Genomic DNA, 54434 nt, shown 5'->3' on the forward strand with positions numbered 1-54434 from the left:
GGTCGTGGACGAGCCCGGCGGCGGCCACGGCCAGCCCCCACACGGCGATGACGATCGACAGCGCGATTCCTTGCCGCGAGACCCGCCCCACCCAGCCGGAGAACAGCGCGCCAGCCACGGCGCCGATGGCCATCGCGGAGTTCATCCAGCCCAGCGCGAGCAGGTCGCCGCCGAAGCGCTCGGCGGTCAGCTCGGGGAAGAGCGCCCGCGGCATGGCGAACACCATCGCGATGATGTCCACGACGAACGACATCAGCAGCACAGGGGTCCTGACGATGAAGCTGAGCCCGTCCAGGACGGCCCTGGCCCCCGGACGTTGCACCGCGCCCAGCGGAGGCAGTGAGGGCAGTCTGAGCGCCGCGTAGAGGTTCGCGGTGAACAGGACGGCGTCCACCGCGTACGCCCAGGCGAACCCGCCGTACGACATCGCCACCCCGCCGACCATCGGCCCGAGGACCGCGCCCATGCTGTAGACGAGCGAGTTGAGCGCGTTCGCCGCCGGCACGAGCTCCGCGTCGAGGATCCTGGGGATGATCGCGCCCCTGGTCGGCCCGGTGATGGCGAAGCCGGTGGAGTTCAGCGCGACCGCGAGGAAGATCAGGTAGACGTTGTTCAGCCCGAGCAGCGCCTGGACGAGGATGAACAGCGTGGCGGCCCAGGCGATCAGCGAGCCGACGATGAGCAGCTTGCGCCGGTCGACGGCGTCGGCGACGGCGCCGCCCCACAGGCCGAAGACGATCAGCGGGATCAGGTTGGCGATGCCGATCAGGCCGACGTAGAACGACGACTGCGTGATCTCGTAGACCTGCTGCCCGACCGCCACGACGGTCACGCCGACGCCGACGTGCGACACTGCCTGGCCCAGCCAGATCCGCCGGTACGCGGGAACGCCCAGCGGCCGGGTGTCTACGAGATGACGCTTGACCAGATCCCCGAATGCCACTTAACGAACATTAAGGGGCAAGTCTCTCCAGAACCCAGCCGGGTCGCGTCCGCCGGTAGCGGAGCCGGTCGTGCATCCGGTCGAGTTGCCCCTGCCAGAACTCGATCTCGACCGGCGCGACCCGGAAGCCGCCCCAGAAGTCGGGCACCGGCGGATCCTCCGGCCAGCGGGCGGCCAGCTCCTCGTACCTGGCGTCCAGGTCCTCCCTGGAGCGCACGACCGCCGACTGCCGCGAGGCCCAGGCGCCGATGCGCGAGCCGTACGGGCGCGAGTCGTAGTACTCGGCCGACTCCGCATGGGAGATCCTCGTCACAGTGCCCTCGATGCGCACCTGGCGGCGTACCGGATGCCAGGGGAACAGCAGCGAGGCCCGCGGATTCTCCGCCAGGTCGCGGCCCTTGCGCGACTCGTAGTTGGTGTAGAAGACGAAGCCGCGTTCGTCGTAGCCCTTGAGCAGGACCGTCCTGGCGCTCGGACGGCCGCCGGCCGAGGCGGTGGCGAGGATCATGGCGTTGGGTTCCGGCAGGCCGGCGTCGAGCGCGTCCTGGAACCAGGTGGTGAACTGCGCGATGGGGTCGGACGCGAGGTCTGATTCGAGCAACGGCTCGCCCTCGTACGTACGGCGAAGCCCCGCCAGCGTGGGCGGGCGCGGGGTGGCATCCACGAGACGATATTCTTGCGCGCTTGCGTGGTAGATCCCATGCACCGCCCTCTACCAGCGGGTTTGGCCTTTTGGCGTGCCCCAAGACCGAGCATGAGCTGGGAGGGGGTTAAATTGACCCGCCGGTATCTCGACATCAAGGCATTGCCCAAACATGGCAACAGAAGGGGAGGCGGCCGAGTATGTCCGACTTCAAACCCGGGCTCGAAGGCGTCGTAGCTTTCGAAACCGAGATCGCGGAACCGGACAAAGAAGGGGGCGCCCTTCGATACCGGGGCGTCGACATCGAAGAGCTGGTCGGCCGTGTCCCGTTCGGGCACGTTTGGGGCCTGCTGGTCGACAATCAGTTCCAGCCGGGCCTGCCCCCGGCGGAGCCGTACCCCATTCCTGTCCACTCCGGTGACATCCGTGTAGACGTGCAGAGCGCGCTGGCGATGCTGGCCCCTGCCTACGGCTTCAAGCCCCTGCTCGACATCAGCGACGACGAGGCCCGCGACCAGCTCGCCCGCGCCTCCGTGATGGCGCTGTCGTTCGTGGCGCAGTCCGCGCGCGGCCTCGGCCTGCCGATGGTGCCGCAGAGCAAGGTCGACGAGGCCAAGACCATCGTCGAGCGCTTCATGATCCGCTGGCGCGGTGAGCCTGATCCCAAGCACGTCAAGGCCATCGACGCCTACTGGACCTCCGCCGCCGAGCACGGCATGAACGCCTCGACGTTCACCGCCCGCGTCATCGCCTCCACCGGCGCCGACGTGGCCGCCGCGCTCTCCGGGGCCGTGGGCGCCATGTCCGGCCCGCTGCACGGCGGCGCGCCCGCGCGCGTCCTGCACATGATCGAGGGCGTCGAGCAGCTCGGCGACGCCAAGAAGTACGTCCAGAGCGAGCTCGACAAGGGCAACCGGCTCATGGGCTTCGGCCACCGCGTCTACCGCGCCGAGGACCCGCGCGCCCGCGTGCTGCGGCGTACGGCCAAGGAGCTCGACGCGCCCCGCTACGAGGTCGCGGCGGCGCTGGAGCAGGCCGCGCTGGAGGAACTGCACGCCCGCAAGCCGGACCGCGTGCTGGCCACGAACGTGGAGTACTGGGCCGCCGTGGTGCTGGACTTCGCCGAGGTGCCCTCCCACATGTTCACCTCGATGTTCACCTGCGCGCGCACGGCCGGCTGGGCCGCGCACATCCTGGAGCAGAAGCGCACGGGCAGGCTGGTCCGCCCGAGCGCCATCTACACCGGCCCCACCTCGCGCCCGCTCAGCGAGCTGGCGGGCGCCGACGAGGTCGTCGGCAAGTACTGATTTCCGTGTGGCGGCTACCGTGCGGCTCAGGCCGCCGCGGTAGCCGTTTCGCGTTTCCGGGGGACGAAAGACCACTAGGGGAAAGTGGTTCCTTGACCCGTTCCAGTCAAGGGATCAGCCTTACGGCAGATACCCCCCAGGCCTCCCACGAGCAGGTAGCTGACGGCTGCGCACGCCTGCCCTCCTCCGGTGCGAGGTCAGTAAGGATGCACGTCATGGCCAAGGACGAGCCCACATCAGGTTTAACCAGGCGCGGCTTCCTCACCGGCGTCGGAGCCGGGGCCGCAGCCCTCACGCTCACCCCCGCGGAGGCCCTCGCGAAGGTCGTCACCGCCAGGGCGGGCGGCCTGGCCACCTCCCCCGACCTGTTCGGACGGGTCTTCAACCTGGCCCCGTTCGCCGACCTCAACGCCCCCTCACTGCGCACCGCCCTGATGGAGATGGGCCGCCCCGGCGGCCTGATCGACGCCAGGGACCCGCTGCAGGAGGGCCCGATCCGGCTGATCACCAACCCGGAGCTGAGCCCGAACAACGTCGACAACACCACCCACACGGCCGGTACGACGTTCTTCGGCCAGTTCATCGACCACGACATGACGTTCGACCAGGAATCCCCGCTCGGCGTGCCGACCGCGCCCGAGCAGTCGCCGAACGCCAGGACGCCCGACTTCGACCTGGACACCGTGTACGGCCGGGGCCCCGCCGCCGACCCGCAGTTCTACGACCCCGCCGACACCGCCAAGCTGCGCCTGGAGAGCGGCGGCCGGTTCGAGGACCTGCCGCGCAGGGCCAACCGCACGGCGATCATCCCCGACCCCCGCAACGACGAGAACCTGATCATCAGCGGCCTGCACGCCGCGTTCCTGCGCTTCCACAACCGGGTGGTGGACCACCTGCGCGCGTCGGGGCAGCAGGGCAACGTGTTCGAGGCCGCCAGGCAGCAGGTCAGGTGGCACTACCAGTGGCTGGTGCTCAAGGAGTTCCTGCCGCAGATCATCGGCCAGAGCGTCGTCAACGACATCCTGGCGAACGGGCGCCGCTTCTACCGCCCGGTCGCCGGGCAGCAGTTCATCCCCGTCGAGTTCCAGGGCGCGGCCTACCGGTTCGGGCACAGCATGGTACGGCCGTCGTACCGGGCGAACCTGGCGGGCAACCCTGACGGGACGGCCTTCTTCGGCTTCATCTTCGACCCCGCGGGCCAGGGCCAGGCCGACCCGGTGGACCTGCGCGGCGGCGCCAGGGCGCCCAGGCGGTTCATCGGCTGGCAGACGTTCTTCGACTTCGGCGACGGCGAGGTGCGGCCGAACAAGCGCATCGACTCCAAGCTGTCCACGCCGCTGTTCAACCTGCCGCTGGCCGCGATCCCGTCCGCGGACCCGCCGACCTCGCTGGCGCAGCGCAACCTGCTGCGGCACGTCACCTGGTCGCTGCCGTCCGGGCAGAACATCGCACGCGCCATCGGCGTGCAGGCGCTGGAGGCGCAGCACTTCCCCGAGCTGCAGGCGATCGGGCACGGGCTGCCCGCCAGCACCCCGCTCTGGTACTACGTGCTCAAGGAGGCCGAGGTGCTCGCCGGCGGCCTCAGGCTGGCCGGGGTGGGCGCGCGGATCGTGGGCGAGGTCTTCATCGGGCTGCTGCAGCTCGATCCCGGCTCGTTCCTGAACGGCAACCCGTCCTGGCGGCCCACGCTGCCGCGCCGCTCGGGCCCGTCGGGCGACTTCAGGATGGTGGACCTGCTCACTTTCGCCCGGGTCGATCCGACGAGCCGCGGCCAGTGAACCTGCGCCGGGGCCGCCCGCCCGGCGGCCCCGGCGGCAGCAGCCCCGCGCGGTACGCGTTCGTCAGCGCCTCCGACCGGTTGCGCGCGCCGAGCTTCACGAACAGCCTGGCCCTGGTGCTCTCCACGGTCTTGCCCGCGATGCCGAGCAGGCGGGCGGTCAGCTTGATGGTGTCGCCGCGCGCGATGGAGGCCAGCACCTCGCTCTCGCGCCCGGTGAGCCGCGGCGCGGGGCCGAACCGCTGCACCATGCCCGCCCCGACCACCAGGTACTCAGCCGCCACCAGGTCCAGCACCGCGCACAGGTGGCCGGGCACGTCCCCCAGCCACAGCACCGCGTACGCGCCCCGCGCCACCGCGTCGGTCACCGTGCACGGCCCAGGCGGCGCGGACGGGACGGCGATCGTGCGGGCCCCGAGCCGTCCCGGCAGCGCCCAGTCGTCGGCGACGGGGTCCACGAGCACCGCCGTGAGCCGGCTGGCCTGCATCTCCTCGTCGTACGGCAGCGGGCCGCGCACGGCCGCCAGCGCCCGCCCCGCGCCGATCACCGCCCGCGTCACCACCTCGCCGGCGATCGGGCACCTGGCGTGCACGACGACCAGCTCCCTGCCCCGTGACCGCTCCACCGCCGGCGCGCCGTCGGGCTCCAGCAGGCCGAGGCCGCGGAAGACGGCCTGTCCCTGGCCCGCCACGCCGAGCTTGCGGTAGATGCGCCGCCGGTGGTTCTCCACCGCGCAGCGGGAGAGCCGCAGCAGGTCCGCGATCTCCTGGGCACTGTGGCCTGAACCGGTCAGGGAGAGGATCTCCAGCTCTCTGGCGGTGAGGACGTCCGCGTCTTCCATGGCCATCAACGCCTCTTGCGGCTTGCCTGGAAAGTGAAATCTGCCGGACGTTTCGTCAAGTTTCCGGTCAGACAGGAACCGCTGACCTGGCACGTGAGGTGAAAGTTTCACCGGTCTCAAAGTCCGGACCGAGTGCGAGCCAGTCGGCGCAGGTCGGTAGGCTCCGTTACGTGGCTGACATCGTTATTCCCGCTGACATCAAGCCCGCCGACGGCCGCTTCGGCTGCGGGCCCTCGAAGGTTCGCACCGAGCAGCTGGCCGCGCTCGCCGCCTCCGGCGCGAGCCTCATGGGCACCTCGCACCGCCAGAAGCCGGTCAAGAACCTGGTCGGCCGCGTGCGCTCCGGTCTCGCCGACCTGTTCTCGCTGCCGGAGGGCTACCAGGTCGTGCTGGGCAACGGCGGCACCACCGCGTTCTGGGACATCGCCGCCTTCGGGCTCATCCGCGAGAAGTCCCAGCACCTGTCGTTCGGCGAGTTCTCCTCGAAGTTCGCCACGGTCGCCAAGAAGGCGCCCTGGCTGGGCGAGCCGAGCGTCATCAAGTCCGAGGTCGGCACCCACCCCGAGGCGGTCGCCGAGGACGGCGTCGACGTCTACGCGCTGACCCACAACGAGACCTCGACCGGCGTGGCCATGCCGATCAAGCGCGTCGGCTCCGACGACTCGCTGGTGCTTGTGGACGCCACCTCCGGCGCCGGCGGCCTGCCCGTCGACATCGCCGAGACCGACGTCTACTACTTCGCGCCGCAGAAGAGCTTCGCCTCCGACGGCGGCCTGTGGATCGCCATCATGTCGCCGCGCGCCCTGGCCAGGGTCGAGGAGATCGCCGGGAGCGGCCGGTACGTGCCCGAGTTCTTCAGCCTGCCGGTCGCGATCGACAACTCCGCCAAGGACCAGACCTACAACACCCCGGCGGTGGCCACCCTCTTCCTGCTGGCCGACCAGCTCGACTGGATGAACGGCAACGGCGGCCTGGCCTGGACCACCGCCCGCACCGGCGAGTCCAGCCAGCGCCTCTACACCTGGGCGGAGAAGTCGGCCTACGCCACGCCGTTCGCCGCTCCCGAGTTCCGCTCCCAGGTGGTCGGCACGATCGACTTCGCCGACTCCGTCGACGCTGCGGCCGTGGCCAAGGTGCTGCGCGCCAACGACATCGTCGACACCGAGCCTTACCGCAAGCTGGGCCGCAACCAGCTGCGCATCGCGATGTTCCCGGCCATCGACCCGGCCGACGTCGAGGCCCTGACGACCTGCGTCGACTACGTGGTCGAGCGCCTCTAGTCACTTTCGACGCGTCACGCGAACCCGGCCAGCACCGGCGGCCCGCCGGTGCTGGCCGCCGTGCTTCCCCTCCGGTTCGACACGTAGGAAACCTTCTTGCCCCCTAAGCCCGCCTTCGGCCCGGGGACCGCCCGGCCGAAGAGCCTCGGTTACCTGATGTTCGCCAGCCGCTGGCTCCAGGTCCCGCTCTACCTGGGCCTCATCGTGGCCCAGGCCGTGTACGTGTACCAGTTCGCGCTGGAGCTGTGGCACCTCATCGAGACCGTGTTCCTGCACGCTCCGGTCGCGGGGACGCCCTCCCGCGAGGTCGTGGTCATGCTCACGGTGCTGGCGCTCATCGACGTGGTGATGATCTCGAACCTGCTGATCATGGTGATCATCGGGGGCTACGAGACGTTCGTCTCCCGCATCGACCTCAACGACCACCCCGACGAGCCCGAGTGGCTCTCCCACGTCAACGCGAACGTGCTGAAGGTCAAGCTGGCCACGGCCATCATCGGCATCTCGTCGGTGCACCTGCTGCAGACGTTCATCCGGGCGCAGACGACGCCCAACGACAAGATGATGTGGCAGACCGTGATGCACCTGGCGTTCGTGGTCTCGGCCATCGGGCTGGCCTACATCGACCGGCTGCTGGCCACGTCACCGGCCGAGCACACGCGCTCCCACCTCTAGCGGCGGCTCCTGGGCCGGGGGGCGGGCTCCTCTTCTTCCTCTTCCTCCGGCTCCTCCTCGTACTCGTCCTCCTCCTCTTCCGGCTCCTCCTCGTATTCCTCTTCGGGCTCCTCTTCGGGCTCCTCGTCCTCCGGCTCTTCCTCGGCGGCGCGCTCCTCCTCCATGGCCGTCTCGTGATCCTTGACGACCTCGCCGTCGCGGATCTCGCCGCGCCAGCCATCACCGACGTCGTCGGGATGCAGCAGGAGGTGGGCCATCACGTGCCGCCTGAAGTGCTTGAGCTCCAGCCGGGCGCGGCGCCCCTGGGCGCGCCACAGGTTGCCGGTCTTCTCGAACAGGCCCTGCGGGTGGTACTCGAGGACCACCAGGACGCGGGTGAGGTCATCGGTGATCTCGTGGAAGGTCACCGCGCCGTCGACGAACCCCTTCGGGCCCTCCGAGCGCCAGATGATGCGCTGGTCCGGGAGCTGCTCGACGATGTGCGCCTTCCAGTTCCTGTGCGACCAGAACACCTGGGCCTTCCAGGAGGAGTCCTGGTCCGACTCCCGCTTGACGTTCTCGACCTTCTTCATGAACGACGGGAAGTCCTCGAACTGGGTCCACTGGTTGTAGACCAGGCGGCGGGGAGCGCCGATGTCGATCGTCTCGATGATGTTGGTGATCTTCCGGTTTCCCTTGTCGCCCTTGCCGGTGAGCTTCTGCATCAAGCCCTTCAGACCGCCCTTGAGGCCACCCTTGAGGCCGCCTGTGAGGCCGCCCTTGATCGCTCCGCTCACCAGACCCGAGCCGCCGCCGCCTGAGCCGGTCACCGCACCCAGGAGGCTGGAGCCCTTGCCCTCGGCGTAGTCGGACAGCCGGCCGGTCAGGTCTTCCAGCTTGTCCTCCGCGCGGGCCAGCACGCGGCCTGCCGCGGCGTGCAGGAGGTTCTGCGCCTCCTGCTTGAGCCGGTCCGTGGGCAGGCTCTTGACGATCTCCTGCCCGGCCTCCTTCGCCACGCCCGCCACGGCCCGCGTGGTGCCCTTGGCGGCGCCTGCCAGCCCGCCGGCGGCCTGCTTCGCCGTGCCGAGCACGCCTCCACCGGTGTCCTCCGCCTCAGACTCCGTCTGCTCGTCCGGCTGCTCGTCCTTGTCCTTCGGCGCGGGGTCCGGCGGGTCCTCGTTCTTCGCCGCGCGGTCCGGCGGGTCCTCGTTCTTCGCCGCACGGTCCGGCGGGTCCTCGTTCTTCGCGCGGTCCGGCGGGTCCTCCGTGCGCCGTGCCGCGGCGGCCAGGCGTCTGCCCGCGCCCGCGGCCTTCCTGGCGGTTCCCGTCCCGGCCCGGCCGGCCACGTGGGCGGCCCTCCTGACGCGTCCCGGTTCTGCCTCAGCCATGGGTGTTCCCCCTCACAGCCCGGTGGGTCCGCCGCAGCACGCGGGGCCGCCGCTGTGGCCTCTCGCGATCTTCCGGCTCCCGGCCCTGGTCCTGGTCGCCGTCGTCCTCAGCCTCGTCCCGCGAGTCCCGAGCGTCCCGCGAGTCCTGCGAGTCGCGGGCGTCCTGCGAGTCCTGGGCGTCCTGCGGGCCCTGGGCGTCCTGATCGTCCTGGGCGTCCTCGGGAGCGTCCGCTTGATCCGCGTCATCGCCGGACGCAGTCCCCGGCGACCGCAGCGCCTCGGCGCGATCGTGCAGTTTGTCGCTCAGGGAGTCGATCTGCCTGCCCGCCGCGGCCACCGCCGCCGCCTTGCCGACGTTCAGGAGGTCGCCACGCAGGCGGTCGACGATCGGCGCCACGTCCGCGGAGGAGGTGAGCCCCTTGATCCCCTGCGACAGCAAGCCGACTCCACCAGCGACGCCCTTGCCGCCGCGCGCCCGACCGGCCAGCCCAGCGGCGGCCAGCGCCGCGGCCATCCGCAGCTTGCGGCGCCGCCCGAGGATGTACCCCGCGAGCAGAGCAAAGGCAATGCGCATCTTGTTCGACATGGTCAGCGCTCCCGTCCTTCAGCAGCTCTGACCGACGCATGCCCTCGTTCGGGCTAAGGACCCGACGCAGGAAGAAAGTTGGACATTTCTTATCAGAACGAGTACGGGTTGGCCGGCGCCACCTCGCGCCGCTTGCGCCGCAGCACCCAGGCGGCCACCACACCGCCGATGAGCCCGAACAGGTGCCCCTGCCAGGAGATGCCCTGCTGGTTCGGCAGCAGCCCCGCCAGGATCCCCCAGTACGCGACGCCCACGCCGATGCCGATGACGATGTCGAGGAGCCTGCGGTCGAACAGGCCGCGCGCCAGGATGTAGCCGAAGTAGCCGAACACCAGCCCGCTCGCCCCGATCGTCAGGACCATGGGGCTGGTCACCCAGGTGCCGAGGCCGCCGATGAAGATGATCAGCACGGTGGCCCAGAGGAACTTGCGCACGTCACGCAGCCCGGCCAGGAAGCCCAGCACCAGCAGCGGCACCGAGTTGGCCATCAGGTGGCCGAAGCCGCCGTGCAGGAAGGGCGCGAACAGGATGCCCACCAAGCCCTCGGGATCCCAGCCGACGATGCCGAACTGGTAGTCGAGCGCGCCGTCCACGAAGAAGTCGACACCCTCGACCACCCACATGACCGCGACCATGCCGACCACGATGAGCAACGCGCTGAGCGCGCCGGAGAGGAGCGCCCCGGCGCCACGCTTGGCGGACTCGAACCTGGAACCCGAATAGTCGCTCATGCGCTCTCCCGGTAACTTGTCTCCTCTTTCTTTACCGTATCCAGGCGGAGCTATGCGCGCGCTAAAGGAGCCCCCTCCCGTTCCTTGAGGGAGACGGGAGGGGAACGGTCATTCGCCCTTCCACTGGGGCGCGCGCTTCTCGGCGAAAGCGGCGGCGCCCTCCATGGCGTCCTTCGAACCGAAGACCGGGTTGATGATCGTGGCCTGCTTCTCGAACATCTCCTCCAGCGACCAGTCCTGCGACTCGATCACGATCTTCTTGGTCGCGGCGAGTGCCAGCGGGGCGTTGGCGGCGATCTTCCCGGCCAGCTCCAGCGCGCCCTCCAGGGCCGCGCCGGGCTCGGTGATCCGGTTGACCAGGCCGAGCTCGTACAGGCGGGCGGCCTCGTAGTGGTCGCCGGTCAGCGCCATCTCCATGGCCACGTGGTACGGGATGCGGCGCGGCAGCCGCATGATCCCGCCCGCGCCCGCCACCAGGCCGCGCTTGGGCTCGGGCAGGCCGAACTTCGAGGCCGAGGAGGCCACGATGACGTCGCAGGCCAGGGCCAGCTCGAACCCGCCCGCCAGCGCGTACCCCTCGACCGCGGCCACCAGCGGCTTCTTCGGCGGGGCCTCGGTCAGCCCGCCGAACCCGCGGCCCTTGACGACCGGGAAGTCGCCGGACAGGAACCCCTTGAGGTCCATGCCGGAGGAGAACGTGCCGCCCGCGCCGGTCAGCACGTACGCGGAGATGTCAGGACGGGCGTCCAGCGTGTCCAGCGCCTCGGCGACCCCTCTCGCCACCGCCCCGTTGATGGCGTTGCGCGCCTGGGGGCGGTTGATGGTGAGAATCGCCACATTGCCGGACTCTTCGACGAGCACTTCGTCAGACACGGGACCTGCCTTACTTGGGCTGGAAGCGGATGCCGCCGTCGAAGCGGATGACCTCGGCGTTCATGTAGTCGTTCTCGACGAGCGACTTGACCAGGTGGGCGAACTCGTCGGCGCGGCCCATGCGCTTGGGGAAGACCACCGGCGCCACCAGCTTGGCCTTGAACTCCTCGGAGTTGGGCGAGAAGCCGTAGATGGGGGTGTCGATGATGCCGGGGCAGATCGTGTTCACCCGTACGCCGATGGCGGCCAGGTCGCGGGCGGCGGGCACGGTCATGCCCACGATGCCGCCCTTGGAGGCCGAGTAGGCGAGCTGGCCCGTCTGCCCCTCCAGCGCGGCCACGGACGCGGTGTTGATCACCACGCCGCGCGCGCCGTCGGCGTCGACCGGCTCGGTCTTGGCGATGGCGGCCGCGCCGATGCGCATGAGGTTGAACGTGCCGATCAGGTTGACCTCGATGACCTTGCGGTAGGTCGCCGGGTTGTGGGGGCTGCCGTCACGGTTGACCGTGCGCTCGGCCCAGCCGATGCCGGCGCTGTTGACCACCACGCGCAGCGGCTTGCCGGTGGCCACGGCGGCGTCCACGGCGGCCTGCACCTGCTGGTCGTCGGAGACGTCCGTCTTGACGAAGACGCCGCCGAGCTCGTCGGCGACGGTCTTGCCGCGCTCCTCGTTGAGGTCGGCGATGACCACGGTGGCGCCGAGCCGGGCCAGCTCGCGGGCCGTGGCCTCGCCGAGGCCACTGGCGCCGCCGGAAATGATTGCTGCGGATCCGTTCACGTCCATAGCCGGACCCTAACCCGGAAACCGAATGAAGTTCTACTCGGGGGCGGTTAAATCTCACCCACGGCGGTGTCCACGTCGGAGTACACCTTGATCCGCCGGTCCAGCCCGGTCGTGCGCAGGATGCGCGCCACCGGCGCCTGCGGCGCGGCCAGGGACACGCCGCCGCCCTCTCCCGTGGCCAGCCGCCAGGCCTCGATCAGCACCGACAGGCCGCTGGAGTCCATGAACGACAACTGCTGCAGGTCGAGCACGAGCCGCGCGCTGTCCTGTTTGATGGCGTCACGCACCTCGTCGCGCAGGAACGGCGCGGTGAACAGGTCAAGCTCTCCCTCGACGGCCACCACCACGGCGTCGCCCAGGGCGTGTCGCGCAAGCCGCAGCTTCATGGGCCCCTCCTCGATGAGCCACTGTACTTCGACATCCCCGGATACCGGGCATGCACAAACTACGAAAAGTCGGATGCAGGAGGACAAGGCGGGCCTAAATGCGTACCAAACGTCCCGTCAAGAACCATGCTCCGGGTTTCTACCCATCTCGCCGTGGATGCCCATGCCTGGGAGGCCAGCTTGCCTCAATCGGCAGGGATCGCGAAGCCGTACGGCAGCTCCAGGCGGTGCAGGGCCAGCAGCTCGGTGTCGGCGAGCAGCTTGCGCGTGGGCCCGTCGGCGGCGATCACGCCGCCGGACAGGATGAGCGAGCGCTCGCACAGCTCCAGCGCGTACGGCAGATCGTGCGTGACCATGAGCACCGTCACGTCGAGGGAGCGCAGGATCTCCGCCAGCTCCCTGCGGGCCGCCGGGTCCAGGTTGGACGAGGGCTCGTCCAGCACCAGGATCTCGGGCGACATGGCCAGCACCGTCGCCACCGCCACCCTGCGCCGCTGCCCGAACGACAGGTGGTGCGGCGGCCGGTCGGCGGCCTCCAGCATGCCCACCCGCTCCAGCGCGCCGGTGACCACCCGGTCCAGCTCCGCGCCGCGCAGGCCCGCGTTGGCGGGGCCGAAGGCCACGTCGTCGCGGACCGTGGGCATGAAGAGCTGGTCGTCCGGGTCCTGGAAGACCAGGCCGACCCGCTGCCTGACCTCCTTGAGCGTGTCCTTGGCGACGGGCGTGCCGGCCACGGTGACGCTTCCGTGCCCGGCGGTCAGAATGCCGTTGAGATGCATCACGAGAGTGGTCTTGCCGGCGCCGTTCGGGCCGAGCAGCGCCACACGCTCGCCGCGGGCGATCGTCAGGTCCACGCCGAACAGCGCCTGCGTACCGTCCGGATAGGCGTAGGCGAGTTGCCGGACTTCGAGAGAGTTCACCACGTCAGTCCCCAGATGGCGAGGGCGAGAGCGGGCAGGGCGAGGGCGGTCCCCCAGTGGGCCGCGGACGCCCGCAGGTCCTGGACGACGGGCAACTGGCCGGAGTAGCCGCGGCTGAGCATGGCCAGGTGCACGCGTTCGCCCCGCTCGTACGAACGGATGAACAGCGCACCCGCCGACCGCGCGATCACCGGCGCCTGCCGGAGGTTGCGCGCCTCGAAGCCGCGCGACTCCCTGGCCACCCGCATCCTGCGCATCTCCTCCACGATCACGTCCAGGTACCTGAGCATGAACATGGCGATCTGCACCAGCAGGCTCGGCAGCCGCAGCCGCTGCGCCCCCAGCAGGATGGCCCGCGGCTGCGTGGTGGCCGCCAGCAGGATGGAGGCGACCACCCCGAGCGAGGCCTTGGCCAGGATGTTCCAGGCCGCCCAGAGGCCGGGCACGCTCAGCGAGAGCCCCAGCACCTCGGTGCGCTCCCCCAGCCCGACGACCGGGATGAGGAAGGCGAACAGCACGAAAGGCACCTCGATCACCATCCGCCGCAGCACGTACGTCAGCGGCACCCTGGCCGCCACCGCCACGCCTGCGAGCAGGACGGCGTACGCGGCGAACGCCCAGAAGCGCTCGCGCGGCGTGGCCACCACCACCAGCGCGAAGGCGAAGATCGCCAGCAGCTTGCACTGCGGCGGCAGCCGGTGCACGGCCGAGTCGCCCGGCAGGTAGAGCTGATGGTGGTGCCCAGCGCTCACGGATCACACCCTGGTCTTGTCACGGCCGCGCGCGGCGAAGGCCACGGCGCCGGCGATGAGCAGCACCAGACCGACGCCGATGATCCCGGCCACGCCGACGGGGATCCCGTCCACCTCACCGTAGTCCGCCAGCGCCCACCGGCCGAACAGGTGGTCGGCCGCCTGGTCGATGAAGCCCTTGTTCTCGGCCACGGCCTCCAGCCCGTCGGGCGAGGAGGAGGCGAAGAAGGAGACGATCCCGGCCAGCACCAGCGTCACGCCGACGCCGCCGAGCAGGAAGGGCTTGAGCGGGCTGCGCGCGGTGACCAGCTCCTTCTCGGTGACGGTCGTGGTGGTGCCGCCGGCGCCGCGCAGCTCCAGCGGCTTGGCCAGGCCGCGGGCGCCGTACACGAGGTCGGGGCGGACGGCCAGGACGGCGCCGACGGTCGCCGCGGTGATCAGCGCCTCGCCGATGCCGATCAGCACGTGCACGCCGCCCATCGCGGCGGCCACCGTGCCGACCTCGATCGGGGCGGTGCCGCCGATCCAGAACAGCAGCGTGAACACCAGCGCGGAGGCCGGCACCGAGATCAGCGCGGCCAGGAACGCCGCCACCACGACCTTGCCCCTGGCCACCGTGGTGACCAGCCGGAAGACGCCCCAGCCGACGAGCACCGTGACGATGCCCATGATGGTGACGTTGACGCCGAGCGCCGTCAGCCCGCCGTCGGCGAAGAACACGCCCTGCACCAGAAGGACCACGGCCATGCACAACACCCCTGTGTACGGCCCGACGAGTATCGCGGCCAGCGCGCCGCCCAGCAGGTGGCCGCTGGTGCCGGCGGCGACGGGGAAGTTGAGCATCTGCACGGCGAAGATGAACGCCGCGACGAGCCCGGCCATGGGCGCGGTGCGGTCATCGAGCTCGCGCCGCGCCCCTCGCAGGCAGACAGCGACGCCCGCGGCCGCCACGACCCCTGCCGAGATGGACGTCACTGCGTTGAAGAAGCCATCGGGAACGTGCACGGCCTGCCTCCAGGAAGAGGACGATCTCCAAGAAAAGCGGACAAACAAACGGTCCTACTTTAGGACATCGTCTTGCACCTGCACATAGATGGCAATTATCCCAGCATTCTCTTCACCAGGCTCTCCGCGGTCAGCCGCCGGACCACCGCGCTGAGCCGCCCCTTCCCCGAGGTCGCGTACGGCCGCACGGTCCTGAGCAGCGACGTTCCCCACCAGCGGCGCGGCCCGGCCACCGTGTCGGTCTCGATCCTGAACCGGGCGGGCGGCCCGCCCAGATCCAGCTCCAGGTAGGCGTCCCAGGTGCCGGGCGTCAGCCTGCCCACCGCGGGCCTGGCCGCGAACCCGCCGCCGGGCAGTGCCGTCACGCGGTCGGCGCGCTCGCGCCCGCTGCGCCGCTCCCGCCACACGATCTGCTTGACCGCCGAGGCCGCCGGGGTGGTGCCGGCCACGGTGACCTCGCCGTCCATCAGCAGCCGGTGGCCGAGTGCCCAGCGCATCCTGATCAGCCGCACCGTGCCGGGCACCGACACCACGTGGCCGCCCATGTCGATGCTCAGGTTCCCGTTGTCCCTGGTGAAGTAGGGCATCGCCACGACGCCGCCGAACAGCCGGGGCCGCGGCCTGGCGATGCCGCTGTCGCGGTCGGCGCCGAGCCTGCCGAGCCTGATCACGCCCTCGATCTCGACGGCGACCCGCAGGTCCCAGATGCCGGAGCCGAGCGTGCCGACCTCCACCCTGGCGACGAACTCGCCGCCGTTGCGCTCGGCCGGCACGACCAGCTCCCTGGCCGGGTCGTGCCTGGCCCGCAGCACCACGGCCAGGGCGTCGTCCCTGGTGATCCCGTCCAGCCTGGCGGCGCCCGTCACCACCAGGTGCTCGCCCTCCCAGCGCAGCCCGGTCAGCCGGCGCCGCACGGTGGCGCTCTCGATGCGGGCCAGGCGCACGAGGCGGTCGAGGTCGTCCAGCGCGCCGGCCCGCTGCCGGTCGATGGTGTTGAGCCGCTCGTGCACGCCGGGGGTGTACCACTCCTCGCACAGCGCGGCGACCTCCCGCGCGATGTCCTTGCGGCGCACGTCGTCGCTGTCCAGGAACGGGGCTCCGAGCTGGGTGAACACGTCGAGCCTGAAGTGCCTGCGCAGCAGGTGGTCGCGCAGCGGGCCCGGCTCGACATGCCTGGCCATGAGCCGGATGGGCTCCTTGATCATGGCCAGCCAGGCCAGTGGGTCCCTGCTGTCGGGCTGCTGCATGATGCTGCTGCCGTCGGGCCTGGAGACGAGGTGGTAGCAGTCGTAGTCGGCCACCACCGACATCGCCCTGGCGTGGCAGTAGGCGTGCACGGTGAACAGGATGTCCTCGCCGACCAGCATGCCCTCGCCGAACCTGATGCCGTGCCAGACGAGCAGGTCGCGCCTGAACAGCTTGAAGCAGCTCAGGCTGTTGTAGACGCCGCTGTCGCCCAGCTCCACCCGGTCGGCGCTGCGCGCGAACATCGACACGGGGGCCCGCCTGCCGTGGCCCACGACCTTGCCGAGCACGATGTCGGTGTCGTTGCGGTCGGCGACGGCGACCATGCGTTCGAGCGCCTCGGGGCCGAGGTGGTCGTCGGCGTCGCAGAAGAAGACGTACCGGCCGGTGGCGTGCTCGATGCCGACGTTGCGGGGCCGGCCCGCGCCGCCGCTGGCCTCGATGTGCACGACCTTGACGATGCCCGGGTGGTAAGCGGCGTACAGGTCGAGCAGCTCGCCGCTGCCGTCGGTGGAGCCGTCGTCCACGACGACGATCTCCTTCTTCACCCGCTGGACGAGCGCCGAGGTGAGGCACCGGTCGAGGAAGGCCCGGCAGTTGTGAACGGGGATGACGACGCTCACGTCGAACGCGCCGTCATCGGGCCCTGGCCCCTGCATCGCCACCACTCCACAGTCACGTCGCGTCGTCGTCCCGTCTCAGTATGTGACGGACGCGGGTGTCCGCGGGGGCGGATCCGGGGTCTTCGTTCTCACCGCTTTGAGAACGGCGGCGATTCTCGGCATTCCACTGATAACCAGCGAGATCTCCGCCAACCCGCTCAATAAAGTGGCACCGAACGGTATTCAGGGATGAGTATTTCCTCCCCGGGAGCTGTTTTTTCCCCGCGGGGTTCATTACGCCACCACCGGGAGTCGCCAGTGATCCTGGCGCGAGAGTCGCGCGTCTACAGTTAGGCAACCTTGACCGGGAGGTGGCGGGAAATGGGATCGGATCTCCGCAGCGGCACGGCCGACGGCTCGGCCGTGCACACTGCTGAGTTCATCGTCTCCTCGGCGCGCCTGACGGAGCTGCACGAATGCTCCGCAGTGCTGCGCCGCACGAGAGCGCGGGCCGAAGAGATCGTGGGCGAGGCGCGCGCACTGCTGGCCGAGGCCGAGCAACACGGTGACATGGAGCGTGCGTACCTGCTGCGCGACCAGCTCGAACAGGCGCGTGAGAGGTACGGGCAGGTGCTCAGCGCGTACTTGTTGCTCTCCCGCAGGATCAACGAGGAGCGGCAGGAGATTCTGCGAGCGCAGATGGACCGGGATCGTCTGGCGGGCTTGTCAGGGGTAGCCTGACGAGGCTACTGTCAGGCCATGCCTGACTGGAAAGAGAACCTCCACTGCTCCTTCTGTCATAAGAAGAGCACAGACGTGAACAAACTTATTGCCGGGCCGGGTGTGCACATTTGTAACGAATGTGTGGGCCTGTGCAACGACATCCTAGAACAGGAGCGGCTTGCCGCCTCAACAGCACCAAGGCTTCCCGCCTGGGAATCCATGTCCGTGGAACAAATACTCGAACATCTCCCGAAAATCGCCACCGTACAGGCACAAGTGGATGACAACCTACGCGACTGGGTGGCTCACGTTCGCTCCCGGGACGTGAGCTGGGAGCGCATCGGCGCCGCCCTCGGCATGACGCGGCAGTCCGCGTGGGAACGGTTCAGGAGCGAATCCTGAGGCGCTGTGAACCTCTGTGGCATATGGGGCGTCCTAAACTTCCAGGGAGGCCCGATCATGCACGTCCTGGACGGCGTCGCGCCCGATCTCGAACAGCTCCGCCTGGAGCTGATCCTGATCCAGGCGCTGCACGAAGAGGCGGAGCGACTGGCCGCCGACTGAACGGGCTCCAGCTCCCCGGGGCACACCGGGGAGCTGGAGCAGGGGGTTGGCCTTACCCGAGCTGGCCCCTGATGGCGCCGGCCGGGAACTTCTTGTTGTGCACGTTGACGTAGTAGCGGTGCGGCCACTTCGCGATGCCGCGCAGCTCCCTGAACGTGAGCGTGGTCGCCGCGTTCTTGGCGTTCTGGTGCCGGACGGCCTTGACGCAGTCGCGCGCGAAGCCCTTGGCCGGTGCCTTGAGCGTGACGACGACCGGGCCGGCCACCCCCTTCCTGCCACGGTGGATGTGGGCCATGGTGGCCGGCCTGATCTTGCGGGCGGTGATGACGTAGCACAACCGCCCGCGGCTCACCTCGTACGCGAACGTGCCGAAGCCGTTGCGGTCGCCCGGCCCCGGGACCTCCTGCCTGCCGGTCATCCTGACGCGCTGCGCGCTGGAGGCCGCGTCGGCCGAGGCCGGCAGCGCGACCAGGGTGGTGAGGGTGGCAGCGGTGGCGAGGGTGGCTGCTGCCAACTGTCTGCGCATGGGATGAATTCCTCTCCCATCGGACTTCAGGACACCCTTCGCCACGGTTGCGCGGCACGGGCGGTTCGCGGGGGTAAGGGGAAAACCTCCCTCGGGTAAGGCACCTTTCCGGCTACCGCCCGGCCCGGGCGTAAGATCCGGAGTCATGCTGCGCTGCGCCGTGCTGGACGATTATCAGGACGTGGCCCTCGGTCTGGCCGACTGGTCGCGGGTGCGGGCGGAGAGCTTCCGCGAGCACTTCGGCCGCCAGGACGACCTCGTGGCCGCGATCCACGACCACGAGATCGTGGTCGCCATGCGGGAGCGCACGCCGTTCCCCGCCGAGCTGTTCGACCGGCTGCCCAAGCTGCGCCTGCTCGTCACCACCGGCATGCGCAACGCCTCCATCGACCTGGCGGCGGCCCGCGAGCACGGCGTCACCGTCTGCGGCACGGGCAGCATCAGCACCCCGCCGGTCGAGCTGACCTGGGCGCTCATCCTCGGCCTGACCCGCCACCTGGTGCCCGAGTCCGCGGCCATGCGCGCGGGCGGGCCGTGGCAGCAGACGATCGGCACCGACCTGCACGGCCGCACGCTCGGGCTGATCGGCCTGGGCAAGATCGGCTCGGGGGTGGCGGCGGTCGGGCTGGCGTTCGGCATGGACGTCGTGGCGTGGAGCGCGAACCTCACCGAGGAGCGGGCCGCCGCCTGCGGCGCCCGCCTGGCCCCCGACCTCGACGCGCTGCTGGCCGCCTCCGACGTCGTCTCCGTGCACGTGGTGCTCGGCGACCGGACGCGGGGGCTCGTCGGCAAGCGGGAGCTGGAGCTGATGAAGCCCACGGCGTACCTGATCAACACGGCGCGGGCGGCCGTCGTGGACCAGGACGCGCTGGCCGCGGCGCTGCGCGCGGGGCGGATCGCCGGGGCCGGGCTCGACGTGTTCGACCTGGAGCCGCTGCCCGAGGGGCACGAGTTCCGCACGCTGCCGAACGTGCTGGCCACGCCGCACCTCGGCTACGTGACCGAGCTGAACTACGGCACCTACTTCCGCGAGGCCGTCGAGGACATCGACGCCTTCATCGACGGCGCCCCCATCCGCGTGCTGTCACCCTGACCTCGTTCCTGAGCGTCTTCACCCCGACGCTCGTCCCTGAGCGTCTTCACTCCGGCCTCGTCCTGGCTCTGAAGGCGGCCGTCTTCACGCGGTTCTGGCAGGCCGTGGAGCAGAACCGGCGGGTGCCGTTGCGCGAGACGTCCACGTAGACGCGGTCGCAGTGCGGGGCCGTGCACACCCCCAGCCGGTCGTGGAACTCGCTGCCCAGCACGATCGCCAGCCCTGTGGCGCAGCTCGCCGCCCAGTCGCCGGCCATGGTGCCGCCGCGGCCGTGGAAGTGCAGGTGCCAGGGCTCGCCGTCGTGCCGTTCGAGCATCGGCCTGGCGTGCGTCTCCTCCAGCAGCGCGTTGACCTCCGTCGCCGCGCTGTCGATGTCGCCGGCCGCGACCCCGGCGAAGACCGTGCGCAGCCGGGCGGCGACCTGCGCCAGCTCGGCGCCCTCCGCCTCGGTGATCTGGCGGTGGGAGGCGTAGACGGCGCGCAGGCCGGCGTCCGCCGCGGCGGCGGTGTCGGCCGGCACGGCGTAGGGCCGCCCGCGCCGCTCGCCGGGGGTCAGCTCGTTGACGAGTGACACCGCCACTCTGATCACGGTGTCCGTGTGACTGTTGTAGTCCAATTGACCAGTTACACCTTCATGTTCTACGTTGTGACTGTCCAAATCTTAGATGACAGTTACAGGAGGCGTTTCATGCTCACCCACGAGGCCGCAACGGAGTGGATCGCGCGCTGGGACCGCCAGCAGGAGGGTTACCTGCCCGACAGGGAGGCCAGGTTCACGGCGCTGATCGACGCGGTGCAGGCGCTGGGGCGGCCCGATCCCGTGGTGGTGGACCTCGGCTGCGGCCCTGGATCGTTGTCGGCGCGGCTGCTCGAACGGCTCCCCGGGGCGACGGTGATCTCGGTGGACGCCGACCCGCTGCTGCTCGGGCTGGGGCGCGCGGCCTACCCGCGGCTCACGTTCGTCTCGGCCGACCTGCGGACGAGCGGATGGACCGGCCTGCTCGGCCTGGATGGCCGGCTCGTCGACGCCGCGGTCAGCACGACGGCGCTGCACTGGATCTCCGAGCCCGAGCTGAAGGACCTCTACGCCGAGCTGGCCACCGTGCTGCGGCCCGGCGGCCTGCTGCTCAACGGCGACCACATGGACACCGAGGACGCCACCCCCGCGCTGTCACGGCTGGAGCACGAGGTGCACCGGCTGGAGACCGAGCGGGTCTTCGGCCAGAACCCGCCGGAGGACTGGCGGACCTGGTGGGACGCGATCGAGACCGACCCCGACCTCGCCGAGCTGAACGCCGCCCGCACCACGGCCGGCCCCGCCCACCGCGGCTCCGAGTCGCACCTGCTCTCGCACCACGTCACCGCGCTGCGCGAGGCGGGCTTCGCCGAGATCGGCACCCTCTGGCAGCGGGGCAACAACCGCCTGCTGTGCGCCGTACGGGGCTGAGCCGCGCGCGGGTTCTGGCCCACCGCTCTTCACCTCACCGGCGACGGGCGACACAATGACCTCATGCCGAGCTTCGAGCGGCTGACGATCGCGGAGGCCAGAACCCTCACCCGCGCCGAGCTCCTGCCCCGCATCGAGGAGGAGCAGAAGTACTGGTACGACCGCATCCACACGTGTGCGATGCAACCCGGCGACGACAAGGCGTTCAGGACCTTCAACGACATCGTGCACATCGCCGCCAACCCCTACCGCGCCATCTCCGACACCGACGCCATCGCGGAGGGCAGGCCCTTCGACCGCGACTACTGGACCAAACCCCTCGGCGAGCTGGGCGAGCTGTAAGTGATCGCCGGGCGCCGCAGCCAGGTGGCCCAGCGCCAGAGCCACTCGACCGGCCCGTAGCGGAAACGCCGCAGCCACAGGCCGGAGAACACGCGCTGCGCGACGAGGATGCCCGCGGCGATCAGCAGCACCGTCCCCTCGGACCACGTGTCGGGGGCGCCGCCAAGCAGCGCGCCGATCACCAGCACCAGCACGGTGGCGCTCAGGTAGTTGGTCAGCGCCATCCTGCCCAGCGGTGCGAACACCTTCTGAAGGGCCGCGCGCAGTGGCGTCCCGAGCAGGGCCAGCAGGCCGCACACGTACGCGCCCGCCGTGAGCAGCCCGGCGACGGCGAACGCGCTGTGGACGTCGTTGCTCTGCGCCCACGCCGCCGGCACCGCCAGCACCGCGAACGCCAGCGTCCACGGCCACCACGTGATCCGCTCCAGCCGCTGCGTGACGCCGTACCTGGTCAGCAGCGAGCCCAGCAGGAACAGCGCCGGCACCAGCACCACGCCGTTGCTGCCGAACGCCAGCGGCGTCACCAGCAGCACGCCCGCGAGCACCGCCACCGCCCAGCGCGGCAACCACGTGGACGGCAGCAGCACCGCCAGGCCGACGACGGCGTAGATCGTCAGGATGTCGCCGCGCCAGAGAAGCATCATGTGCAGCAGCCCGATGGCCAGCAGGGCCAGGAGGCGGCGCAGCAGCACCAGGCGGGGGGCGGAGGTCTGGAACATGAGCGAGAAGCCCACGCCGAAGAGCAGGGAGAAGATCGGGAAGAAGCGCTGGTCCACGAGATAACCCGGCCAGGCCTCGCCGACCGCGAGGTTCAGCACCTTCGCGTCGACGTTCGCGATCGGCCTGACGTTGGCCACGAGGATGCCGCACAGCGCGAAACCGCGCAGGACGTCGAGAGCGGCGATGCGGGATTTCATGCGCCCATCCTTGGACGCGGGCCAGGGGGCCCGGATGAGCCGTAAGCAGGGGCAGTGGCAGTACTTTCGGCCCCTCTTTCCTGGAAAACATGACAGACCCTGTCGGCTTTTCGCCCTAGCGTCTGCACGCATGAACAACTTGAAGGACAAGGTCGCCCTGGTGGCAGGGGGCACGCGGGGCGCGGGTCGCGGCATCGCCGTCGAGCTGGGCGCCGCCGGCGCCACCGTGTACGTGACCGGCCGCACCACCCACGGCAGCCCGTCCGAGTACAACCGTCCCGAGACCATCGAGGAGACGGCCGAGCTGGTGACGGCGGCGGGCGGCGTGGGCATCCCCGTCCAGGTCGATCACCTGGAACGCGAGCAGGTGCGGGCCCTCGTCGACCGGATCGACCGCGACCACGGCCGCCTCGACCTGCTGGTCAACGACATCTGGGGCGGCGAGCTGCTGGTCCAGTGGGAGACGCCGCTGTGGAAGCACGACCTCGACGCCGGGCTGCGCCTGCTCAGGCTCGCCATCGACACCCACATCATCACCAGCCACTACGCGCTGCCCCTGCTGATCAGACGGCCCGGCGGCCTCGTCGTGGAGATGACCGACGGAACCAAGGAGTACAACGACGACAACTACCGCGACTCATTCTTCTACGACCACGCCAAGAGCTCCGTGATCAGGCTCGGCTTCGCGCAGGCCCATGAGCTGCGGGCGTACGGGTGCGCGGCGGTGACCCTGACGCCCGGGTGGCTGCGGTCGGAGCTGATGCTGGACCACTACGGCGTCCGCGAGGACAACTGGCGGGACGCCGCCGCGCGCGAACCGCACTTCGTGATCTCCGAGACGCCCCGTTACGTCGGGCGCGCCGTCGCCGCGCTCGCCGTGGACCCCGACGTCATGCGGTGGAGCGGGCAGTCGGTGTCGGGTGGGCGGCTGGCCCGCGAGTACGGGTTCACGGACGTGGACGGGTCGCAGCCGGACTGCTGGCGGTACCTGGTGGAGGTGCAGGACGCGGGCAAGCCCGCGGACACTACCGGCTATCGCTAGTTTTTATGGTTCCGCTGCGTGACCGGCACCTTGGCCAGCCCCGGATTACCGGCGATCGACGCCCGTTCGGCCTCCGTCAGACCGGCCGCCGCGAGAATCGCCTGCACCACCGCCCCCTTCCCGCGCCCGTAGGCGACGGGATCATCGGCCGTCTCGGCGACCCGCCTCTTCACCGCGGCGTACCGGTCGCGTAACTCCCGATTCGTGCGCAGGGTGTCCCTGACCGCGCGATGGTTCTTCAGCGACAGCGAGCCTTCGACGACGACGTACGTGTTGGTCCTGGGCAGCCGCGCCGGCTCCTCGAACGCCCACCGCTGCGGGATCCCCAGCTCCCCCAGCGGCGCGAAGCCCAGGCCCACCAGCACGTTCGCGGCGGCCTCCACCTCCCGCTCGGTCACCACGATGTCGCAGTCGATGATCGGCTTGGCGGCCAGGCCGGGGACCGACGTGCTGCCCACGTGCTCGATGCCGATCACCGGTACGCCGGCGGCGGCCAGCGCCGCGGCGTACTCCCTGCGCAGTTCCTCGAAACGGTGGGGCCATGCGGGGTCGTACTCGACTACCGTGATCATTGTCGGCTCTCCCGAGTGAGTCGTCGCCTCCCGTCGATTCTGATTCACGCGCGCCGCCGGCGGCCTCCGACGCCGGATCCGCGCACGCTTCACGTCGGCGCCGCACGTTCTCAGTGGCCCTCGCACCACCTTTCGGCCCCCTCCGGCGCCGCCCCATCCCCCTCGCTACTCGGCCCCCTCGCCCTGCCCCCATACATGCCGCGCGCCCGTGAGAGGATCACACCGTGTCGCGCCGCCTGCTGATCGTCCACCACACCACCTCACCAGCGCTGCGCGAGCTCTTCGAGTCCGTACGCCAGGGCGCCACCACCGACGAGATCGAGGGCGTCGAGGTCACCACCCGCCCCGCCCTGCACGCCACCGCGACCGACGTCTTCGAGTGCGACGGCCTCATCCTCGGCACCCCGGTCAACATCGGCTACATGAGCGGCGCGCTCAAGCACTTCTTCGACACCGTCTACTACCCGTGCCTGGAGGAGACGCAGCGCCTGCCGTACGCGCTCTACGTGCACGGCAACAACGACCCGACGGGGGCGGTCCGCGCGGTGGAGTCGATCGCCGCCGGGATCGGCTGGGAGCGCGTCCACCAGCCGGTGACGGTGACAGGCACCCCCGCCAAGGACGACCTCGCCGCCTGCTGGGAACTCGGCGCCACCCTGGCCGCGACGATCAGCCCCGCCTGACCCCGCCACCCTGGCCGCGTCACTCACCCCCGCCTGACCTCGCCTCGCCCCCCTCATGACCCCGCCTCGTCCACCCCCCGCATGACCCCCGCCTCGTTCGCCCCCGTTTGACCCCACCTCGTTCGCCCCCGTATGACCCCCGCCTCGCTCACCCCCGCATGAGGCCTTCGCGAATCGCCGGATCCGCGAGCCGCGCACGTACATCGGGAAACGACCCATCCCCGAACAGAACCCGCGCCGCAGCCGCCCGCCCCGCCCGCCCGCGCAGCACCCCGAACGCGGCCTCCACAGCACCGGGCGACCGAACCCCCGCGAACACCCGCCGCAACACCAACCTCCCCCGGAACCTGCTCCGCATCGCACCCCCGTCATACCGCCCCAACACCCGCTGATCACCGGTACGCAGGTACGTGGCCGCGACCGCCGCCGCCAGTTCGGCCATCCGCAGGCAGGGATCCAGCCCACCGGCCGTCAACGGCGACACCGCCCCGGCCGCGTCCCCGACGAGCAGCCCGCCCGGACACGCCAGCCGCCGCAACACCCCGCCCACCGGAATGGGCCCACCCCGCCGCTCGCCCGGACATCCGGCCGCAGCCGGATGTCCGGGCGCGTCCGCGACGAACGCGTCCAGCGCCCGACGCACACCCCCACGCATCGCGCCCGCGTACCCCGCCACCCCCACATGCGCCTCCCGCCCGTCATCGACCACCCACCCCAGGTAGCCCGGCGCGATCCGCGGATCCAGCACGCAGTGGAACGCCGGAGCGTCCGCCCCCGCCACGACCGGATGCACGATCTCGGCCCCGATCAGAAACCGCCGATTGACGTCGAGACCGAGGTCACGAGCCACCCGGGACCGCGCCCCGTCCGCCCCGACGACGAACCGCGCCTCCACCGGCTCCGCATCCACGAAATGCGCCAGCACCGGCTCCCCGCCCACGAACCGCGCCGCCACCCCGCCACGCGACCGGGACCCCACCGACACCCCGCCACGCGACCGGGACCCCACCGACACCCCGGCATACCGCCGCCCCATCACCACCCGCGCCCCTGCCGACTCGGCCGCGCGGCGCGCGTGCTCGTACACCCCGCCCATGTCCGCCACCCGGAACTCGTCCCGCTCACTGGTGAGCCGGACCGGCGACCGCCGCGACGGCGGATACAGCAGCACGTCCCGGATACCGGGCCCGAGCAGGTGCTCCGGCAGGTCGAAGTCGTCAAGCGTACGCCGTACGAAGATCCCGGTCGTCCGTACGCCCACCGACACCGACTTACGGCGATCGACGACCAGTACCCTCAGGCCACGCTCCGCGAGCAGCCGCGCGGTCCGCAGCCCGGCCAGCCCCGCCCCCACGACCAGCACATCCACTGTCTGCATACCGTGCGACGCTAGAAGCCGATTCCCGCCCGTACGACCCTTTGCACAGTACCTACCCGATACCTCTACACCACGCCGACTTTCGTCACCCCCGGAACGCACCCAGGGGCGCAGCACAGAGCGTCTGCTCGGCGCCGTACGCCTCGAACGTCCTCACAGGACGGAACCCGAGACGCGCGGCCAGCTTCATGGACCGCCCGTTCGCACTCTGCGTCACCAGCACAACCGGCTGATCAGGCAACTCCCCGGCCGCCGCCCACAACACCACCGCCGCCGCCTCGAACGCGTAACCCACCCCCCACGCGTCGCGCCGCAACACATACCCCAGCTCCAACTCCTCACCGTCCTCAACGACATGTCCCGGCCGGTCGGTCGCCCGGCCCGCAAGCATCAACGTCCCCAGAAACCGGTCCGTCGCGAGGTCGGCGATGACGAAGTTGCCGCGCCTGGGCGCCGGGTCGGCCGCGAACACCACGTCGAAACGCTGCTCAGCCTCGCTCCTCGGGCTGGGGCCGACGAGGTAGGCCTGGACCTCGGGGTCAGTGGAGAACTCGACGAACCCCTCACGGTCGGTGTCTCGCAACGCCGTCCGCAGCAGAAGCCGGTCCGAACGGATCTCGGTGGCGGACAACGTGGGCATTCGACTCATAGGCCCGTGATCCTACAATCACCAGTGATCATCCGGCTTCGCGCGAGAGGAGCACGCCATCGACGGTGAGGCGATCCAGCACCTGCTGTCCCAACGTGTGACGGGATATGAGCCTCTGTCCGGGTTCGCGGCCAACACGGTCGCCGCCATCACCCTCGAGTCCGGTACACGCGCCGTCTTCAAGACCGCCGCACCGCCCACTCCCTCCCCGTACAGCAAGCAGCCTTCTACAAGGAAGCGCCCAGAACCGGCGACGGAACCTGGCCCGACCAGGTCGCGCGCCTCGCAGACCGACTCGCCTGCGTCGCCGACATCCTCCCCCCACCCCTCCACACCCGATGCCACGACCTCCTCCTGGACGCCACCCGCTGGGACCACCCCTGCGTGTTCGTCCACGGCGACCTCCACCCCCGCCACGTCCTGTCGTCCGGATCCCGCATCACCGGAATCATCGACTGGGCGGACTGCGGCGCAGCCTCCCCCTGGCTCGACCTGGCCAGAATGGACCTCGGCTCCCCACAGACGATGCTCGACGCGTACTTCCCCCACGGCATCCCCGCCGACGCCCCCGCCCACCTCGCCAACCACCGACTGCTCTACCTCCTGCTGGCACTCATCTGGGAGTACGAGTGCGGCGGCGACTGGCTGCACGAACGCGTCCCCGGCATCGAATCGGCACTGGCCACGACCTAGACGTCCCGGCGATGCCTCTGCTGCCACTGCTCCATGACCTGCCGGAGTGACGCGTTCACCAGGAGCAGGAACTCGGCGGCCACCCCGAAGCGCGCCCCGGCCGGCGTCTCCGTCCCGAGAACCCCGGCCGCGCGCTGCGACGCGGCGATCAGGACGTCGTTCTGCCGCACAGCCGCCGACCCCCACAACGGGCTCGTCGGCATCCTGCTCACCCAGACCGGCATGTCCACCCCGGACTCAGCACGCACCATCCATGACTTCTGGACCACCCTCTACCAGGCCCACGAACGGCTGTCGAAAGCCCGAAGACGAACATCGACTTATATGGACCCTGTCAAGGGCTGTGGCCTGCTCACGCCGACCGATCGCCATCACTTCGGTGCCCACCTGCCAGGCCGGGGGCGATCGCCGCGCACCGCCTCCTTCGTCGGCGCTGCGCACCGAGCACGCGGTGGGTTCACTCAGTCCGTCGACGTGCATGAAGACCTTCTCGAAGAGTCGCCGTCCCCTGGATCGGCGGTCTCGCCAAGGTCGGTGAGCAGGCCGGTGAGACGGCGAGCGACGGCGGTGTGCCGTTCCACTTCGCGGGTCCAGCCGCGATCGTCGGCGTCCTGGACGAGCTGCTGCTCAACCTCCAGCCGTGCCCGCAAGCGCGGCGCGTAGTCCGGGGTGGTGACGAATTTGGCGCAGGTCAGGTAGAGGTCGCACTCGCATGGGCCCTCGGCGGGAAGTCGCAGGCAGTGGCCGAGTTCGAGTTCGGTTTTCAGGAAGTTGGTCTTGAGCCAGTCGACGGCTTCGTCGGGCAGGGTTCCGGACTTGATGTCCATGGCGGCAGGACCCGCGAGGACGGCACCGGGAGCGAGGACTGACTTGTAGTCGCGAAGCACTTCCTGGTCGCTGATCTGGGCATAGACCAGCGCCATGTTCACCGACGAGTGGCCGAGCACCTTCATGATGGTGTGGAGCTTGGCGCCGCGCTCGGCCAGCTGGGTGCCGACCGTGTGCCGGAACCTGTGAGCAGAGACTGTGCCGCGAACCCCTGGCCCGTCCTTCTTGCCGCCCGGCCGGATGAGGCCGGCGGCCTGGCATGCGTCGTCGATCGAGGTCTCGAATAGATAGTAGGTGGACAGCAACTTGCCGTGCCGCATGAACAGGTAGCGGATCTGCTCGCCGGTGCGTTCGTCGGTGAAGGGCCGTTCGGGGGCGTCCTGGCGCAGGTTGATGATTTTCTGGAGTGCCTCGGCGGCATCCTCGTGCAGCGGGACCGTGCGTTCTTTATAAGTCTTGCGGCCGGGCAACCGCAGGCGAGCGGTGCCGTCGGGGTAGCGGTCGAGGCAGTCGATCGGCAGTCTTCGGATCTCGTCCCGCCGGGCTCCCGACCAGCGGGCGACCAGCAGCGCGGCCCGTTGGAATGGGCAGGTCATCTCGTTGATGACCGGCATCAGCCGATCAAGTTCGTGGTCCGGAATGAACCGTGGGACCCGCTGGGAGTACTTGGGAGCGTCGCCAGGGCCGATCAGGGCGTGGCCAGGAACATCGGCGTATTGCCAGGCGGCAGTCTCACGGAAGAACTGTGACAACCCGGAGATCCGCTGGATTCGCGACATGGCGCCCAACGGCTTGCCAGTTCTGATGGTCGGGGTTTCGGTGATGTGCTGGATCCAGGCCAGGACGTGATCGCGTGTGACATCGGCGAACGTGGTGATCTCGGGGTGGTTGCCGCCGAGCCATTCGCTGAACACCCGTAGCGCCAGCTCCAGTTTGTCCACCGTCGAGGGGGCGTCGGTCAATCTGCGGGCTGCCAGCCACTTGGTGGCGGCGGCCATCATCGTGGGCGGCATGTCCATCGGAGGCTTCCATGACGGCATGTGCTTGCGGGGCTGGGTGGCGACCTGGCCGCGGTGGAACAGCACGACCTGGAGTTGATGCAGGTGCGTGATCCATTGCTTGGAGGCGTTGGCGCGATAGAGCTCCGCCGAGGGGTAGAAGAAGTGCAGGTCGGGACGTTCGCTGAACAGTCGGACAGCCTCCAGCGCCTCCAGGATGTGGTTCTCGACCAGATCGTCGACATGCAGCACGCCGGTGCGCAGTGCGATCCGGCCGACCGTCCAGTTCATCGCCTGCGTCAGCGACTGCCGGTTGTAGCCGAGTGCCGTAGCCTCCTCGATCAACGCCGAGATGCCCAGGTCGATCCCCAGCCAGCTCGCCGTGTCGGTGACACGCAGCTGAAGCGCTCCGAACATCCACGGGTAGTCCAGCCTGATGTAGCCGCGCAGCGCGAGGAACAGCAGGTAGGGGCGGGCATGGAACGAGATCGGGTAGGACGGCGCATTGTGCGGCTCGCCGGGCAGCCGGCCAACTCGTTCCACCAGCGGTGCGGCGAACCAATCACTTATCTTCGGCCAGGCGACCATGAAGTGCCGGTAGCGGCGCAGTTTGGCGTTGCGGTAGGTGGGGTGGATGTCCTGACCGCGGACCCAGGAGACGTACTCGTCTTCGGGACAATGCCGTGGAGACCGGGAGTCAACCGCTTGTGGGGCGTTGGCCGCGAGCGCGGCTGCCGAGACGTGCTTGGCTCTCATCGAGCACCCCCGTTCCGCTGCCCGAGAGCGCGGTTGTACTCGGCGACGACGGCCGGATCGGATACGCGAGTGTAGATCCGGGTGGATTCTGGGGAGGCGTGGCCCAGTCGTTTCTGCAGTGTGAGCTCGCGCATCCCGCCGTCCCACATGCGCGTGGCGTGGGTGTGGCGGCAGGCGTGCGGTGTCACCCATGGTTCGCGGATTTCGGCTCGGGTGCAGGCGCGGGAGAACATCCGCACCAGGCCGTCATAGCTCAAGGCCTCGTGGCGGCGCTTGCCACGGCCGCCGATCAGGAACACCAGCGGAAGGTCGGCGTCGGAGGGCCGCTCGCTCATCACATAGGCGCTGATGGTCGCCAGTGTCTCCGGTTCGTGGAGGTCAACGACTCGTTCGGTTCGGGACTTGGACCGCGCACCCTTGGGGTGGTCGTCTCGGTGCCGAACGGTCACCTGGCGGCGGCCGTAGGCGATGTCGTCCAGGTGCAGGCCCAGCACTTCGCCGGGGCGCAGCCCGCCCTGCAGCATGAGTAAGACGATCGCTCGGTCCCGCAAGGTGCGCAACTGCCCCAGCAGTGCGATGACCTGGGCTTCATCCAGCGGTCGGGGAACTTTCTGAACGGTCTTCACGCGGACGACGCGACGGATCGGCCGTTGCCGGCTGGCCCTGCCCATGAACGGCTGATGCCGCTGCGGCACCCGCTGCAATGCCGGGTCAGGACGCTTCTCGATCGGGTTCACACCTTCCAGAAGCCCCGACACGATGGCGTACTCGTAGAAGGAGGACACCGCGGCCAGGATCCGGTTCACAGTGGTCGCAGCGAGCTTCGTGCCGGGTCCGTCCGCGTCCACGGTTGCGACGGTCAGCGTCATCCGTTGTCGTGGCCGCCGCGAGGGCACTGCCCGCAGGTACTCCAGCAACGCGATCGAATCGGGCGCGGAGAACTCTGTCCAGGTCAGCCCCTGGCGTGCGAAGAACCGCCAGAGGTGACGCAGGTCGTAGGCATACGCGATGAGGGTGTTGGGTGAACAGTCGCGGGCCGCGAGGAACCGAAGGAAGCCCGAGACCACCTCGACGGGTTCGCCCTCATCGCTGAGTAACTCGACCCGGAGCTTTCCGCCATCCAGGTGCTGTTGCCGTACGCGCATCGACACCTCCAGGATCGACGTCCCACCCGGAGGCTGCACCGGCTACGTCGTGCTGCCAGTGAGGTCTGTGGGACATCAGGTGTCCATGTAACAACATGCCCCCGAGTCTCTCTACCTCACCATCCACAAGCTGTGGACCGGACGCGAACAACCGCAGAACCTGGCTTGTCGACAGCCACACCCCTTCAAGCACCTCGACCTCGCCGATCAGCCAGTCGATCGTCAACCGCCACTCGTAGCCCTCGACCAAAGGCCCCAGAGCGGAGAGCAACTCTTCGAGACCCAGCACGCCACCTGGCGAACGTGAGCATCCGAGTCGCTCCCACAGTCGAAGAGGACGTGACCTCAGCAAGGTGACTCCCCGACCGCTATCCCGAGCACGGGCGCCTGGCCTCGACCATCGACCACCGCGCGGCCGCCTCGCCGCCCTGATCGCCGACCCCGCCCAGGGCTTCACCCCGGTCCCGCACTGCTCGGCCCTCCGACCGGCTGGGCTCAGGGAAAGATCGGCAGAGATGAGACATTGTGGCTGTACGAGAACGAGGACCCGCGCCGTTGGTACCGCTATGACGTGAACGTCTAAGCCGAGCCCGGGCTCCTACCCCCGCGTCTCGGCTTCGTCGGCGGACATGATGAGGCCGCCGCCACTCAACCTGAGGGAACGCCCCATCAGGTGCGGCTCAGTGGCGCCGTGAAATGCGACGCTACTCACCTGGAAAAGCTGAGGACTCTCAAGCTTCAAGCCGCACAGCCCCCAGACTTCATCCCGCCCAGCCTGGGGACGAGGCGGCACGGCCAACAGGACCAGAGCCGAGCCGGCGCGCGGATGTTCACACCGCGTAAATTCCGCCAGCCGCAGCTCAGCCTCCACCGGCAAATCGGACTTCGCCCCTCCCCCCGGCTGGAAACTCAACGAGTTCACCCACTCTCGATTCGTGCCACAACCAGGGCTGGCGAGCTGGCCCGCAAACCAGGGAGCCAAATCAGGCCCTCCCTTTCGAACCCAGTCGTCAACCAGCCGCCGGAACGCCTCCTCACGCATGCTCGCCCGGCGATGCCTGCTCGCAGCGAGGATGGACTCTCCCGCGCCGGCAAACGCCAGGCACAACGACCGGACCGGGATCTGACCGGCAAGGTGGGCGTAGCGCACCATGCGGATCTCCAGCATCGCCTGATGCAGGATCGTCGCAGCAGCCAACGCACCGTCCTCCAGCGGCTCCTGTCGCCGTCGCGGCCGCGTCCGACGAGACGTCGTCCGGAGGCTGGTCGAAGTTCGCACGTCGCGCACCCGGCCAGCCGCGGACAGATCATCGAGATGGACGGTGGCATCAGCCGCACACAGCAATCCGCGTCCGCCCACACCGATCGCTATCTGACCCGTCCCGCAATCCATGGTGATCCCAGATGAGTCACGGGAATCAAAGTGCGCATCGGTCACCTCGTCGAGCCAGATCCGTAATTCGGCAGGCCGTTCAGAGGCATGCCAGCGTCGGACGGCCACGACCAGGGTGCCCGTCAACCGGGCGCCGATCCGTTCCAGCACCAGCGAGCGAACCTCGGCGGCGGCCAGGTCGTAGTCGACGCCGATCTCCGCAGCAACCTCCGCCGTCAGCGCCCCCAGAGGCGCTCTGACGATCCGTCGGTGATCACGCTGGTGAGTAACCGGCACCGACAGCAACGACTCCAAGTCGTACCCGGCGATCGCCGCCTGCTCCACCATCCACGTCCGCCGTTCCCCACCGAGCGCGGCCATCCACGCCAAGGTGGCACGTGCCCGCCGCTCACGGCCCCACGACGTACGGGCGGCAAATGCGCGGAACAAGGGAAAGGTGTTGTTGTCCCAGACATCGGAAACCGCGTGAATGGTTCGACGATCGTAGGTTCTGGCGTCCGCCGAAGCCTCCGCCATCTGCACGAGCGAACGGTCCAGCAACGCGCCCAACGCGTCCGCCGCCATCGCGTTCCCGGTCACCCCCACGCAGATCATCATGCACTGCGACTCGGAGTTCACGCAGGCGGCAATTCTCCCGACCATGATGGTGATCAGCCCAACCGGTCATACATCGCCTCAAGTCGAGCTTGACATTACCCGTCGCCAAGGACGATCCGAATTTGCGCAAGGTGTCCGTCGGCGTCGTAGTCGGCAGCGACAGGAAAGAACCCATCGCCCCAACTAGTCATGAAGCACATCGTCCGAGTGCCACCGACCTCGATCGTGCCGACCTCGTGCCTCGCCGCTCTGACCTGGGCCATGATCTGCCAGTGGTGGGAATGCGGCCGGAAATCAATGGCAATCATCCGTTCCGCGACAGCGTCCTTCCACTCCCGCAAAGCGACCGCACGGTCGACTGCCTCGCGGACCGGCAGATCCGCCCACCCATACACCCCGTCCTCCCCGGGATGCGCCAGAAGTGAAGCCGAGAAGGCGGCAGCGGCCTCCTGCACCGATCGCCCCCAGAACGCAACGTCAGCCAGGCCATCGATCGGCTCCTCATGCCGCCACGACGCCAACCCGTCGGCATCGATGAGGCTGAGCCGAGCCGCGTCCACCCCGACATGCCCCAGGAGCCTGGTCGATGTGGGCTGTGTGGAACGCACCCTCAGGATGACCGACTCCCATCCCACCCCGATGTCCCCGTAATCCCGGGAGGTTGCCGTCACGACGATCTCCTGGTCGGTGGGCAGACCACCGATCGCCACAACAGGAACGCCACTCATGATGAACTCCGAACCACCGTCCCGCACTGCGCGTTCGACACGTTCACGGTGCGTCACCCGACGTTCCTGACCTTCCAGCCAGGCATCGAACCCCTGCTCCCGGCAGTGCTCGGCGAAAACGCCGACCAGTTGCTCGACCGCATGTCCGGGAATGTCATAGAGCCACGTACCGGACTGGCGGTTGAAGGAACGAGCGGCAGTCTCAGCGTCAGGACCCACCACGGCCAGGTCAACCGAGGCGCGGATACTCTCACGCAACGCCGGGTCGTCTACTGCGGACAGCATGGCCTCGTCCGCTGCCGGTGGCGCGTCCCCCGACCACAAGTGCAGATAGCCGGTATCGGCGATCACCAGTCGCCCGGACGGGCACGTGATGGATCCCAGCGACGTCGGAACATCAATCCTCATTCGAGGAAGTATGGCGGGCGCGGGTCGGTGAACGGCGAACGACTACACCGAGTTCGGGCCGGTCAACGTGGCGCTGCACAAGGTGGAGGTCGGCGGATGCCAGTCATGCGTTGCTGGCCGGGGCGGCGGTGGACGCCTCGACGCTGTCGGCGGAGCGGCGGGCGCGGCCGGCGGTGGATCTCGCGTGGGCGCGTGGACAGCGTCGGCAAGTGGAGGAGGGCGGGGCTGCTGGAGGCCGAGAGCATCACTCCGGAGCAGATCCGCAACCACCGGATGGTGCGGCAACTCGTCTCCGAGCTGCTCCCGATGCAGGATCCCGCCTCGGCTGAGCTGCGAGGGCTGGCCGACCGGGTTGGTTCTTAGGGGTCCTGCTACCCGGCCAACGAGACGGCGCCAGCGGTATTTGAGCTGGGGGTTTGGGGGGGCCGCGCCCCCCCCAATTTCACAGCCCGAACCGCATGGCGCGAAGCGCCCGAAGCGGGAGGACCTCGCTTTTGGACTGGGGGCTTGGGGGGCGGTGCCCCCCAATCGACACAGCCTGAGCTCCCGTGCGCGAAGCGCTGCCCTGGCGATGACCGAGCGTTTCCCCAGGGTGAAAGCCGAAGGCCCTTGACGGCATAACGCCTGTTCAGGGGCTTTCTGGTGCAGAGCCGACGAGGGGAATCGAACCCCTGACCTTCTGTTTACAAGAGGGTTCCAGATCGTCCATGGTCGTCCGAGACTGACCTCAGCGCCTGCGTGGAAGGGGTCCTCCGGCTCCGGGATTTCCTTGGCTGTCCACGAACATCCAGAGCCGTTGTTAGCAGATTCGTTAGCAAGATCGGGCGAGGTTCCGCCCGCTCAGTACACCTGAACACGAGTGATGACGCAGTGCGGTTCCTCTGCGTCCGCCACGACGACGTACTCGGCGACACCCAGAACCCCATCCTTGCCGAGTGGAACCCTCCGCTGCTGTGGCCACTGGGACGAGGCAGTGTGCCCGGAGACCCCGCCCCTCGTCTCGTTGATCTCAACGGACAGCGCAGCGATCGCCGAGAACAACGCCGGGCTGACCTGGGGATCCGCCAACAGCTCCGCCACGCTCTCGGAGAAGTAGCAAGGCCACCCCTCCTCCTCTTCATACTCACTCAAGAGGCAGGCCCTGCCGCTCACGGCGAGCGAGAATGTCCTCCATCGTGACGACCGGCAAGGTGCCGTCCATTGCGGCCCGGCGAATCTGCTCGGCCTCGGGGTCGGTGTCCAGCATCGCCTCACACCACCACCGGCGCAGAATCTCCTCAGCCTGATCCAGCCGCGCCGTACCGAGCTCCCGGTAGAACTCCATCCGCCGGCCACCTTGAAGCGCGTCCGCGATCCCATCGACGGTACGCGGCACCCGGGGCTCCGGAGGAACTTGTGAATGGACAGGCTGAGCGCTCATACCGCGAGGATAGCCGCCAGACGCGACAGCGCGCCGGGAGGAGACCAGATGAAGCTCGCCGTAGGGAAATCAAGAGGCCCTCGCGAAGATCGCGAGGGCCTCCCGCCTGTGAGCCGACGAGGGGAATCGAACCCCTGACCTTCTGTTTACAAGACAGATGCTCTGCCGATTGAGCTACGTCGGCACGGCCTACCAGTGTAGACGCTAGAGACGCCTGTGACGAGCGACTTCATACAGCGCCACCCCAGCCGCCACCCCCGCGTTCAACGACTCGGCGGCAGCCTGCATGGGGATCCGCGCCACCACGTCGCACTGCTCCCGCACCAGTCGCGACAGCCCCTTGCCTTCCGAGCCGACGACGACCACCAGGGGTTCCGCGAGGAGGTCGGCGTCGCCGATGTCGGTCTGGCCGGCGCCGTCGAGGCCGAGGATGAAGAGGCCGGCTTCGCGGTATTCGCGTAGGGCGGCCGTCAGGTTGGCGGCGCGGGCGACGCGGAGGCTGGCGAGGGTGCCCGCGGAGGTCTTCCAGGCGCCGCCCGTGACGCCGGCCGAGCGGCGGGACGGGATGAGCAGGCCGTGGGCGCCGAAGGCGGTGGCGGAGCGGGCGATGGCGCCGAGGTTGCGGGGGTCGGTGACGGAGTCGAGGGCGACGATGAGGGGCACCTCGGCGGCGTCATGGGCGAGGTCGACCAGCTCGGACGGGTGCGCGTAGTCGTAGGCCGGGATCTGGAGTGCGACGCCCTGGTGTACGGCGCCCTCCGTCAGGCGGTCGAGCTTGTCGCGGGTGACTTCGAGGAGGGCGATGCCGCGTTCGGCCGCGATCTTGATGGAGTCGCGTACGCGGTCGTCGTTGTCGACGCGCTGGGCGACGTAGAGGGCGCTGGCCGGGACGCCGGCCTGGAGGGCCTCCAGGACCGGGTTGCGGCCGCCGATGTATTCCGGGGCATCCTCGGAGCGGCGCTGCCTGGCGGGCGCGGGGCGGCGGGTGCCGCCGCGCTCCTCGCGGGCTACGCGCTCGGCGCGCGCCTTGTCCTTGTACCAGTGACGCATCTCGGCGGGCGGGGTCGCGCCGCGGCCCTCCAGCGACCGGCGGTTCTGCCCCCCGGCGCCTTTGGACGGGCCCTTTTTCTTCGCGGGCCTGCCCGAAGCCCTACCGCCTGCTGCCATGGCAACAAGGGTACTCGGGCCGCCGGTCAGCCTGAGCCACTGAGATCACAGGGCTCAAGCTGGCACCCACGGGGCTGAGCTACCGGCGCGCCTCGCCGGGCGAAGTGCTGATGGCTGAGCTTCCAACGTGCCCGCTGGGCGAAGTGCTGGCGGCCGAGCGCTCAGCAAACCCAGCCGAACGGAGGCTCCCAGCAGACCCCGCCGGGTGGTTCAACACAGCTAGTGGCTGAGCTCCCAGCGCGCCCCATGCGGCGTGTCCTCAACGGTGATCCCAGCAGCAGCGAGCTGGTTCCTGATGGCGTCGGCAGCCGCGTAGTCCTTACGCTCCCTGGCCGCCTTCCGCTGCTCCAACGCCACCGCCACCAGCGCGTCCACGACGGGCGTCAGGTCGGAGCCCGCCCCGCGCCACTGCGGCGAGCGCGGGTCGAGGCCCAGCACGTCGAGCATGTTCTGGGTCTCGGCCAGCAGCCGGGCGACGGCCTCCTTGTCGCCGCGCGACAGCGCCACGTTGCCCTCGCGCACGACCTCGTGCACGACGGCGAGCGCCTGCGGCGTGCCGAGGTCGTCGTCGAGGGCGTCGGCGAAGGCCTGCGGGAGGGGCGCGTCGGCGTCGACGTCGTGGATGACCTCGGCGGCGCGCGTGACGAAGCCCTCGATGCGCTGGTACGCGGCCGCGGCCTCCTGCAGCGCCTCCTCGGAGTACTCGATGGAGGAGCGGTAGTGCGGGCCCGCCAGGTAGTAGCGCAGCTCCACGGGACGGACCTTCTGCACCATCTCGGGAATCAGCAGCGAGTTGCCGAGCGACTTGCTCATCTTCTCGGCGCCGATCTTGAGCATGCCGTTGTGCATCCAGTTGCGGGCGAAGCCGTCGCCGGCCGCCTGCGACTGGGCGATCTCGTTCTCGTGGTGCGGGAAGATCAGGTCGATGCCGCCGCCGTGGATGTCGAACGTCGGGCCGAGGTACTTGGTGGCCATCGCCGAGCACTCCAGGTGCCAGCCCGGCCGCCCGGGGCCCCACGGGGTCGGCCAGGTCGGCTCGCCGGGCTTCTCGCCCTTCCACAGGGCGAAGTCGCGCGGGTCGCGCTTGCACGACTCGTCGTCGGTGTCGCCGGCGCCGCGCATGTTCTCAAGCTTCTGGTTGGACAGGGAGCCGTAGCGGTCGGCGTAGGAGCGTACGTCGAAGTAGACGTCGCCGCCGGACGCGTACGCGTGGCCGCGCTCGATCAGCCGCTCCATCAGCGTGATCATCTCGGGGACGTGCCCCGTGGCGCGCGGCTCGACGGTCGGCGGCAGGCAGCCGAGCGTGTCGTACGCCCAGGTGAAGGCCCGCTGGTTGCGCTCGGCGACGACGAACCAGGGCACGCCCTCCTCGGCGGACACCCTGATGATCTTGTCGTCGATGTCGGTGACGTTGCGGCAGAACGTCACGTCGTACCCGGACCGCATCAGCCAGCGCCGCAGCACGTCGAAGTTCACACCCGAGCGGATGTGACCGATGTGCGGCGGAGCCTGCACGGTGGCCCCACACAGGTAAATCGACGCCCGGCCGGCTTCGACCGGAACGAATTCACGGATGGCGCGCGTGCTGGTGTCGTAGATGTGCAGGCTCACGAAGGCAAGGCTAACGCCTCGACGCGGTTACCACGTCGCTAAATCAACCCCGCAAGAAGACCCTGTCCGGCGAGATCCGTACGATAAGACGCTCGGTGCCCGGTTTGTCGGTCCAGGACGTGCCCTGGTACTTCTGCGACAGCTCCTCGATGAGCTCACCCTCGGGGTCGGGCGTCATGGTCACCCGCCCGCGCACCTCCACGTAGCGGTAGGGGTTCTGCGGGTCGATGACCAGCAGGCTGGCGCGCGGGTCACGCTCGAAGTTGCGCGGCTTCCTGCGCCCCTTCGCGGTGGAGAACAGGATGTCGTTCCCGTCCGTACGCACCCACACCACCGACGACTGCGGCCCCCCGTCGGGATTCAGACTTGTCACCGTCGCGTAATTCGGCGCGTCCAGGAGTTTGCGGACATCTTCCGACAGCTCTGCCATGAGCGGGTCTCCCTTGATCGGTCCTGACCATCATTGTTCTGTAGGCTCGAAACCGCCATGGACGTGACTCCCCCCTCTACGCTCCGCCGTCTGGGCATCGCCCTGGCGGGGCTCGCGGTCGCCGCCCTCACCGCGGCCGCGTGCGCCCTCTCCTTCGACGACCTGCGCGCGCTGGCGCTCACCGGGGAGGCCAGGCCCGACCTCGCCTTCCTCTATCCGGCCGCCTTCGACGCGCTTCTGCTGATCGCGCTGATCGGCGTGTTGCTGCTGCGCCCGGCCAGGATGCTGGTCCGGGTGCAGGCGGCGTTCGTGCTGGTGCTGCTGATCGTCGCCGCCGCCGCGGTGAACGTGGCCACCGCCGTGCGCTTCGCCTTCGACGCGCGCCAGACCGCCGTGGGCGTGGCGCTGGCGCCGTGGATCATGCTGGCCCTGGCGCTGTGGCTGTGGTTACTGCTGATCAAGCACGTACGTGGCCCGGAACGCGCCGAGGCCGCCGACCACGGGGCGGAGCAGGACCTCGTGCCCTTCCACCGCCCCCAGGCGGCTCCCCCGCTGGCCACCGAGGCGCCCGCGCCCGGGCTGCTGGAGCCCACACCGGTGGTCGGCCCGACCGCCGCGCCTGAAACGCCTCCTGTCTCGACGCGGGTGGCCGAGTGGCCGGTACAGGAGGAGGAGACCATCAAGCCGTTACAGGACCCGTCCCAGCCCCCTCAGGAGCCCGTCCAGCCGGCCGCCGTACAAGACGTACAGGAGCCCGAGGCACCCGAGGAGGCCCCCAAACGCCCCGTCCGCTGGGGCGACCGCGTCAAGCCCGCCGACGTCCTGGTCCACCCCCGTCCCAACGAAGACGACGAGGACGTCGACACCCAGCCCCACCCCGTCTTCGAGGACGAGGAGCGCACCCCCGACCCCGCCCACGGCCCGGAGACCGCCGACGAGAGCGAGCAGCAGAACGAGGAGCTGGAGGACACCGCCCCGCACCCGGTGATCCACGACGACACGCCGGCCCCGTCCGGCAGGCTGCGCAGCACCCCGCGCCCGCCCGACGACTGATTCAGGACATGCGCAGACCCGCCCGGGAGGTCCCGGGCGGGTCGGTGTTTCTGATGTATCCCGCCTTGGCCGGGGGCGTCAGACGCGGGAGCCGCGCTTGAGCCCGGCGACCAGGCCCACACCGACGATGGCGAGCACCACCTGCATCACCAGCTCGATCCAGTCGATGCCGGGGGTCGTCTCCACGCCCAGCACCTGCGCGAGCAACGTGCCCACGAGGGCCGCGACGATGCCGACGACGATGGTGAGGATCCACCCGATGGCCTGCCTGCCGGGCAGCAGCAGGCGACCGATTGCGCCAATGACGGCGCCGATCACGATGGCGCCAAGGATGGATTCGATGGTCATGATGTGAAACCTCCCCATGAGGGTGAGCGGTTCATCCTCACGGGGAGGTGGCTACCCGATCTACCGGGTTTATGCATTTTGTTACGAAGGCGCAGGTCAGGTCATGGTTCGGCCTGTACGGCCACCACCGCGACCGCGCCCCATGCCCATGCGGGTCACGAGCAGCACGCCGATGACGGCCAGAGCGAGCTGGAGTATGTGCTCGATCCAGTCGATGCCTCTCGTGTCGGCCCACCCGAACGCATGCGCGATCAGCGTGCCGACCAGGGCGGCCACGATGCCGACGATGAGGGTCAGGCCGATGGACATGTTCTGCCTGCCGGGCACCAGCAGTCTGGCCAGCGCACCGACGATGGCGCCGATGACTACTGCGGAAACAATCGCGCCGATCATGTGTAGCTCCCCCCGAGACGTTCACATGTCTTGGGGACACATACCCTCTGATCAGGCAAACTACGCATGAGAAGACGGCGGTCCGTACCGCGCCAGTGACGAACCGCCGCCTCCGAATCAGGCGGGCCAGGCGACGACCCGCCAGGACACCCTCACGCGTCCCTACGTATGACGCGGGAAACTCAGGAAAGGTTGACGACCAGCGCCGTCGCGATGGCCGCGACGCCCTCTCCACGCCCGGTCAGGCCCAGCCCGTCGGTGGTGGTGGCGGAGACGCTCACAGGCGCGCCCACGGCCGCGCTGAGGGCCTTCTCGGCCTCCTCGCGGCGCGGGGCCAGCTTGGGACGGTTCCCGACCACCTGGACGGCCACGTTGCCGATCTCGAAGCCCGCGGCGCGTACCTGGCGGGCGGTCTCCTCCAGCAGGACGGCGCCCGAGGCGCCCGCCCAGCGCGGGTCGGCGGTGCCGAACAGCCGGCCCAGGTCGCCCAGACCGGCCGCCGACAGCAGGGCGTCGCAGGCGGCGTGCGCCGCGGCGTCGCCGTCGGAGTGGCCTTCGAGACCGACCTCACCCGGCCAGCGCAGGCCCGCGAGGTTGAGCTCGCGGCCTGAGTCGCTCGACGAGAACGGGTGGACGTCGACTCCGACGCCCACCCGTGGAAGATTCGTGTTCAGGAGTTGAGGACCTCGTCGAGCAGGGCCTCAGCCTTGTCCTCATTGGTCTTCTCGGCCAAAGCCAACTCGCTGACCAGGATCTGACGAGCCTTGGCGAGCATCCGCTTCTCCCCCGCGGACAGGCCGCGCTCGCGGTCCCTCCGCCACAGGTCCCGAACGACCTCGGCAACCTTGTTGACATCACCCGAGGCGAGCTTCTCGAGATTGGCCTTGTAGCGACGAGACCAGTTGGTCGGCTCCTCGGTGTGCGGCATCCGAAGGACGTCGAAAACCCGCTCAAGGCCTTCCTGACCGACAACATCGCGCACGCCGACGAGTTCTGCGTTTTCAGCTGGCACCTGGACGGTAAGGTCGCCCTTGTCGACCTTGAGCACCAGGTAGGTCTTTTCCTCACCCTTGATGGATCGCTTCGTGATTGCTTCGATCCGAGCAGCCCCATGGTGGGGGTAGACGACAGTGTCGCCGACCTGGAAAGTCATGTGACAAGTACCCCTTCCGCTGTACTCCAGGGTACCACGCATCCACAGCCTCCCGGAACAGTGAAATCCTCATAACTGCAGGTCAAAGCCGCATATTGGGGCTTGACAAGCGCTCAACTCTATGAATCGCATTTCCGGACATAGCGAATGACCTGCAGGGGTGCGGATATGACCTTGCATTGGGGTGGATATGGTGGGCGCTGCACATCACGCACGCGCGACACCTGCGCAAGACCAAGGAGTACCCGCCCGTGACCAGCCGTCGCTGGATTGCCGTAGCCGCCGCGTTCTTGGCAGCCCCCGCGCTCGCGGGCTGCGCGGCCGGTTTCGACGCCACCACCAACAAGCCCTACGCCCCCAACGAAGCACAAGTGCTGATCGACAAGGGCGCGTACGGCAAGAGCGGCATTCACATCCCGCAGGCGTTCATCCTCGGCCCCGACTCCGGAGCCCAGCTTCCGTGGCGCGGCTCCGCCCCCGTCTACCTCAACATCCTCAACACCGCGGGCGCCGCCGACACGCTCCAGGCGGTCTCGGCGGGCGACATGGGCACGGTGAAGGTCACCGCGCCGATCCAGCTCCCGTCCAACACGCTCGTCAACACCGGCAAGCCGGCGCCCCAGATCATGCTCGAGGCGATCCCCAAGAGCCTCAGGGGCGGCGAGAGCATCAAACTGGACCTCCAGTTCGCCAACGCCGGTGTCGTGTCCCTGAACGTGCCTGTGGTGACGCGCAGCCGCGAGTTCAAGGACTACCCGCCGGCGCCGGGCGCCACCGCGGCTCCCTCGCCCACGCCGACCCCGTCCGCCACCGCGGCGGAAGAGGGTCACTGACGATCGCACGAGAAAACCCCGGTACCAGGCGGTACCGGGGTTTTTCCGTGCGATCTACTCCTCGACGGCGTCGAACTTGTAGCCCAGGCCGCGCACGGTCAGGATGCAGCGCGGGTTCGACGGGTCGGACTCGATCTTCGCGCGCAGCCGCTTGACGTGCACGTCCAGCGTCTTGGTGTCGCCCACGTAGTCGGCGCCCCAGACCCGGTCGATGAGCTGGCCCCTGGTCAGCACCCGCCCCGCGTTGCGCAGCAGCACCTCCAGCAGCTCGAACTCCTTCAGCGGGAGCTGCACCTGCTCGCCCCGCACGGCCACGACGTGGCGGTCCACGTCCATGCGGACCGGGCCGACGGCCAGCACGGCCGTCTCCAGCTCCTCCACGACGTCGCCCTGGCGGCGCAGCACCGCGCGGATGCGGGCCACCAGCTCGCGCGAGGAGAACGGCTTGGTGACGTAGTCGTCGGCGCCCAGCTCCAGGCCGACGACCTTGTCGATCTCGCTGTCCTTGGCCGTCAGCATGATGACCGGCACCTTGGAGCGCTGCCGCAGCGAGCGGCACACCTCCGTGCCGGGCAGGCCGGGCAGCATCAGGTCCAGCAGCACCAGATCGGCGCCGCTGCGGTCGAACGTCTCCAGCGCCTCGGGCCCGGTCGCCGCGACGGACACCTCGAAGCCCTCCTTGCGCAGCATGTAGGACAGGGCGTCCGAGAAGGACTCCTCGTCCTCCACGACGAGTACTCGGGTCATGTGGCTGCCTCCAGGGGAATCGAGGGTGGTACTACCACCGCCGTGCCGCCGAAGGCGGGCAGGCGGAGGGTGAAGGTGGAGCCGGACCCTTCCTTGCTCCAGACGGATACCTCGCCGGCGTGGGCCGCGGCGACGTGTTTGACGATGGCGAGACCGAGACCGGTACCGCCCGTTGCGCGCGACCGGGCCGCGTCGACGCGGAAGAAACGCTCGAAGATGCGCTCCAGCGCCTCCTCGGGGATGCCGATCCCCTGGTCGCTGACGCTGATCTCGACGGAGTCGCCCGCGGGCCGCACGCTGACGACGACCCTCGTGTGCTCGGGACTGTAGGCGACGGCGTTGTCGATCAGATTGCGCAGGGCGGTGACGAGCAGCTCGTCGTCGCCCCAGATGCGCAGGCCCTCGGTGCCACCGGTGACGAGCGCGATGTCCTTGGCGGACGCCCTGGTGTTGCAGTACTCGATGGCGTCGTGGATGGACTCGTCGATCGAGACCTGACCCGGCGTCGGGATGGGCTCCGCGCCCTGGATCCGGCTGAGCGTGATCAGGTCCTGGATGAGGTAGTTGAGGCGGGCCGCCTCGTGCTGCATGCGCCCCGCGAAGCGGCTGACCGCCTCGGGGTCGTCCGCGGCGTCCTGGATGGTCTCGGCCAGCAGGCTCATGGCGCCCACCGGGGTCTTCAGCTCGTGGCTGACGTTGGCGACGAAGTCGCGGCGCACGGCCTCGACCCTGCGCCGCTCGGTCTGGTCCTCCGCCAGCACCAGCACCTGGCCGTAGGAGCCGAGCGGCGCCACGCGGACGGCGAAGTTGGTGGTCTCCTGGCCGAACTTGTGCCCGGCGACGTCGATCTCGCTCTCGCGGATCTCGCCGTCCCTGCGCACCTGTCTTGCCAGCGCGAGCAGCTCCGCGGCCATCAGGCGGTCGCCCTTGACCAGCCCGAACGCCCGCGCGGCCGAGCTGGCGCGCAGGACGCGGTCGTGGGCGTCGAGGACGACGGCGGACGACGGCAGCACGGCCAGCACCGAGGCGACGCCCTGCGGCAGCGCGGCACCGGTCTCCACGCCGTCAGCGGCGGCGGCCCGGCTCGGGGCCTCGATCTGATTGCGGTAGAACAGAACCGCCAGCGCGCCCACCACGAACCCGGCCAGGGCCGCGAAGCTCATGGCCATCTCACTCATGCCTTCGATGGTAGGTGTCCTTTTCGCAGGACAGACCCCCTCATCAGGGGATGAACGACCCTTTCCTGGAAAGTTCATCTTGCTGTAGGGGTTCGTTCATCGAGCGGGTCGTACGGTGACGACATGCGCGACGCGTACCATGAAGAACTTGACGCACTGACCGAGAAGCTGGTCGAGATGACCCGCCTTGTCCGCTCGGCGATCTCCCGTGCCACCACGGCGCTCCTCGATGCCGACCTGCAGCTCGCCGAGAGCGTGATCTCGCGGGACGAGGAGGTGAACGCGGTGTTCGCCGACATCGAGGGATCCATCTTCGAGCTGATGGCCCGCCAGCAGCCGGTCGCGGTGGACCTGAGAATGGTCATCACCGCGCTGCGCATGGGCACCGACCTGGAGCGCATGGGCGACCTGGCGGTGCACGTCGCCAAGGTGGCCCGGCTGCGGCACCCCGACTCCGCCATCCCGCCCGCGCTGCGCTCCACCATCCTGGAGATGGGCCAGATCGCGGAGAACCTGGTCACCAAGGCCGGGAGCTGCGTGGCGTCGCGTGACGTGGACTCCGCCCTGGAGCTGGAGGCGGACGACGACGCGATGGACCGGCTGCACCGCAGGCTGTTCAGGAACATCCTGGCCAAGGACTGGCAGCACGGCGTCGAGCCGGCGATCGACATCACGCTGGTGGGGCGCTACTACGAGCGGTACGCGGACCACGCGGTGCGGGTGGCGCAGGACGTCGTCTACCTGGTCACCGGCGCTCGCCCCAGCTGACGGCGAGGGCGCGGGGGCCTCGCGGCCCCTCGCGCGATCACCTCTCGCGCCGCCTGACGGCGTACGGCAGCACGAACAGGAACAACCCTGTGATCATCTGCAGGACGAGCGGGAGCAGCGGCAGGTAGAACACCCACATGGGCGGCTGCTCCTGCGACACGGCGACGACGCATCCGATCACGGTCACCGTGAAGACGACGGACAGCCAGCGATGGCTCTGGCGCATCCACTTGTTCCAGTTCATCGGACCTCCCACAGTCGCCGGCGCCTCAGCGCCGCTGCTGGATGCGGATCAGGTTTCCCGCGGGGTCGCGCACGGCGCAGTCCCTGACCCCGAACGGCTGGTCGATGGGCTCCTGGACGATCTCCGCGTCACCGGCCTGCAGCCGCTCGAAGACGCCGTCGAGATCGGCGGTGGCCAGCAGGATGCCCGCGTAGGTGCCCTTGGCCATCATCTCCGCGATGGTGCGCCGCTCCTCCTCGGTGACGCCCGGATCGGCGTTCGGCGGCTGCAGGACGATGGACGTGCCCGGCTGGCCCGCGGGGCCGACCGTGATCCAGCGCATCCCGTCGTACCCGACGTCGTCGCGGACCTCGAAGCCGAGCACGTCGCGGTAGAAGGCGAGAGACGCGTCGGGATCGTCGTGCGGCAGGAAACTCGAATGAATGGAGATGTCCATGCCGGTCACGCTATGGGCGTCCGCGAAGGGCCGCTTCTCGATTCCTGACCGATCCCTAAGATGCATTCATGTCGGAAAAGCGCGACACAGAGACAGGCCGTTGTTTCGTCTGCAAGCGCGAATTCAGCTACGACCCCAAAGAGGTCACGACCTTCCTGATCGACCCGGAGACCGGCCTCCCGCCGGGCTTCAGCGTGCTGGGCACCCTGCGCCCCGCCAAGCCCGAGGCCGTGGCCCGCTCCACCGACCAGCCCCTCTGCCCGGGCTGCCAGGCCAGGGCTGAGCAGTACGCCGAGGCGATGGAGGCTCCCCCGCCCCGCTGGGAAAGCTGGCCGCCAACCGGACAGTGATCCGCGCAGGTCACGGGCGTGGCTCTAACATCTCCTTCGGGCAGACCGGTTGCGACGCCGGGCGAAGGGGGGCCTTCGCCCGGCTCGCGCCTCACGCGGGCGTCCGCCACGGCGCGAACGCGTGCGGCACGCCGCTCAGCGCCGGAGCCAGCTCGGGGTGGTGGCGCAGCAGCACCTCGGTCATGCCGGTCCTGTCGATCCAGTCCAGCCCCTCCGGGCTGTAGACCTCGGGCGTGTAGAGGTCCGTGAAGAACGGGTCGCTCTTCAGCCGCCGCGACGCCATCAGCACGAACACGCGGAACGCGGTGTCGGACAGCGCGAAGCCCGGCGGCTTGGGCTCGGCGAGCAGCCCGACGGTGGCGTCCACGCGCTCCGGGTCGCCGTCGTAGACCTCGGCGAGCTCCCGCGCCCATCGCGGGTCGGCGGTCATCCGGTCGAAGCCGGTCACCGGCGGTTTGCGCAGCACGCGGCGGAAGTCGTTGTAGCGGGGCACGCCGCGTTCGCGGTCGCGCAGGATGTCGAGGGTGCCGACGTCGATCCGCTCGCCGCTGACGCGTACCAGGTCGCGCAGGGCGTGCGGGTGGTTGTGCAGGGTCAGCGCGCCGGGGTTCGTCACGCCGAAGGAGTAGAGCCAGTCGGACATGCCGTGCCTGTCTATGGCGGCGCGCGTGTGGCGTCCCTGGATGGGGAGCAGCTCCTCGGTGGTGATCAGGCTGCCGTCGCGGTGGGAGCGGACCGGGTGGTCGTCGCGGATCAGCGGGTGGAACCTGTACGAGGCGATGAACTCCTCCGTCATCGAGTACGGGGCGGCGTGGTGGTTCATGGGCGAGCCGAGGATGCCCGACAGCACCTCGCCCCTGCCGACGCGGCCGTGACGGCGGCGGAAGCCCTGCCCCAGCAGGCCCGCCCAGTTGGTGTGCATGCCCAGGCGCACGGCCCGGTTGTCGAGGATGCCGGGGGTCCACTCCACAGTGTGGATCTTGGCCATGACGGCCACGTTGACCAGGCGGGCGGTCTGGAAGAGCCGTTCGTCGTCCCAGGAGGGGTACGCCTCGCGCAGCCTGCCGCAGATCGCGTTGTGCTCCTTGGCGAACAGGGTGTGCAGCAGCGACAGGCCCACCCAGTAGTTGTCGCTGAACCCCGTCAGGTCGATCCCGGCCTGGCCGGAGTCGGTCTCGTCCGGCAGCCGCCCGTCCTGGAGCGCCAGCAGGCCGTCCTCGCCGGTCCGCAGCGAACGGCAGCGCCGCTCGGAGCTGCCGTAGAGCTGCGAGCCGTCCCACCAGTGGGTGACGGTGTTCTCGTACGTGGGCGCGGCGCCGGCCGACGTGTGGGGCGTGGGGTCGGGACGGCTGCGGCGCACCCGCATCACGCGTTCGTACCAGTGGTCGCCCTCGGGGATCGGGACCTCGACGGGGTCGGCGAGGTGGTTGTCGCCGTGGCTGAACCAGTCGTGGTTCTGGAACTGGATCCAGGCGGCGGCCAGCAGGTTCAGCGTGGGGGCGGGGATGAGGTCGCCCCTGGTCAGCAGCCGGTTGGAGACCTCGCGGGGGTTGGGCGACAGCAGTTGCTCGTCGGGGACGGTCAGGCTCAGCGGGGCGTTGCGGTCGAAGCGGGTGCCCGCCCGGCCCATGTCCGCGTCGCGAGGGTCGTAGCCGGAGCCGTCGTAGCTGCGGTGACCCGGCCGGGGGCGGGACGGGGCGGGCGCCGGCTCGCCGCCAGCCGGGCGGGTGTCGTACAGGTTGTGCCGGCGCAGGGCCGCGCGCATCCTGGCCAGCGCCACGAGTTGCAGCAGGAACGGCAGTTCGTACCACTCCCTGGAGAACAGCTTCGATGTCCTGGACATGACCGATCGCCGCCTTTCGGGTCTTCACTAATAGTAATCGTTTAACTACTATTTGTGGTATGCCGAAGTCAGGAGGGTTCCGTGACGGGGACATCCGAGGTGCCTCACGCGAGCACGCTGGAGAGCCTGCTGTTCGCCCTGCTCTACTCCCTGCCGGAGTACGCCAGGGGCATCGTCGTCCGCAGGCCCCTGATGACGCGGCTGATCGCCCGGGTCGGCGCGCAGGCGGCGGCGCAGCGCCTGTGCATGCGGCTGCGGGTGCGGCACGGCGGCCGATCGATCTACGTGCGGGGGCCGCGCGGGAAGGTGCTCGTGCTCCTCGCGCAGGGGGACGTCGAACGGGTGCTGGGCGGCAGCGACTCGGTCTTCTCACTGCGTACGGAGGAGAAGTGGCGGGGGTTCTCGCCCCTGCAACCGGACAGCCTGCTGCTGTCGCGCGGGGAGACGCGGAAGGACCGGCGGCGGTTCAACAGCGCCGTGCTGGGGAGAGCGTCCGGCGAGCTGGCCCCGCGCATCGACCAGGTGATGGCGGAGGAGCTGGACGGGGTTCTCGGGCGCGGCCCCGGTCCTGTGGACTGGGCGGGGCTGCGGGGCGGGTACGACCGGGCCGTCCTGCGGCTGGTGCTCGGTGACGCGGCTCGCGACGACGTCCGGATCCTGGCGGCGGTGAACGCGTTGCGCCGCGAGGGCAACTGGCTCGGCCTGCGCCTTCCCCGGCCGGGGCGGACGCGCAGGTTGCGGGCGGTCGTGACGTCGGGGATCGAGCGCCACCTGGCGGCGGCCACGGCCGGCGGCCTGGCGGTCCTCGGCAGGAGCCCGACGAGCCTGAGCGGGAGTTTGGCGAACTTCGCCGCCGAAGCACCCACGACCGCGCGCACGTGCCCGGCCGGTCAGGTGCCGCACTGGCTGATGGCCCTGGAGGGGATCGGCTCGACGGTGCTCGGCCCCACCCTGGCGCTGATCGCCGGCCACCCCGAGCACTACGAACGGGCGCGATCCGAGGCCCGTGCCACCTCAAGCGACCGGCGGCACCTGCGCGCCTGCCTGAACGAGTCCCTGCGCCTGTGGCCGCTGGTAGCCACGCTGCCCAGGGTCGTCACCGAGCCCACCGGCTGGCACGACGGCACGCTCCCCGCCGGGACCGACATCCTGATCCCGGTCGCCGTCCACAGCCGCAACCCGCAGATCGGCTACGCCGACCACTTCACCCCGCAGGCCTGGCTGGACGGGCGCGCGGAGGCGGACTGGTCGATCGTGCCGTTCTCGGCCGGCCCCGCCCACTGCCCGGGGAGCGATCTCGGGATCACGGTCGCCGCCTCGGCCCTGGCCACGCTGCTACGCCAGTACGACTTCCGGCCGGTCGGCCCGCGCCTCGGCCCCGGCCGCTTGCTGCCGAAGGCCCTGGACCCCTTCACCCTGCGCCTGAGCGTCGAGCCGACCGTCTTGTGAACGGGCCAGGTAACGCGGTAGAAACATCCGAACCCATTCTTCAGGCCTCGACGTAAGCCTGACCGCCCTTGAGAGAGCGCTCTCTCAAAGGCAGTCAAGCCGATGCCCAGAGCACTGCGCACCTCGCAGTGGAAGGGACGGACCGCATGACGACGACCCAGCCTCCCCGTGGCCGGGCGCCGCGATTCGGCCTCGTGCTCACGACCGCCCTCCTGACCGCCGCCGCCACGACCACCGTCTTATCCGCGGGAGCGACCGCCGCCACCGCCACGCCCTCCTCACCCGACCTCGGGCCGAACGTCACCGTCTTCGACCCGGGCATGCCGGTCGCCGACATCCAGGCCACCCTCGACGCCGCCCACACGGCCCAGGTGGACGACGAGATGGGCGCCAACCGCCACGCGTACCTGTTCAAACCCGGCACGTACGGCACCGCCGAGCAGCCGCTCCAGATCAAGGTCGGCTACTACACGGAGATCGCCGGCCTGGGCGCCTCCCCCACCGACGTCGTCATCAACGGCAAGGTCGAGGTCTACAACCGCTGCCTCGCGGACGGCGGCACCAGCAACTGCCTCGCGCTCGTCAACTTCTGGCGCACCCTGTCCAACCTGTCGATCAACATCAACGCGGCGGGCCAGGACGGCTGCAGGTCCACGGCCAACTTCTGGGCCGTCTCGCAGGCGGTGTCCCTGCGCAGGCTCAACGTCACCGGCGGCACCTTCTCGCTGATGGACTACTGCACCGCCGGCCCCCAGTACGCCAGCGGCGGCTTCATCGCCGACTCCCGGCTGCCGTCCGTCACGAACGGCTCCCAGCAGCAGTGGCTGACCCGCAACAGCGAAGTCGCCGGCTGGTCGAACGGCGTGTGGAACCAGGTCTTCTCGGGCGTCGAAGGCGCACCGGCCGAGACCGGCTTCCCGAACCCGCCGTACACCACCCTCGACACCACCCCCGTCAGCCGCGAGAAGCCCTACCTCTACACCGACGCCAGAGGCCGCTACAACGTGCGCGTCCCCGCCGCCCGGAAGGAGACGCGCGGCGTCTCCTGGGGCGCCGGCCTCACGCCCGGCCGCACCGTGCCGCTCACCGACTTCTACGTCGCCAAGCCGTCCGACTCCGCGCACGACATCAACCGGCAACTCGCCCGCGGCAAGCACCTGCTGCTCACCCCCGGCGTGTACGACATCGCGCGCAGCATCGAGATCAAGCGGCCCGACACCGTCGTACTCGGGCTCGGCCACGCCACCCTCACCGCCGTCCACGGCTCCACCCCGCTCGACGTCGCCGACGTCCCCGGCGTCGTCGTCGCGGGCGTCACCATCGACGCCGGCACCGAGCAGTCACCCGTCCTGCTGCGGGTCGGCAAGCGGCACGGCGAGCACCGCAGCCGCCCCGACAACCCGACGACCCTGTCCGACGTGTACTTCCGGGTCGGCGGGCCGCACATCGGCAAGACCGACGTCGCACTCGAGGTCAACAGCGACCACGTGCTCATCGACCACACCTGGGTGTGGCGGGCCGACCACGGCGTCGAAGGCCTCAACGACACCCAGCGCTGGAACACCAACCTGGGCCGCAACGGCGCCGTCATCAACGGCGACCACGTGACCGCGACCGGGCTGTTCGTGGAGCACTTCCAGCAGTACAACACCATCTGGAACGGTGACGACGGCACCACGATCCTCTACCAGAACGAGCTGCCCTACGACCCGCCGACGCAGGCCGACTGGATGAACGGCGACGTCGAAGGGTGGGCCGGGTACAAGGTGGGCGAGCGGGTGCGCAGGCATCGGCTGTATGGGGGCGGGGTGTACGTGTTCAACCAGAACAACCCGCAGATTCATACAGCGAACGGCTTCGAGGTGCCGCAGCGGGCGGGGGTGCGGTTGCACCACATCATGACCGTCAACCTCAGTGCGGGGACGCTCGATCATGTCGTCAACGGGGTGGGGGACGCGGCGGACACCACCAAGGTCGGCGCGCCCGTCTACATCACGGACTACCCCGCCACCCAGTAAGTTTTCCGGCGGCCGGCTCCGCGGGGAGGGCCGGCCTGCCGCGACACCCTCCTGGGCGGGTTGGGGTGCGGGGGCCGCCGTGAGACCTGCTTGGGCGGATCGGCCCTGATGGACTGCCGTGAGACCTGCTTGGGCGGATCGGCCTTGGCGGGCTGCCGTGAGACCTGCTTGGGCGGATCGGCCTTGGCGGGCTGCCGTGAGACCTGCTTGGGCGGATCGGCCTCGGTGGGCTGCCGAGAGACCTGCCTGAGCGGGTCGGCCTCGGTGGGCCGCCGTGAGATCCGCCTGAGCGGCTGGCCTTGGAGGGAGACTCGCTTGAGCGGGTAGGCCGCTTCGACAGCTCTGCTCTGATCACGACCCTGCTTCAGGCGCGCCCCAGCTCTGCCGCCACCTGTCGAACACCGCCGGGTTCCGGCGCACGTCCCAGCGGGCGAGCATGGAGTCGCCCGACACCTCGATATCCGCCACGACCAACTGCGAGGCCGCACCCGCGTCCGACTCGGCGACCACCTGGCCGTCCGGGGCGATGACGCGGGTCGCGCCGATCCCCTCCCGCCCCGCCGCCGTACCCGCCACGTCCGCCGTGATCACCCAGCAGTCGTTCTCCACCGCCCTCGCGATGGACGTCGAACGCGACCTCTCCCGCCACCGGCGGGCCACGTCCACGGACAAGTCGTTGTTGAGCGGGCAGACCAGGATGCGGGCCCCGGCCAGCGCCAGGAGACGCGACGGCTCGACGAAGTTGCAGTCGTAGCAGATGACGATGCCGAAGGCGTGCTCGCCGTGTTGGTGCAGCGGCAGGTCGTCCCCCGCGTCGAAGGCCGCCTCGCGCGGAAACACCTTCCGGGAGATCTCACCGACCAGCCTCCCGCCACGTACGACGGCGGCCGAGCTGTGCAACCGCCCCTGGCCGGAGCGCTCGGTGAACCCGGCGACCACTGTGGTCGAGGGCGGGCCGTCTGCCAGGGACGTGAGCAGGCTCGCGTAGGGCGGTGCGATCGCCACCGCCTCGGCGGCCAGTCTGTCGGGAGGCATGCCGCCGAAGTAGCACTCGGGGAGGACGAGGAGGTCGATGTCCTCCTGGGAGCAACGGGCCAGGACGTCGGGCAGATCGCCGGACGCGACGCAGGTCAGGGGCGCTTGCAGAGCGGCTACCCGCAACCGGCCGGAGATCCCGATCTCTCCCATCCGCCGTCTCACCCGCTTCCACCCGCGCCGTCCACCCTCGGCGGCGGCCCGCGCACCCCGAGATCCTAGCCTGGCCTGCCTGCGTCTCCTCGCCGCACGGAGCGATCACCCGCCCGAGCCCTCCCGCGCGCCCACGTCCAGCAGCTCCCTGAGGCCGCAGGGCGCCATCGCAACCGCCGGGCGTCATCTCAAGCGCAGGCCGTCGCAAGCGCAAGCCCTCGCAGGCGCGGGCCGTCGTCGCAGGGCGGCGTCGCAGGGCGTCGCAGGCGCAGGGCGTCGCAGGCGCAGGGCGTCGCAGGCGCAGGGCGTCGCAGGCGCAGGCCGACGTCACAGGCCGCCGGGCGTCGTCGCAAGCGCAGGGCGTCGTCGCAAGCGCAGGGCGTCGTCGCAAGCGCAGGGCGTCGTCGCAAGCGCAGGGCGTCGTCGCAAGCGCAGGGCGTCGTCGCAAGCGCAGGGCGTCGTCGCAAGCGCAGGGCGAGTCGCCGGTGTTCCCGCTCGGCGAGCGGCCCGAAAAGCGGTGGACAGCGTCGATAGCGTGCTGGGCATGGAGAACGTCGATGTCGAGCGCTTCATCGCCGATGGGTTCATCAAGGTCGACCAGGTGGTGCCGCGTGAGGTCGGGGATGAGGCCAGGGCGTTGCTGTGGCAGCAGATCGGCCTGTCCCCCGACGATCCCGCCGGTTGGACGCAGCCGGTGGTGTGGGCGGCCGACCTGACCGGCGTGGGACCGTTCGGCCAGTTCATGGCCAGCCCGCGGCTGCACGCGGCTCTGGACGCCATCGCCGGACCGGGCGGGTGGCATCGGCGCGGCAGTGTGGGCAACATCCCGATCCGCTTTCCGCGGGTGCCGCCCGCCGATGACCGGGGGTGGCACGTCGACAGCAACACCCAGCGCGCCGACGGCTCGTGGGGAGTGAGCAGGCGGCCCGCCACGCTGCTGCTGCTGGTGCTGTTCTCCGAGGTCGGCAAGGACGACGCGCCGACCAGGATCCGGGTCGGGTCGCAGCGAGATCTGGTCGAGGTGCTCGACGACGACGAGGTGCGTGATCCGATGCAGATGGGGCCGATCTTCGACGAGGTGGGGCGCGATCGGGCGGTGGCGCTGGCCACGGGTGGTCCGGGGGACGCGTACGTGGTGCATCCGTTCGCCGTGCACGCGGCTCAAGAGCACTTCGGCACCGAGCCGCGGTTCATGGCCCAGATGCCGGTCCTGCTGACCGCGCCCCTGGCACCGGGGAACCGGACGCCGCTGGCGCGCGCCATCAACTGGTAACGTCCGAAGGCGATGACGGCCGAAGGCGATGACGGCCGAAGGCGATGACGCCCGAAGGTGATGACGGCCGAGTAAGGTAGCGGCGCCGAGGGCGGTAGCGGCTGATGGCGGCGCGGCGTGATCCCCCAGCCGCGTCTGTAACCGGCCGCGCCGTGCCTCACCGCCTCAGGCCTCACCACGCCGGGGCTCACCGCCTCAAGATCCACCGCCTCAGGCCTCACCGCGCGGGCCTTACCGCGCGGGCCTTACCGCGCGGGCCTTACCGCGCGGGGCCTCACCGCGCGGGGCCTCACCGCGCGGGGCCTCACCGCGCGGGGCCTCACCGCGCGGGG

58 protein-coding genes, 1 tRNA gene and 1 pseudogene (1 of these 60 running past the window's edge) are annotated in these 54434 nt (G+C 69.7%); 20 read left to right on the top strand and 40 right to left on the bottom strand.

Translation table 11 applies throughout. The features are described 5' to 3' along the window. Both ABD331_RS52400 and pdxH read right to left on the bottom strand, forming a co-directional pair. Positions 1-943 carry the 5' portion of an MFS transporter gene (locus ABD331_RS52400; RefSeq protein WP_344493597.1) on the bottom strand. 329 nt of this gene lie to the left of the window's left edge, so 943 of the gene's 1272 nt are visible here — the first part of the coding sequence; the start codon lies at positions 941-943; its stop codon lies beyond the left edge, outside the window. 10 nt (positions 944-953) lie between these two features. Then, positions 954-1607 (bottom strand): pyridoxamine 5'-phosphate oxidase, encoded by a 654-nt coding sequence (gene pdxH, locus ABD331_RS52405; RefSeq protein WP_344493599.1) that lies wholly within the window; start codon positions 1605-1607, stop codon positions 954-956. A 179-nt stretch (positions 1608-1786) separates the two neighbouring features. Between pdxH and ABD331_RS52410 the strand changes: the two genes are divergently transcribed. Further along, positions 1787-2893: a citrate synthase 2 gene (locus ABD331_RS52410; protein ID WP_344493601.1), complete on the top strand. Its 1107-nt coding sequence runs from the start codon at positions 1787-1789 to the stop codon at positions 2891-2893. A gap of 215 nt (positions 2894-3108) precedes the next feature. Then, the gene (locus tag ABD331_RS52415; protein WP_344493603.1) at positions 3109-4671 is read left to right on the top strand and encodes a peroxidase family protein; all 1563 of its coding nucleotides are present in this window, start codon (positions 3109-3111) and stop codon (positions 4669-4671) included. Here ABD331_RS52415 and ABD331_RS52420 read toward each other — a convergent pair. Continuing rightward, entirely contained in the window at positions 4631-5518 is an 888-nt protein-coding gene (locus tag ABD331_RS52420) for a LuxR C-terminal-related transcriptional regulator (RefSeq protein WP_344493605.1), read from the bottom strand. The two genes, ABD331_RS52415 and ABD331_RS52420, sit on opposite strands and share 41 nt — an antisense overlap. Before the next feature lie 164 nt (positions 5519-5682). On the opposite strand from ABD331_RS52420, the gene serC reads away from it, so the two are divergent. Together serC and ABD331_RS52430 are read left to right on the top strand one after the other, a co-directional pair. Next, entirely contained in the window at positions 5683-6792 is a 1110-nt protein-coding gene (gene serC / locus ABD331_RS52425; protein ID WP_344493607.1) for a phosphoserine transaminase, read from the top strand. 96 nt (positions 6793-6888) lie between these two features. Next, positions 6889-7467: a TIGR00645 family protein gene (locus ABD331_RS52430; protein WP_344493609.1), complete on the top strand. Its 579-nt coding sequence runs from the start codon at positions 6889-6891 to the stop codon at positions 7465-7467. Here ABD331_RS52430 and ABD331_RS52435 read toward each other — a convergent pair. From ABD331_RS52435 to ABD331_RS52480, 10 genes are all read right to left on the bottom strand, one after another. Next, entirely contained in the window at positions 7464-8834 is a 1371-nt protein-coding gene (locus tag ABD331_RS52435; protein WP_344493611.1) for an SRPBCC family protein, read from the bottom strand. The two genes, ABD331_RS52430 and ABD331_RS52435, sit on opposite strands and share 4 nt — an antisense overlap. Then, positions 8827-9408: a hypothetical protein gene (locus tag ABD331_RS52440; RefSeq protein WP_344493613.1), complete on the bottom strand. Its 582-nt coding sequence runs from the start codon at positions 9406-9408 to the stop codon at positions 8827-8829. The genes ABD331_RS52435 and ABD331_RS52440 overlap by 8 nt, the downstream gene beginning before the upstream one ends. A 104-nt stretch (positions 9409-9512) precedes the next feature. After that, complete coding sequence (locus ABD331_RS52445) at positions 9513-10151, bottom strand: rhomboid family intramembrane serine protease (RefSeq protein ID WP_344493616.1); 639 nt, start codon at positions 10149-10151, stop codon at positions 9513-9515. A 108-nt stretch (positions 10152-10259) separates the two neighbouring features. After that, positions 10260-11024, bottom strand: coding sequence for a crotonase/enoyl-CoA hydratase family protein (locus tag ABD331_RS52450; RefSeq protein WP_344493618.1), 765 nt, complete (start codon positions 11022-11024; stop codon positions 10260-10262). A 10-nt stretch (positions 11025-11034) separates the two neighbouring features. After that, positions 11035-11808, bottom strand: a complete 774-nt coding sequence (locus tag ABD331_RS52455) for an SDR family NAD(P)-dependent oxidoreductase (RefSeq protein WP_344493620.1) — start codon at positions 11806-11808, stop codon at positions 11035-11037. Between the two features lie 47 nt (positions 11809-11855). Further along, positions 11856-12194, bottom strand: coding sequence for an STAS domain-containing protein (locus ABD331_RS52460; RefSeq protein ID WP_148442055.1), 339 nt, complete (start codon positions 12192-12194; stop codon positions 11856-11858). Between the two features lie 185 nt (positions 12195-12379). Next, positions 12380-13117, bottom strand: a complete 738-nt coding sequence (locus ABD331_RS52465; RefSeq protein ID WP_425566259.1) for an energy-coupling factor ABC transporter ATP-binding protein — start codon at positions 13115-13117, stop codon at positions 12380-12382. Continuing rightward, positions 13111-13866, bottom strand: a complete 756-nt coding sequence (gene cbiQ / locus ABD331_RS52470; protein ID WP_344493626.1) for a cobalt ECF transporter T component CbiQ — start codon at positions 13864-13866, stop codon at positions 13111-13113. Before cbiQ ends, ABD331_RS52465 begins: the two co-directional genes overlap by 7 nt. Positions 13867-13869: 3 nt before the next feature. After that, positions 13870-14871, bottom strand: coding sequence for an energy-coupling factor ABC transporter permease (locus ABD331_RS52475; RefSeq protein ID WP_344493628.1), 1002 nt, complete (start codon positions 14869-14871; stop codon positions 13870-13872). Between the two features lie 95 nt (positions 14872-14966). Further along, entirely contained in the window at positions 14967-16775 is a 1809-nt protein-coding gene (locus tag ABD331_RS52480) for a glycosyltransferase family 2 protein (RefSeq protein WP_344493630.1), read from the bottom strand. Positions 16776-17099: 324 nt separating this feature from the next. Here ABD331_RS52480 and ABD331_RS52485 point away from each other — a divergent pair, with 324 nt between their 5' ends. Together ABD331_RS52485 and ABD331_RS61185 are read left to right on the top strand one after the other, a co-directional pair. Next, positions 17100-17459 (top strand): hypothetical protein, encoded by a 360-nt coding sequence (locus ABD331_RS52485; RefSeq protein ID WP_344493632.1) that lies wholly within the window; start codon positions 17100-17102, stop codon positions 17457-17459. Between the two features lie 18 nt (positions 17460-17477). Continuing rightward, positions 17478-17843: a ClpX C4-type zinc finger protein gene (locus ABD331_RS61185; protein ID WP_425566260.1), complete on the top strand. Its 366-nt coding sequence runs from the start codon at positions 17478-17480 to the stop codon at positions 17841-17843. Positions 17844-18057: 214 nt separating this feature from the next. On the opposite strand, the gene ABD331_RS52495 is transcribed toward ABD331_RS61185, so the two are convergent. Further along, positions 18058-18531, bottom strand: coding sequence for a CHRD domain-containing protein (locus tag ABD331_RS52495; RefSeq protein WP_344493634.1), 474 nt, complete (start codon positions 18529-18531; stop codon positions 18058-18060). Positions 18532-18676: 145 nt separating this feature from the next. Between ABD331_RS52495 and ABD331_RS52500 the strand changes: the two genes are divergently transcribed. After that, positions 18677-19624 carry a D-2-hydroxyacid dehydrogenase family protein gene (locus ABD331_RS52500; protein ID WP_344493636.1) on the top strand — a complete coding sequence of 316 codons (948 nt, stop codon included), beginning with the start codon at positions 18677-18679 and terminating at the stop codon, positions 19622-19624. Positions 19625-19670: 46 nt separating this feature from the next. On the opposite strand, the gene ABD331_RS52505 is transcribed toward ABD331_RS52500, so the two are convergent. Next, positions 19671-20240, bottom strand: coding sequence for a CGNR zinc finger domain-containing protein (locus tag ABD331_RS52505; protein WP_344493638.1), 570 nt, complete (start codon positions 20238-20240; stop codon positions 19671-19673). Positions 20241-20312: 72 nt separating this feature from the next. Between ABD331_RS52505 and ABD331_RS52510 the strand changes: the two genes are divergently transcribed. Next, complete coding sequence (locus tag ABD331_RS52510) at positions 20313-21071, top strand: class I SAM-dependent methyltransferase (RefSeq protein WP_344493640.1); 759 nt, start codon at positions 20313-20315, stop codon at positions 21069-21071. A gap of 63 nt (positions 21072-21134) precedes the next feature. Beyond that, positions 21135-21413, top strand: a complete 279-nt coding sequence (locus tag ABD331_RS52515; RefSeq protein WP_344493642.1) for a hypothetical protein — start codon at positions 21135-21137, stop codon at positions 21411-21413. Here ABD331_RS52515 and ABD331_RS52520 read toward each other — a convergent pair. After that, a complete protein-coding gene (locus tag ABD331_RS52520) occupies positions 21374-22330 on the bottom strand; it encodes a DUF418 domain-containing protein (RefSeq protein ID WP_344493644.1) in 957 nt (318 codons plus the stop codon). The genes ABD331_RS52515 and ABD331_RS52520 overlap by 40 nt on opposite strands. Before the next feature lie 130 nt (positions 22331-22460). On the opposite strand from ABD331_RS52520, the gene ABD331_RS52525 reads away from it, so the two are divergent. Then, positions 22461-23372 (top strand): SDR family oxidoreductase, encoded by a 912-nt coding sequence (locus ABD331_RS52525; RefSeq protein WP_344493646.1) that lies wholly within the window; start codon positions 22461-22463, stop codon positions 23370-23372. Here the strand turns inward: ABD331_RS52525 and ABD331_RS52530 are convergent. Then, positions 23369-23944, bottom strand: coding sequence for a GrpB family protein (locus tag ABD331_RS52530; RefSeq protein WP_344493648.1), 576 nt, complete (start codon positions 23942-23944; stop codon positions 23369-23371). The genes ABD331_RS52525 and ABD331_RS52530 overlap by 4 nt on opposite strands. A 224-nt stretch (positions 23945-24168) precedes the next feature. Between ABD331_RS52530 and ABD331_RS52535 the strand changes: the two genes are divergently transcribed. Next, positions 24169-24627: a flavodoxin family protein gene (locus ABD331_RS52535; RefSeq protein WP_344493650.1), complete on the top strand. Its 459-nt coding sequence runs from the start codon at positions 24169-24171 to the stop codon at positions 24625-24627. Positions 24628-24775: 148 nt separating this feature from the next. On the opposite strand, the gene ABD331_RS52540 is transcribed toward ABD331_RS52535, so the two are convergent. After that, a complete protein-coding gene (locus ABD331_RS52540; RefSeq protein ID WP_344493652.1) occupies positions 24776-26005 on the bottom strand; it encodes an FAD-dependent oxidoreductase in 1230 nt (409 codons plus the stop codon). Positions 26006-26090: 85 nt separating this feature from the next. Then, complete coding sequence (locus ABD331_RS52545; RefSeq protein ID WP_344493654.1) at positions 26091-26636, bottom strand: GNAT family N-acetyltransferase; 546 nt, start codon at positions 26634-26636, stop codon at positions 26091-26093. A gap of 228 nt (positions 26637-26864) precedes the next feature. Here ABD331_RS52545 and ABD331_RS52550 point away from each other — a divergent pair. Continuing rightward, a pseudogene (locus ABD331_RS52550) lies at positions 26865-27347 on the top strand (phosphotransferase); the annotation flags it as partial. Here the strand turns inward: ABD331_RS52550 and ABD331_RS52555 are convergent. From ABD331_RS52555 to ABD331_RS52575, 5 genes are all read right to left on the bottom strand, one after another. Beyond that, positions 27344-27598 (bottom strand): hypothetical protein, encoded by a 255-nt coding sequence (locus ABD331_RS52555; protein ID WP_344493656.1) that lies wholly within the window; start codon positions 27596-27598, stop codon positions 27344-27346. The pseudogene ABD331_RS52550 and the gene ABD331_RS52555 overlap by 4 nt on opposite strands. A 210-nt stretch (positions 27599-27808) precedes the next feature. After that, entirely contained in the window at positions 27809-29929 is a 2121-nt protein-coding gene (locus tag ABD331_RS52560) for a tyrosine-type recombinase/integrase (RefSeq protein WP_344493658.1), read from the bottom strand. Continuing rightward, positions 29926-31074, bottom strand: a complete 1149-nt coding sequence (locus ABD331_RS52565) for a tyrosine-type recombinase/integrase (protein ID WP_344493660.1) — start codon at positions 31072-31074, stop codon at positions 29926-29928. The genes ABD331_RS52560 and ABD331_RS52565 overlap by 4 nt, the downstream gene beginning before the upstream one ends. A gap of 598 nt (positions 31075-31672) precedes the next feature. Next, positions 31673-33085, bottom strand: coding sequence for a hypothetical protein (locus ABD331_RS52570; RefSeq protein ID WP_344493662.1), 1413 nt, complete (start codon positions 33083-33085; stop codon positions 31673-31675). 74 nt (positions 33086-33159) lie between these two features. Beyond that, on the bottom strand, positions 33160-34200 hold the full coding sequence (locus ABD331_RS52575) for a hypothetical protein (RefSeq protein ID WP_344493664.1): 1041 nt from the start codon (positions 34198-34200) through the stop codon (positions 33160-33162). Positions 34201-34392: 192 nt separating this feature from the next. On the opposite strand from ABD331_RS52575, the gene ABD331_RS52580 reads away from it, so the two are divergent. After that, the gene (locus ABD331_RS52580) at positions 34393-34563 is read left to right on the top strand and encodes a hypothetical protein (protein WP_344493666.1); all 171 of its coding nucleotides are present in this window, start codon (positions 34393-34395) and stop codon (positions 34561-34563) included. Between the two features lie 477 nt (positions 34564-35040). On the opposite strand, the gene ABD331_RS52585 is transcribed toward ABD331_RS52580, so the two are convergent. From ABD331_RS52585 to ABD331_RS52610, 6 genes are all read right to left on the bottom strand, one after another. Then, complete coding sequence (locus tag ABD331_RS52585) at positions 35041-35352, bottom strand: hypothetical protein (protein WP_344493668.1); 312 nt, start codon at positions 35350-35352, stop codon at positions 35041-35043. Then, complete coding sequence (locus ABD331_RS52590) at positions 35324-35524, bottom strand: hypothetical protein (protein ID WP_344493670.1); 201 nt, start codon at positions 35522-35524, stop codon at positions 35324-35326. Before ABD331_RS52590 ends, ABD331_RS52585 begins: the two co-directional genes overlap by 29 nt. Positions 35525-35731: 207 nt before the next feature. After that, positions 35732-35804: transfer RNA gene (locus ABD331_RS52595), tRNA-Thr, on the bottom strand. Between the two features lie 20 nt (positions 35805-35824). Next, a complete protein-coding gene (gene rlmB / locus ABD331_RS52600; RefSeq protein WP_344493672.1) occupies positions 35825-36787 on the bottom strand; it encodes a 23S rRNA (guanosine(2251)-2'-O)-methyltransferase RlmB in 963 nt (320 codons plus the stop codon). 219 nt (positions 36788-37006) lie between these two features. Further along, complete coding sequence (gene cysS / locus ABD331_RS52605; RefSeq protein WP_344493674.1) at positions 37007-38398, bottom strand: cysteine--tRNA ligase; 1392 nt, start codon at positions 38396-38398, stop codon at positions 37007-37009. Between the two features lie 43 nt (positions 38399-38441). After that, positions 38442-38828 carry a PPOX class F420-dependent oxidoreductase gene (locus ABD331_RS52610; RefSeq protein WP_344493676.1) on the bottom strand — a complete coding sequence of 129 codons (387 nt, stop codon included), beginning with the start codon at positions 38826-38828 and terminating at the stop codon, positions 38442-38444. Positions 38829-38885: 57 nt separating this feature from the next. Here ABD331_RS52610 and ABD331_RS52615 point away from each other — a divergent pair, with 57 nt between their 5' ends. Then, positions 38886-39881 (top strand): hypothetical protein, encoded by a 996-nt coding sequence (locus ABD331_RS52615; RefSeq protein WP_344493678.1) that lies wholly within the window; start codon positions 38886-38888, stop codon positions 39879-39881. A gap of 78 nt (positions 39882-39959) precedes the next feature. On the opposite strand, the gene ABD331_RS52620 is transcribed toward ABD331_RS52615, so the two are convergent. The 4 genes from ABD331_RS52620 to ABD331_RS52635 form a co-directional block, all read right to left on the bottom strand. Then, positions 39960-40229, bottom strand: coding sequence for a GlsB/YeaQ/YmgE family stress response membrane protein (locus tag ABD331_RS52620; RefSeq protein WP_148433499.1), 270 nt, complete (start codon positions 40227-40229; stop codon positions 39960-39962). 96 nt (positions 40230-40325) lie between these two features. Continuing rightward, positions 40326-40622 (bottom strand): GlsB/YeaQ/YmgE family stress response membrane protein, encoded by a 297-nt coding sequence (locus ABD331_RS52625; protein WP_344493682.1) that lies wholly within the window; start codon positions 40620-40622, stop codon positions 40326-40328. A gap of 182 nt (positions 40623-40804) precedes the next feature. Next, on the bottom strand, positions 40805-41275 hold the full coding sequence (gene ispF, locus ABD331_RS52630) for a 2-C-methyl-D-erythritol 2,4-cyclodiphosphate synthase (RefSeq protein WP_344493684.1): 471 nt from the start codon (positions 41273-41275) through the stop codon (positions 40805-40807). Positions 41276-41292: 17 nt separating this feature from the next. Continuing rightward, entirely contained in the window at positions 41293-41775 is a 483-nt protein-coding gene (locus ABD331_RS52635) for a CarD family transcriptional regulator (protein WP_043624891.1), read from the bottom strand. 251 nt (positions 41776-42026) lie between these two features. Here ABD331_RS52635 and ABD331_RS52640 point away from each other — a divergent pair, with 251 nt between their 5' ends. Then, positions 42027-42608 (top strand): copper chaperone PCu(A)C, encoded by a 582-nt coding sequence (locus ABD331_RS52640; protein ID WP_344493693.1) that lies wholly within the window; start codon positions 42027-42029, stop codon positions 42606-42608. A 54-nt stretch (positions 42609-42662) separates the two neighbouring features. Here ABD331_RS52640 and ABD331_RS52645 read toward each other — a convergent pair whose 3' ends face one another. Together ABD331_RS52645 and ABD331_RS52650 are read right to left on the bottom strand one after the other, a co-directional pair. Beyond that, positions 42663-43355 carry a response regulator transcription factor gene (locus tag ABD331_RS52645; protein ID WP_148433496.1) on the bottom strand — a complete coding sequence of 231 codons (693 nt, stop codon included), beginning with the start codon at positions 43353-43355 and terminating at the stop codon, positions 42663-42665. Then, positions 43352-44524 (bottom strand): sensor histidine kinase, encoded by a 1173-nt coding sequence (locus ABD331_RS52650; protein WP_344493717.1) that lies wholly within the window; start codon positions 44522-44524, stop codon positions 43352-43354. The genes ABD331_RS52645 and ABD331_RS52650 overlap by 4 nt, the downstream gene beginning before the upstream one ends. 132 nt (positions 44525-44656) lie before the next feature. On the opposite strand from ABD331_RS52650, the gene phoU reads away from it, so the two are divergent. Further along, positions 44657-45301, top strand: coding sequence for a phosphate signaling complex protein PhoU (gene phoU / locus ABD331_RS52655; RefSeq protein WP_344493696.1), 645 nt, complete (start codon positions 44657-44659; stop codon positions 45299-45301). Between the two features lie 37 nt (positions 45302-45338). Here phoU and ABD331_RS52660 read toward each other — a convergent pair whose 3' ends face one another. Both ABD331_RS52660 and ABD331_RS52665 read right to left on the bottom strand, forming a co-directional pair. Continuing rightward, positions 45339-45545 carry a hypothetical protein gene (locus ABD331_RS52660; RefSeq protein ID WP_148433494.1) on the bottom strand — a complete coding sequence of 69 codons (207 nt, stop codon included), beginning with the start codon at positions 45543-45545 and terminating at the stop codon, positions 45339-45341. A 25-nt stretch (positions 45546-45570) separates the two neighbouring features. Next, positions 45571-45981, bottom strand: a complete 411-nt coding sequence (locus tag ABD331_RS52665; protein ID WP_344493699.1) for a VOC family protein — start codon at positions 45979-45981, stop codon at positions 45571-45573. Between the two features lie 68 nt (positions 45982-46049). On the opposite strand from ABD331_RS52665, the gene ABD331_RS52670 reads away from it, so the two are divergent. Next, a complete protein-coding gene (locus ABD331_RS52670) occupies positions 46050-46331 on the top strand; it encodes a hypothetical protein (protein WP_344493701.1) in 282 nt (93 codons plus the stop codon). 91 nt (positions 46332-46422) lie between these two features. Here the strand turns inward: ABD331_RS52670 and ABD331_RS52675 are convergent, their stop codons facing one another. Further along, positions 46423-48174 carry a peroxidase family protein gene (locus tag ABD331_RS52675; RefSeq protein ID WP_344493703.1) on the bottom strand — a complete coding sequence of 584 codons (1752 nt, stop codon included), beginning with the start codon at positions 48172-48174 and terminating at the stop codon, positions 46423-46425. A gap of 81 nt (positions 48175-48255) precedes the next feature. On the opposite strand from ABD331_RS52675, the gene ABD331_RS52680 reads away from it, so the two are divergent. Together ABD331_RS52680 and ABD331_RS52685 are read left to right on the top strand one after the other, a co-directional pair. Further along, the gene (locus ABD331_RS52680) at positions 48256-49623 is read left to right on the top strand and encodes a cytochrome P450 (protein WP_344493705.1); all 1368 of its coding nucleotides are present in this window, start codon (positions 48256-48258) and stop codon (positions 49621-49623) included. Between the two features lie 146 nt (positions 49624-49769). Further along, positions 49770-51641 (top strand): adenylyl cyclase, encoded by a 1872-nt coding sequence (locus ABD331_RS52685; protein WP_344493707.1) that lies wholly within the window; start codon positions 49770-49772, stop codon positions 51639-51641. Between the two features lie 351 nt (positions 51642-51992). Here ABD331_RS52685 and ABD331_RS52690 read toward each other — a convergent pair whose 3' ends face one another. Further along, positions 51993-52829 carry a carbon-nitrogen hydrolase family protein gene (locus tag ABD331_RS52690; RefSeq protein WP_344493709.1) on the bottom strand — a complete coding sequence of 279 codons (837 nt, stop codon included), beginning with the start codon at positions 52827-52829 and terminating at the stop codon, positions 51993-51995. 544 nt (positions 52830-53373) lie between these two features. Between ABD331_RS52690 and ABD331_RS52695 the strand changes: the two genes are divergently transcribed. After that, complete coding sequence (locus ABD331_RS52695) at positions 53374-54102, top strand: phytanoyl-CoA dioxygenase family protein (RefSeq protein ID WP_344493711.1); 729 nt, start codon at positions 53374-53376, stop codon at positions 54100-54102. Positions 54103-54434 lie beyond the last annotated feature (332 nt).

The organism is Nonomuraea monospora (assembly GCF_039531895.1).
Taxonomy (GTDB): domain Bacteria; phylum Actinomycetota; class Actinomycetes; order Streptosporangiales; family Streptosporangiaceae; genus Nonomuraea; species Nonomuraea monospora.

Bases quoted from the DNA above. Each gene is read 5' to 3' on its own strand.
- ABD331_RS52650 (WP_344493717.1), bottom strand. From the start codon at position 44,524: ATGGCCATGAGCTTCGCGGCCCTGGCCGGGTTCGTGGTGGGCGCGCTG.
- ABD331_RS52460 (WP_148442055.1), bottom strand. From the start codon at position 12,194: ATGAAGCTGCGGCTTGCGCGACACGCCCTGGGCGACGCCGTGGTGGTG.
- ABD331_RS52620 (WP_148433499.1), bottom strand. From the start codon at position 40,229: ATGACCATCGAATCCATCCTTGGCGCCATCGTGATCGGCGCCGTCATT.
- ABD331_RS52560 (WP_344493658.1), bottom strand. From the start codon at position 29,929: ATGAGAGCCAAGCACGTCTCGGCAGCCGCGCTCGCGGCCAACGCCCCA.
- ABD331_RS52675 (WP_344493703.1), bottom strand. From the start codon at position 48,174: ATGTCCAGGACATCGAAGCTGTTCTCCAGGGAGTGGTACGAACTGCCG.
- ABD331_RS52520 (WP_344493644.1), bottom strand. From the start codon at position 22,330: ATGAAATCCCGCATCGCCGCTCTCGACGTCCTGCGCGGTTTCGCGCTG.
- ABD331_RS52420 (WP_344493605.1), bottom strand. From the start codon at position 5,518: ATGGCCATGGAAGACGCGGACGTCCTCACCGCCAGAGAGCTGGAGATC.
- ABD331_RS52440 (WP_344493613.1), bottom strand. From the start codon at position 9,408: ATGCGCATTGCCTTTGCTCTGCTCGCGGGGTACATCCTCGGGCGGCGC.
- ABD331_RS52615 (WP_344493678.1), top strand. From the start codon at position 38,886: ATGGACGTGACTCCCCCCTCTACGCTCCGCCGTCTGGGCATCGCCCTG.
- ABD331_RS52635 (WP_043624891.1), bottom strand. From the start codon at position 41,775: ATGACTTTCCAGGTCGGCGACACTGTCGTCTACCCCCACCATGGGGCT.
- ABD331_RS52480 (WP_344493630.1), bottom strand. From the start codon at position 16,775: ATGCAGGGGCCAGGGCCCGATGACGGCGCGTTCGACGTGAGCGTCGTC.
- ABD331_RS52510 (WP_344493640.1), top strand. From the start codon at position 20,313: ATGCTCACCCACGAGGCCGCAACGGAGTGGATCGCGCGCTGGGACCGC.
- ABD331_RS52695 (WP_344493711.1), top strand. From the start codon at position 53,374: ATGGAGAACGTCGATGTCGAGCGCTTCATCGCCGATGGGTTCATCAAG.
- ABD331_RS52555 (WP_344493656.1), bottom strand. From the start codon at position 27,598: ATGGTGCGTGCTGAGTCCGGGGTGGACATGCCGGTCTGGGTGAGCAGG.
- ABD331_RS52495 (WP_344493634.1), bottom strand. From the start codon at position 18,531: ATGCGCAGACAGTTGGCAGCAGCCACCCTCGCCACCGCTGCCACCCTC.
- ABD331_RS52690 (WP_344493709.1), bottom strand. From the start codon at position 52,829: ATGGGAGAGATCGGGATCTCCGGCCGGTTGCGGGTAGCCGCTCTGCAA.
- ABD331_RS52485 (WP_344493632.1), top strand. From the start codon at position 17,100: ATGGGATCGGATCTCCGCAGCGGCACGGCCGACGGCTCGGCCGTGCAC.
- rlmB (WP_344493672.1), bottom strand. From the start codon at position 36,787: ATGGCAGCAGGCGGTAGGGCTTCGGGCAGGCCCGCGAAGAAAAAGGGC.
- ABD331_RS52500 (WP_344493636.1), top strand. From the start codon at position 18,677: ATGCTGCGCTGCGCCGTGCTGGACGATTATCAGGACGTGGCCCTCGGT.
- ABD331_RS61185 (WP_425566260.1), top strand. From the start codon at position 17,478: ATGCCTGACTGGAAAGAGAACCTCCACTGCTCCTTCTGTCATAAGAAG.
- ABD331_RS52410 (WP_344493601.1), top strand. From the start codon at position 1,787: ATGTCCGACTTCAAACCCGGGCTCGAAGGCGTCGTAGCTTTCGAAACC.
- ABD331_RS52665 (WP_344493699.1), bottom strand. From the start codon at position 45,981: ATGGACATCTCCATTCATTCGAGTTTCCTGCCGCACGACGATCCCGAC.
- ABD331_RS52660 (WP_148433494.1), bottom strand. From the start codon at position 45,545: ATGAACTGGAACAAGTGGATGCGCCAGAGCCATCGCTGGCTGTCCGTC.
- ABD331_RS52645 (WP_148433496.1), bottom strand. From the start codon at position 43,355: ATGACCCGAGTACTCGTCGTGGAGGACGAGGAGTCCTTCTCGGACGCC.
- ABD331_RS52515 (WP_344493642.1), top strand. From the start codon at position 21,135: ATGCCGAGCTTCGAGCGGCTGACGATCGCGGAGGCCAGAACCCTCACC.
- ABD331_RS52435 (WP_344493611.1), bottom strand. From the start codon at position 8,834: ATGGCTGAGGCAGAACCGGGACGCGTCAGGAGGGCCGCCCACGTGGCC.
- ABD331_RS52685 (WP_344493707.1), top strand. From the start codon at position 49,770: ATGACGACGACCCAGCCTCCCCGTGGCCGGGCGCCGCGATTCGGCCTC.
- ABD331_RS52610 (WP_344493676.1), bottom strand. From the start codon at position 38,828: ATGGCAGAGCTGTCGGAAGATGTCCGCAAACTCCTGGACGCGCCGAAT.
- ABD331_RS52540 (WP_344493652.1), bottom strand. From the start codon at position 26,005: ATGCAGACAGTGGATGTGCTGGTCGTGGGGGCGGGGCTGGCCGGGCTG.
- ABD331_RS52530 (WP_344493648.1), bottom strand. From the start codon at position 23,944: ATGATCACGGTAGTCGAGTACGACCCCGCATGGCCCCACCGTTTCGAG.
- ABD331_RS52565 (WP_344493660.1), bottom strand. From the start codon at position 31,074: ATGCGCGTACGGCAACAGCACCTGGATGGCGGAAAGCTCCGGGTCGAG.
- ABD331_RS52525 (WP_344493646.1), top strand. From the start codon at position 22,461: ATGAACAACTTGAAGGACAAGGTCGCCCTGGTGGCAGGGGGCACGCGG.
- phoU (WP_344493696.1), top strand. From the start codon at position 44,657: ATGCGCGACGCGTACCATGAAGAACTTGACGCACTGACCGAGAAGCTG.
- ABD331_RS52670 (WP_344493701.1), top strand. From the start codon at position 46,050: ATGTCGGAAAAGCGCGACACAGAGACAGGCCGTTGTTTCGTCTGCAAG.
- ABD331_RS52590 (WP_344493670.1), bottom strand. From the start codon at position 35,524: ATGGAGTTCTACCGGGAGCTCGGTACGGCGCGGCTGGATCAGGCTGAG.
- ABD331_RS52445 (WP_344493616.1), bottom strand. From the start codon at position 10,151: ATGAGCGACTATTCGGGTTCCAGGTTCGAGTCCGCCAAGCGTGGCGCC.
- ABD331_RS52455 (WP_344493620.1), bottom strand. From the start codon at position 11,808: ATGGACGTGAACGGATCCGCAGCAATCATTTCCGGCGGCGCCAGTGGC.
- ABD331_RS52415 (WP_344493603.1), top strand. From the start codon at position 3,109: ATGGCCAAGGACGAGCCCACATCAGGTTTAACCAGGCGCGGCTTCCTC.
- ABD331_RS52625 (WP_344493682.1), bottom strand. From the start codon at position 40,622: ATGATCGGCGCGATTGTTTCCGCAGTAGTCATCGGCGCCATCGTCGGT.
- ABD331_RS52575 (WP_344493664.1), bottom strand. From the start codon at position 34,200: ATGAGGATTGATGTTCCGACGTCGCTGGGATCCATCACGTGCCCGTCC.